We start from the raw sequence: 57,671 nt of genomic DNA on the forward strand, positions 1-57,671 counted from the left end.
CAGGGTGCAGAGTATAAAGCTGTGTGTCGTGGCTTGCGTCAAAGTCAAAGGTCAACACCAACGGTTTTGGCGATACCAGTGGGAATGCAGCCGTTGACGAAATACTTGCAACAATTGGACAAACAGCATTCGCCAGCCAAGGTAATAGTGATGGGTTTGTGTGGGAGCTTGCGCCAGAATTACGCTGTTGGGGATGTTGTGTTGTATCAAAATTGCACTTATCAAGGACTTGTGCAAGAATGCGATCGCACCTTGATGACTCAGTTATCTGCTGTACTACCAAAAGTCTCAGTGGTGAAAGGCTTGACAAGCGATCGCGTCATCTGGTCTGCTACAGAAAAATTCTCCTTAGCGGCAAAATCTAACTGTGATGTTGTTGATATGGAAAGCTTTGCCGCTTTACAGTTTTTTCAAGTGATGGGAATTGAAGTCACTGTCTTGCGTGTGGTCAGTGATGACAGTTTACATGATATTCCTGACCTTTCCGATGCTATTAGTACCGATGGTTCATTGCAAACTTTACCTTTAGCATGGGGTTTAATCAGTCAACCCATCGCAGCGACTCGGCTAATTCGTGGTTCTTTACAAGGTTTAAAGGTACTGGAAAAAGTCACTCAAGCACTGTTAAATGCAACCTGATAAATACCTAAAATTTTTAACCAATAATTTACGATTTCCATACACGAGGTTGTGATAGTTTTATTTTACGTGAACAACCAGATCCCCGACTTCTTGAAGAAATCGGGGATCTGATTCAGTACAATTTTTCAAGTTAAATAGGCTATGTATTATTAATTTTTCAGAGAATATTAATTAGTATTAAGACTTTGCTGTAGCTAAAAAAGTAAAGCTATCAAGTAACAAAATCTGATTTATTTAACAAGTATAGAAGCTATGTTTATTAGTTGAAATTTAAGCGATCTAGTTAACCAAAGCATAATATAAATTAATTTCTTTTTGATTATCTTGATCACAGTCAATATTTAAGTTTTTCCCAATATCAAATCAAGTTTAAGTATGACCTATATTAAAAGCGCCTTTCAAGAGTTTATTGCTGATTTAGCAGGATTTGAGCAATTACCTGCCGAAGTGATTGTGAGTATTGCGGAAAAATTAGAAGCTTGGCGCTATCGTATTGGGCAGAAAATTATAGGTAACGAAACAGTACCACAAAAAGTCATATTTTTGTATGAAGGGCAAGTACGGCTGTTGGGATATGAACCGCAAACCCAAACAGCTATCACATTAAAATTGCTCAAACCGGGTGCAGCTATTGGGGAAATTAGTTTTTTGCGTCAGGTTCCCTGTGAAGTGGCGATCGCTTCCACGGAAGTGATATGTTTAGCTTTAAATATTGAAGAATATTCGCGCCTCATAACAGAATATCCAGAATTTGCCTACACGCGGCAAAACCACAGCCATATTTCCGAAGTTTTCAGTGTTTTGGGTGTACAAGTCGCCAAACAAGCCAATTCTGTCACGAATTTTCTGGAATTATCTGAACAAGCTTTACTCAACACTCAAATACAATACTTATCACCCGGCAAAAAATCATCTAACCAGCTAGATATTGATAGCATTTGGTTTGTGAGTGGGGGTGAAGTTAAGAATTTTCCTCCAGGTTCTCGCCTAGACTTAAATGCAGCCACAATAGAAGTTACTGGGAGAAATCCTGCAAGGTTAATTGGTTTTGCACCAGGAGATTTATCATTTTTAGATAACTATTCTCAGGCTGAGGAAGAGTCTATTTATGATACACAAACAGACATTACAGATGAGTTAGATATTCCCTACGCACCGGAAGAAATTACGGCGGTAGACTATCCAGCACCAAAAAAACAAAAGCACCTGAAATACCCCTTTGTTCGTGGTAGCGGAGAAGTCAACGCCACCTTTGCTTGTTTTCAAATGCTGTCCAAGCATTTACAAATTCCCATACGTCGAGAAGTTGTACGGCGCATTTTATCGGAACAAATTAAACGCCAAGGTAGTATATCTTTCCCGGCTTGTGCATATATAGCAGAATTAATTGGTTTAAAAGCACAGTTAGTAGATTTACCCGCATCGACAATTGAACGTCTCCCCACACCAGCACTCATTCGTTATCGCAACAATTTTGCGGTGTTGTATTCAGCAGATGCACATCATGTTGTTGTGGGTGTGCCATCCCAAGGTATAGTACGCTGTAAACCAAAAGAATTACTGGCAAATTTAGAACTCGAAGACGGTAATTACCAGCCACAAATGCGGGTGTTACTGCTAAGTGCTACCAAAGAAACGCCACAAGAAAGATTTGGTGTATCGTGGTTTTTACCTTATTTGTCGCGCTACCGTCGAGTGCTAATCGAAGTATTTATTGCTTCGTTTTTTGTCCAGTTAGCGCAACTAGCAAATCCCCTGGTAATTCAGTTAATTATCGACAAGGTAATTGTCCAAAACAGTATTAGTACTTTGAATGTTCTGGGTGCGTTACTGTTAGTAGTGGGACTGTTTGAAGCGGTAATTGGGACTTTGCGGACTTATTTATTTGTGGATACAACCAACCGCATTGATATGGGTTTGGGTTCACAAATTATTGACCACTTATTAAGACTACCACTGCGCTATTTTGAACGCCGTCCCGTCGGTGAATTGTCAACCAGAATCAACGAGTTAGAAAATATTCGTCAGTTTCTCACCGGGACAGCCTTAACTGTCGGGTTAGATGCCTTATTTTCTGTAGTTTACATTGTGGTGATGCTGTTTTACAGTTGGCAGCTAACTTTAGTTGGTTTAGGAACAATTCCCATATTTGTGGTAATTACTTTAATTGCTTCACCCACAATTAGTAAACAGTTACGCAACAAAGCCGAACGCAACTCCGAAACTCAGTCTTATTTAGTTGAGGTGATGTCTGGTATTCAAACAGTGAAAGCGCAAAATATCGAATTGCGATCGCGCTTTTCCTGGCAAGAGCGTTATGCTCGTTATGTAGGCGCAGGATTTAAAACTGTTGTTACTTCCACCTTGGCTAATTCTACTAGTAATTTTCTCAATAAACTCAGTAGTTTATTAGTTTTATGGGTGGGTGCTTATTTAGTTTTACAAGGTGAACTGACTTTAGGTGAATTAATTGCGTTTCGGATTATTTCTGGTTATGTTACCAGCCCAATTTTACGTTTAGCCCAACTCTGGCAAAACTTCCAAGAAACTGCCTTATCTTTAGAACGATTAAGTGATATTGTTGATACCCCAGAAGAAGGGGAAGCAGACAGAGGTAACATTCCCTTACCAGCCATTGAAGGCGCAGTGAAATTTGATAATGTTTCCTTCCGCTTTAACCCCAATGGCCCCTTACAACTAACTAATATCAACCTGGAATTTACCACCGGACAATTTATTGGTATCGTCGGGCAGAGTGGCTCTGGCAAAAGTACAATGATGAAATTACTGCTGCGATTGTATGATGTGGAATCCGGCAGAATTTTAATTGATGGTTATGATATTGCCAAAGTCGAACTTTACTCTTTAAGAAGACAAATAGGTGTCGTTCCCCAAGAAACATTATTGTTTGATGGGACAGTACAAGAAAATATTGCTTTAACTAACCCAGAAGCAACCACCGAAGAAATTATTGAAGCCGCCCGTGTGGCTTGCGCCCATGAATTTATTATGGGCTTACCCAACGGTTACAATACCCGTGTTGGTGAAAGAGGTGCGGGACTTTCTGGGGGACAAAGACAAAGAATTGCGATCGCTCGTTCTGTACTTCAAAGACCAAAACTGCTAGTCTTAGATGAGGCTACCAGTGCCTTAGATTACCCTACAGAACGCCAAGTTTGTTTAAACTTAGCCAAAGCCTTTCAAGGTAGTACAGTATTTTTCATTACCCACCGCCTAAACACCGTCAGCCATGCAGATACTATCGTTGTCATGGACGCAAGCCGAGTCATAGAACAAGGAAGTCATCAAGATTTAATGGCTGCTAAAGGTCATTATTCTTATTTGTATCAACAGCAAGAAGTTAATTTGTAATTAGTCAAGGGTTAATCACTCATTATTCCTCAACGGTAAAACTGCTATGACTCAAATAAATGGTAATCGTCTCAATGGCAATAATGGTAACGGTAAACATCATCCCGAAACTCCTAACGAATCACCTGTATTAACATCTGTAAAGAAAGTTTCCCAACAGCCTTTAATTAATCAAAGATTTGATAACTTTGAACAATCGGTTGTTTTACGCCAGTCTCCAGTTTGGTCACGCACAATTATGTTGACCTTGATAGCATTAGCTGGATTTGGTATTGCTTGGGCTTGTATTGCCAAAATTGAACAAGTTGTACCTGCGACTGGACAATTAAAACCTCAAGGAACAGTCAAAGAAGTGCAAGCACCAGTCAATGGTGTCGTCAAAGCAATTTATGTAAAAGATGGGCAGAAAGTCAACCAAGGAGATTTATTACTCACCTTTGAAACCGTTGCGACTATAGCCGAATTAAATTCCTTAATTCAAGTACGGAATAGTTTGATTCGAGAAAACCAAATTTATCGCCGCTTGATGAATTCTAGTTATACTGTTGGTTCAGAATTAGAATTTTTACGTAGTAGATTACCAACAGATGCCGTATTTTTGTTGAAAAGTCGCGCCGCCTTAGTTGCTGAAAATGAATTGTTACGCAAAGAACTAAGAAATTCCTCATCTACTCAAGGGCTGGGCGTAGACGAACAACAACGTCTACAAGTGTCTAAACTAGAATTAGCTACCCGCGCTAATGCAGCACAATTAGAAATTGAAAAAACCAAAAAACAACTAACCCAAAACCAAGTTAAAATCGCTGATACCCAATCAAGTTTAGCAATTCAACAGCAGATTTTCAGTAGACTGAAAACCTTGGCTGAAGAAGGGGGAATTTCTCAGTTACAATATCTGAATCAACAACAACAAGTCCAAACCCTAGAAGCCGAAGTCGCCCAATTACAAGAAGAAGATAAACGCCTCAAATATGAAATTGAAAAAGGACGGCAAGAACTAACTAATACTGTAGCGGTTTCCGGTAAAAATGTTTTAGAAAAAATCTCAGAAAATAAACAGCGTATCGCAGATATTGATAGCCAATTTATCAAAATTGTCCTAGAAAACGAACAACGTTTAGCAGATATTACCAGTAAACTTTCCCAAGCTCAACTCAATCTCAGATACCAAGAACTCCGCGCACCTGTGAGTGGGACAGTTTTTGATTTACAAGCAAAAAATCCTGGGTTTGTAGCCAATTCAACCCAAAAATTACTGCAAATTGTCCCCAACGATAAGTATATTGCTGACGTATTTATTACTAATCAAGATATTGGTTTTGTCCGGGAAGGAATGAAGGCGGATATCAGAATTGATTCTTTTCCTTTCAGTGAATTTGGTGATATTAAAGGAGAATTAGTTTCGGTTGGTTCTGATGCTTTACCACCAGATGAAACTCATAAATTCTACCGATTCCCTGCCAGAATATCCTTAGATAAGCAAGCACTCGAAATGAATGGGAAACAACTACCCTTGCAGTCTGGGATGTCAATCACAGCTAACATTAAAGTGCGTGAAGAAAGAACAGTCATGAGTTTGTTTACTGAGTTGTTTACCAAGCAAGTGGATAGTTTGAAAGAAGTCCGCTAAATTTGGCGCTTTGAGTTTTGTTACAGCGATCGCATTTACACCAACCTATAACTTTACGGTAAAGTAAAGGCGATCGCATATTTATTTCTACCTACTTGTATGGTTTTTCCTCAACGCATCGAACCAGCACCTGGACAAGAATCAGTATGGGATTATCCCCGTCCCCCGCGCTTAGAACCTGTCAACAAACACATACAGATAATTTTTAATGGCGTAACCATTGCAGACACCCACAACGCCAAACGTGTCTTAGAAACCAGCCATCCACCTTCTTACTACCTTCCCCCTGAAGATATCAAAATGGAATATTTGATATCAGTACCACAATCTAGTTTTTGCGAGTGGAAAGGACGCGCAGGCTATTACACCATTCGCGTTGGTGATAAAGAAGTCCAAAACGCCGCTTGGTATTATCCCAGCCCAACATCAGCGTTTGCATCCATTAAAGACCATGTGGCTTTTTATGCTCATTTAATGGATGCTTGTTATGTAGATGGTGAAAAAGTCCAGCCACAACCAGGAAACTTCTACGGTGGTTGGGTGACTAATAATATTGTCGGGCCATTTAAAGGCAGCCCCGGTACTTGGGGATGGTAAATTGTTAAGTTAAAAAACTCTCTAACCTATCACCTGTAACCTGTCACCTATAACCTACTCAAAACAACAACACCCAAACTACTACTCACTTAGCAATTTCCTCAAATACATCATTCATCTTAGGCTTTAACCGATATACATTCAACTATCAGTTATAACGCCTCAGTTTACCCAGAGGAGGAAATATTAGTGTTCGAGTTGGGTGTTGTCGTTTATGCGAGACAGATTCAAATTAAACAGCGTTTTTACCTCATAACTAACTTGAACATTGGCTGTTGATCTGCCAGGGAAGTTTCTCAACTTCAATTATTAATTTATCACAGCTAAATCTAGAGAATTAACTTTGATACCAAAGTTTACTCTTTGACATTACATTACTTACATAATATGTTGCTAAATGTTAAGCAATCTATCTATCAATTGTTCACGGCTTAAAACTTATGCAGGGTGGCGGCTGCTATTCTGGGTTCGTCCTCAGCCATAAGAATTCAATTTATCCGATGCACCTATTTTCAAACATAACTGACAGAGATGAGTTTCTATAAAGGTGGCAATTTGACAGAATATATACCCAAATTTTTTAAATATCAATCGACTTTTTACCTAAACTCAAGTTTTACTTCAAAAACCCTGAGCTATGATGGAAAAATCTTAGTAACTTATCAAAGTGAAGATTTTACAATTCAAGTTTGGGATATGCAATCTGGACAGCTTATCAATTCTTGGCTAACTGAATCTTCCAAAGCTATTAATTTGACAAAAAGTCTTAATGCTGTAGCAATCACTCCAAATGGAAAAACTCTATTGACTGGTGGAAATATTCTCAAAGCTTGGGATTTAGCAACTGGAAAACAGATTCGTATATTCAGAAGTAGTGGTTGGATATTCTATATAAACATTAGTACTGATAGTCAAATTTTGCTTACTCAAGGAAGTGCTGGTACGATAATTTGGAATTTACAAAGTGGGAAGAAAATCCGCAGATATCTTGGAACATATACTGTAATGTGGGTTATTAGCCCAAATAGTAAAACTGTGGTTGGCGAAGATGGCTTTGATGACAAAATAAAGGTCTGGGATTTAATTACAGGAAAAGAACTACTTATATTAGATAATCATGGTGCGATCGCAGTACGCAAACTTTCCTTTAGTCAAGATGGAAAATTAGTAGCGGGAAGTGGCTATGATGGCATTAAAATTTGGGATTTTGAGACAGGAGAACAAATTCAAAGAGTTGATAAATTTAAAAATGTTCCATTTCATGAGCATCTTGATCATGTCGGGAATTTGATATTCAACTTTAATAATCAAACCTTGTTTAGTTCAGGTAGCGATGGCTTAATTCAAATTTGGGACATAGGTAATGGAAAAAATGTAGGAAAAATCAAGGGCGAAAATGACATTATTGATATAGCAATGAGTAATGATAGTCAAATATTAGTAGGCTTTGGTAGAAATGCTCAAAATCAGCAAACTATTGAGGTATGGAAAACGGACTAATAGTTATTCTCATTCGCTCATACCCAAACATCTAATACAAATTCTGCATGAAGATGCACTGAATTAAAGAACAAACCACATAGACGCGGTAGCGGCTTCCCGCAGGGTAGGCGCAAAGAATACAAAGAAAGAAGAGATATGAAGATTAAACGCAGACTGACATAGAATTGGTATAAACTAGCAATTTAATCAATCCGGCTACTTACTAGCTTTCGGTTCAAAGATTAAATAAGTGCCTCCCAAACCCTCTACAATGGTTCGTGTGTTAGCCTCCAACATTTTTTGATAACTATTGGCATCTCCAATACCATCTGTATAAAGTTCCCTTTCCGAAACTCTGACTTCTGCTGTTTGAGCTATCGATTGAATTAACTGTTTATTAATATTTTTCTCAGCAAAAATAGTTGGGATTTTAGCTTTTTGAATATTTTTAACTAAACTATTTAACTGCCTATCTGTTGGTTGATTTTCAGGATTAATACCAGCCAATACCCCGACTAAAGTCATCCCATAAGCTTTGGCATAATAAGCTAGTGCATTATGACTGATGACTAATTCACGTTTATCACTAGGAATACTAGCAACTCTGGTTTTTATCCAACTATCTAATTGAGTTAATTCACTTTTAATTTGTTTAGTATTTTGATTATAAATTGCCGCATTATTAGGCTCTAGCTTTTTCAGATTATTACTAATGACATCAACCATTTTGATGCCATTTTTCGGATTGTGCCAAATATGGGGGTCTATAACTCTTTTGCCATCTTCAATAAATCTTTGCGGTTTTGGGACTGCTAACTGACTCACAGCTATTTTTGGTGCAGTATTACTACTTGATTTAATAGTTCTGATTAAGCCCGGTTCAAAATTATAGCCATTGTAGAAAATCAGATTAGCTTGGTCGATAGTTTCCTTGTCTGTGGCTTTTGGTTGGTAATTATGAGGGTCTATATCTGGGGGAATTAAACAAGCAAGGTTGACTGTATTTTCAGCAACCTGTTTGATTAAGTCACACAATATACTGGTTGTAGCAACAACTTTGGGTAGATTTTCATCTGCTGTTGTTGTTTGTGTGAAGGTAGTTTTCGTTGCTTGTCTTGTACAACCAACCAAGACAATTAAAACAGTAACACAAGCAGACCGTAACAAAGTATTAAATAGCAACTTATTGAGCATAATCAAGGGCTAGTAGCTTTCCTGAATAAATTTAACAATAATCATTATTCTTAGATAACAGTGAAATATTAAATATTCAGGAATAAGCCATAAACTAAGTAGGCATTGATCAATAAATACTCTGTCTACCTTGTTGTTAAGTAAAAAACAAAATACATAAAGAAAATCTGAGAGTATTTCAGACTTCAGACTTCAGATTTCCTTTGCCCAGATAATTAATTCGCCTTGTTCACCACCTGCTGCAAGAAACTTGCCTTGAGAATGCCAAGCTAAGGTAGAGAACCCGGCGGTAGCACCTGTGAGAATTTGAGATACTTGTGCTGCTTCTGACCACAAACACAATAAACCATCAGCGCCGGCGGAGGCTAATAAGAAGCTGTGGGGTGCAAATGCGATCGCATTAATCACATCCATATGATTAGTTAACACTCGCGCTTCCCAACCTAGAGACTCATCCTCTAACTTTTCCCAAACGACAATACCCTCAACGCTAGAAGAAGCCAGTATAGGCGCACCCAGTTCAGTAGTAGCTTCCGACCATGCCAACTGCCGAATCTTACCAGGAAAGCCACGCATAATCCAGGGGTCGGGGTTGCTCCAGTCCAACACTGTGACGCTGCGATCCATATTACCGGAAGCCAAGTATTTGCTATCAGGCGACCAACCCATAGCTACACTGACAGTTGGCATACTCAGAAAATAAGGTTCTTCATCCCAGTTTTGACTTTCCCAAATCTTGACTCCTTGATAGCCGCTAATTGCTAAATACTGGCCATCACTACGCCAATCTATCCCTAAAACGGAGGAGTTATCAAAATTCAAGGTGACGACTATCTCACCCAAATCGGCATCCCAGACTTGGACGTAACGCCCCAAACTAAAAGCCAGTAAGTTACTAGTATGATTCCAAGCCAACTTATCTACCCAAGCTGGTGCATTTTCTAAGGTGGCGATGAGTTCCTGTTCCCGCCAAATTTTGACTTGTCCATCCTGTCCACCAACGGCTAAAAATTTGCCATCAGCCGAAAAAGCCACACAGTCTACTGATTTACCGCCACCACTTTGCAACTCTATGGCATTGCCATCATTCCATAGCACCACCTCGCCAGCCGCAGATGTCGCCGCGAGAATTTCACCTCCAGGAGACCAAGCTAAGGCTGTGACATAATCTGACAGCATCCCGGAATCATATATAGCAAATTCTGAGGATTGGTTAGTTGTCAAGTTCATTTTTATCTGCGTTTATCCGTGTACCCTTCGGGAAGCCGCGCAAAGCGCGTCTACATCTGCGGTTAATTTTATCTAAATCTAATGCAGAAAATTAGCTGTTTCAATATCAGCCACAGGGTAAGACACAAAGAATTCAAAGAAAAAATGGGGTAGTTCTGAAAAAGAATTACCCCAAATCCAAATTTTAGATGATTACCGCAGTTGATTAAGCAAAGGCGGCAGTTTTCACATCATTATTTGCCAAAATTTCTTGCAATTCTTCAGCATCTACTGTTTCTTTATCAACCAGCATTTGGGCTAACTGATCAAGAATGTGACGGTTGTTGACTAATACTTCTTTGGCGCGGGTGTAGGCTGTATCTACGAGTTTCCGCACTTCTTCGTCAATAGCAGCCGCAGTTTCTTCGGAAAAGTCGCGCTCTGACATGATATCGCGTCCGAGAAACATATTACCTTGTTGACGACCCAGCGCCACAGGCCCCAAGCGATCGCTCATCCCAAAGCGAGTGATCATTTGACGGGCTACTCTTGCTACTTGTTGTAGGTCGTTAGAAGCCCCTGTGGTTACTTCTTCTTCACCAAAGATAATTTCTTCAGCAAGACGACCACCTAATGCCACAGCCATCTGATTTTCCAGATAGGAGCGACTGTATAAACCTGTGTCCATCCGGTCTTCGCTGGGGGTGAACCAAGTTAAACCACCGGCACGACCGCGAGGAATAATACTAATCTTTTGTACTGGGTCATAGTCGGGCATTAATGCACCAACTAAAGCGTGACCAGCTTCGTGATAAGCTACCAAGGTCTTGCGTTTTTCGCTCATTACCCGGTCTTTCTTTTCTGGGCCAGCTAACACGCGATCGATGGCATCATTGATTTCATCCATCGAAATTTCGGTTAAGTTGCGGCGTGCTGCCAAAATTGCCGCTTCGTTGAGCAAGTTAGATAAATCTGCACCTGTGAAACCAGGGGTACGACGCGCGATTTTATCCAAGTCCACATCTTTGGCTAAGGTTTTGCCACGCGCATGAACTTTCAGGATTTCGCTACGTCCGGCGTAGTCGGGACGGTCTACCACAACTTGACGGTCGAAGCGACCAGGACGTAATAAAGCTGCGTCTAATACGTCGGGACGGTTGGTAGCAGCAATGATAATGATACCTGTGTTACCTTCAAAACCATCCATTTCGGTGAGTAACTGGTTGAGGGTTTGTTCCCGTTCATCGTTACCACCGCCTAAACCTGCACCCCGTTGACGACCAACTGCGTCAATTTCATCGATAAAGACGATACAAGGAGCGTTAGATTTAGCTTGTTCAAATAAATCACGGACGCGGGAAGCACCCACACCCACGAACATTTCCACAAATTCGGAACCAGAGATGGAGAAGAAAGGTACACCAGCTTCCCCAGCTACAGCACGAGCCAGTAAGGTTTTACCTGTACCTGGAGGCCCTACTAATAATACTCCTTTAGGAATTTTGGCACCGACTGCGGTAAAGCGATCAGCGTTTTTAAGAAAGTCTACAACTTCATTTAATTCGAGCTTGGCTTGGTCAATACCTGCAACATCACCAAATGTCACCTGAGTTTGAGGTTCCATTTGTACTCTGGCTTTAGATTTACCAAAGTTCATTGCTTGGCTACCGGGGCCACTTTGAGCGCGGCGGAGTAAGAAAAATAAACCAACTAACAGCAGTACAGGGAAAAATAAACTGCTCAGTGCCTTAAACCAAAAGCCTTCGTCGGTTTGAGGCAATACAGAAATATCAACGCCTTTTGAGGTGAGAGTGTTAATCAGGTCGGGGTCGTTGACTAATGTAACTTTAATATTAGTTCCATCCTGAGACTTGACGATCGCTGTAGAACGATCTGCACTCAGCCTAACTTGTGTAACTCTACCTTTTTCAACTTCTTGAATAAATTGACTGTAGCGCCATGTTTGTGTGTTTTGTGGTTGTTTGTCAAAGAATGCTGTTCCCAGCGCAATGACAACAATAAACAGTAGCGCGTACAGCCCCGCATTTCTCCATCTTTTATTCACTGAGGTCTATCTCCTGTATTTTCTGTGCTTTCGCGGAGTGTCTCTGTATGAGAGGGCATTATTAAGAATTATGTTAACTTATTTTAAGGTATCTCAAAATGGTACGGCTGTCATGCTAAAAAGCCTCCTAATTTGTTGAAAATTCGTATGGTAGGGATTATATTGTAGCGACCCTGAAGCTTGCTCAACGGTATGAATGGGGATAATTTGCACCACACTATTAGTGTAGGCGATCGCTTCAAATCCCGTGACTAACTCAGGTGTCCAAGGTTCTTCTCGCACTTGTAGCTGTTGATTTTGCAGCCATTGGATAATTTGCGATCGCCCAATTCCGGGTAAAATCCCTACATATTCGGGCGGTGTCCACCACCTACCATCTTGCCATCCCCAAAGATTGCCAGTGGTGGTTTCTAGCCAATTACCCCCCCCATCAACTAAAATCGCTTCTTGGGCGGCTAAATTCTGCACACTATTTTTCGCTAACCAAGCACCCAAATAATTACCTGTTTTATGAGAAGGCAAGTTGCGGGAAAATTCTGGTTGTGCAATGGCGCATTTCACCCCATGTTGTTGTTTTTCTAATAAATCTGCTGGTAAATTTCTACCAGTTATCCACTCCCTACCATCAGGAAACAAGGTAATTCTGAGAACGGGGAAATGTTGTAAAAGAATTTGTGCGCCTTGATATATGCGCTGCCAATCTGGTTGTTGCCAAGCAAAAACTTGTAAACTGAATTTGAGGCGATCGCAGTGTGACTGCCAGTTGGTTAAACTACTATCGAGGGAATTTTCATAAACCCGCAGCGTAGTAAACACTGTTGCACCATAAAGTAACCCCGGATCGTTAATATCCAATTCCAGGGTTTGGGACTCGATTAATTTGCCGTTATACCAATAAATAGGTTTACCTACCTTCAGATTTTAATACCAATATGACTTAAGTAAACTCTAAGTAGAAGGACTAAATTAAACCTAACTTGAAATTACCGGGTTTCGACACTTCGACAGGCTCAGTGCATCGCTTCGCTCAACCCTCTTCTCGCTGGCTTATTGAGCATTGAGCGTTCGCGTAGCATCTCCCTTGGGGAGAAGTCGAAATGCGTCTTCTAAATAATTGTGTCCACTTAACTTGAAAACACTTTGTTTCGCGCATAGACGCGGTAGCGGCTTCCCGCAGGGTAGGCACAAATGACTATTTTTTTGTGAACAATCAACTTCTCAGCGTCCTCTTGCTTGATAGATAGTGTTTCTCAATTCGGCTAATGAATCATCATCGGCTAAACTTCCTGCTTGTTGGAGAATAATATCTCGACTACTTTGAGAATGTAGCCAGTCATCAATCGCCACCTTTAGAAATCTCCAGTCATCTGCAATCTTGCGCCCTGGAATATTCCCAAGAGCAGCTTGATGCAAAACTGTTTCAATGGGTAGTCGGAGATATGCTGAGGTTTCTTCCAGGGTGAGAACATCTGGGAGTGTGACTTGCTCCATAACCTTATTCTCCAGTTTCCGGTGAGTTTAGCCAATGACCAAATTCTTCTAGAAAGGAATCGTTTAATATTGCTTGGCGAATCTTCTGGGTGAACCGAATCAGTTCGGTGATATTGTGAATGCTGAGTAAAGTGTAAGCTAAAATTTCTTGCGATCGCACCAAATGAGAAATATACGCCCGACTAAAATTTTGACACGCATAACAAGGGCAAGTTTCATCTAATGGTGCAAAATCTTCACGGAACTTAGCATTTTTTAAATTCCAGCGTTCACCTTTGACCATTGCTGTACCATGTCTCGCCCAACGAGTCGGGATGACGCAATCAAATAAATCTACACCAGAAGCGATCGCGATCGCCATTTCTCGGTAAGTCCCCACACCCATCAAATAACGGGGCTTTTCTGGTGGTAATAATGGTGCAGTAGCTTGGACAATTTGAGCCATTAATTCTGCGGGTTCGCCCACACTCACACCACCAATAGCATATCCAGGCAAATCTAATTTAGCCAACTCTACAGCCGCTTGGGAACGCAAATCTAAATACACGCCCCCTTGCACAATTCCAAATAATGCCTGATCTTGACGTTTATGGGCGACTATACAACGTTCTAGCCAACGGTAAGTCCTTTGAGTAGCCGTTTCTACCTCTTGGCGAGTGGCGGGGTAAGGCGGACATTCATCAAATGCCATAATCACATCCGCCCCTAAAGTATTCTGAATCTCTATGGAACGTTCTGGTGTTAAATTGATAATCTGCCCATCGTGAGGCGACCGGAATGTTACACCCTCTTCCGTAATTTTCCGCATCTCACTCAAGCTGAATACTTGAAACCCACCAGAATCAGTGAGCATCGGCCCATCCCAGCCCATAAACTTATGCAAGCCACCACCGCCTGCGACAATTGCTTCCCCTGGTTGCAAATGCAAGTGATAAGTATTAGATAAGACCATCTGTGCGCCAGTATCTTTCAACTGGGCAGGTGTGACTGTTTTGACATTAGCTAATGTCCCCACAGGCATAAATCTGGGGGTTTCCACAGCACCGTGCGGCGTTAAGAATATCCCGGCTCTGGCTTTTGTTTGACTACAACGAGCTAAGGATTGAAAAGAAAAATTATCGCTCAAAGTAAAAATTAGATAACTATACTAAGTGATTGTCATTTGTCCTTGGTTATAGCAATTATTAATCGTCTTGGTTTATGTGAGCGCAAAACTTTGTGCCTCTACTAATAACAGATGACAAATGACAGATGACAATTCTAAAACGAATCAGTGCAGTCATCATCCATTTCTGCATCCCATTTAGCAGAGAGTACTTGTTCCATCATGGCTTCGATGGCGCTGACATTAAAGGTTTTCTCTCGACGCTCTTGGATAGGGGTAGTGAGGGGTATTAAGCGCAGACACATTCCTTCTTGCATCAAATCAAAGCAAGTTTCTTGTTGGGATAACTGCTTTAATTCAATATAATCAAAACTATACACGTTTAAATAAAGCGCACTGTTAGCTACTAAAGTAGAACGCTGGGGATTTGCAAAAACTTCTATGACATCTCCTTCACCCTCGCTGACTACCTGCTCTCCGTGGGTGTACATATAGTGAACTCGACCTAAATCAGAAAGTAATCGCCGCATGTCGAGTTTATTCACAATCACGCCCGTGTCAACAATGCACGGAGCCGGTATCCTGGTATCGGGTAGATGATGACTCATAGGAAATTTAAAGAGAGGAAAAAGATGAGAACGCAGCTAAAAAAAACTTAAATTAATAGCTTAATTAGTTCCCTACATTTAAAAAATATCAATTTTGTGGTGCGATCGCTTCAATACTCTCGATCTAATTTGTAAGCTAATGAATACACAAAATTCCGCACTAGCTTTACGTTGTTAAATTTATTTTTTTATGTTATCATTGCAAGCCAAAAAATTTAGCTTAACGAGTCCAGCATAACAAAATTTTTCAGATGAGTCTGTAAACTAATAGCTATCTTATCCAAAGCTTTAAACTTATTTACTAGTGGTTGTACCACAGTAATCAATATTATCCCTGAAATATTTCTGAATAAAAGTAACTAAAATGACAAAAACTTTTCAGTGGTGTAAAACATTACTGTATAACTTAATAGCTAGTGCCATATTTTATAGTACTGTGCCTTTTCCTAACATTAATGGCTTAGATTTTCAGGAGGTATCTCGCTTTGCACCACTAGTAGGATTAGTAATTGGAGGAATTTTAGGTCTATTTGACACTGGTATGAGTTATTTGAGTCTTCCAGTATTAACTCGCACTGCTTTAGTTATTTGTGCTGGGATTGCTTTGACTGGAGGATTACACTTAGATGGTGCAATGGATACATCGGATGGTTTAGCAGTAGGCAATCCCGAAAGGCGGTTGGAAGTAATGACAGATAGTGCCACTGGTGCGTTTGGGGCAATGACAGCGATCGCCATAGTATTATTAAAAACCGTAGCCTTAACAGAAATTGAAACTCACCGTTGGTTAATCTTAATGGCAGCTTGCGGTTGGGGAAGGTGGGGACAACAACTAGCAATCTGGCGATATCCTTACCTTAAACCCACTGGTAAAGGTGCATTTCACAAAGCAGCCATTCGTTCCTATAAAGATGTGATTCCGGGATTGCTGTTACTGTTGAGTATGAGTGGTTTACTGTGGTTGATAGATAGCCAAAACCTATTTCTCCCACTCACAATGATACTAGCTGGCAGTGCGATCGCCTTTCTCACAGGTCTATGGTTTAATCACAAATTAGGCGGACACACAGGCGATACCTACGGCGCAGTCGTTGAGTGGACAGAAGCCTTATTTCTCTGTGTGTTAACCGGTTTTTAGAGAGAAAGAGGCAATCTAACTACTCAGCACTTTACTTAATTGGTTGCAATTTTGTCACCTTCAGTTTAAAGTTTCCCACGCCAGTTTCCCCAAAAGAGCGAACGCGGATAATATATATTCCTGTTTCGTTGATGCGGGTAAATAACAGGGAGTTACTTGTACCATCGGGGCCATCATCATTTTCTGCCACCGTTGAACCATCTGGGGCTAACAGCGTAATAATGCAGTCAAAATTTTCGGAAGATAAATCAACTGCCAGGTTATCACCTTTATTCAATTTAACTGTATAGTCACGGGCGAATCCACCCTGTCCTGTGGGTATATCTTTTTCCGAGAGTGTATCGGAAAGTTCTGTCAAATTAGTTAACGGAATTGGACTGTACAACTTGCTTTGGGCGAATGCTGTTGTTGCACTGATACTAATTGTCAGAAAAATCGTAGGAACAGTGATGAATTTTTTAAAACTTGCTGCAAAAGCTTTACTCATAATTTCGGGCTGTGTTGCCATACACAAGGTATTCGCTTAATTATAGATTTGTCAGATATAACTCGCCTATGAACTAGTATGTTGGTCTTTGATAGCGATCGCAACCGCCGCTAACCCCAACACTGTAATTCCCGACTGGCGAAGTGTTTGTACGGCAGATTTGGTAGTTGCACCAGTAGTGTAAATATCATCGATTAACAACACTGGAGTACTGGGACAGTGACGGCGAAATTCTTTACCGACAGCAAAGGCTTCAGCTAAGTTTTTTTCGCGTTCAGATACCGATAGCCCAAACTGCGCTTGAGTTTCTCGCACCCTTTCTAAACCATTTAGATTTAATTTTAACTTAGTTGTCTGACAGAAACTTTCGGCGATTAACGCAGCTTGATTATAACCACGTTGCTTTTGCTTTTGCGGGTGCATGGGTATAGGTATAACCAACAGTTGGTTATGACGTTGAGGTGAGTTTAATAACCATGCCTCACCTAACCATGTACCTAAGATACGGGCAATATTTGGTTGGTTTTCATATTTCATTACTGCGATCGCTCTTTTGAGGCTACCACCATACGCACCCCACCCAAATATCGGTATTTCACCTTGCCATGATGCACTAGGGTTTTTTTGACCGCAGTTGTGTAACTGTCTAGCACAGTATACACACAAAGTATTAGCTGTACTTCGCTGACACAAAGGACAATGGGACTGTAAAAACAGGTTCAGAAAATCTTGAAAATGATTCTGCCAACTGGCCATGAAAATTAGTCTAGATATTTCACATATACACGATCGCAACGTGCAGTTTCCACACCCGTTTCTGGTTGATAACCATTACTTTCGTATAACTTCACGGCTTCTACTAATATGCTGGCTGTTTCAATCCAAATTTGCTGAAAACCACGATTAGCGATCGCTGCTTCTAGTTGTTGTAACAAATATTTCCCCAAACCGATACCGCGGACACTTGGTAAAAGATACATTTTGCGGATTTCTACAGCTTTTTTTCCACGGTTTATGGGGTAATATGCCCCAGTACCCACTATCTGGCTTTGGTGTTCAATTACCCAAAATTCACCGCCTGTTGCTAAGTAATATTCCTCAACTTGCAATACATCTCGGTCGGCAGCGTTGGGTTCCCAACCCAACCCGTATTCTGATAATACATAACTGATGACTGCGGCCGCCCTGGTGCGATCGCCCTTTTCCCAGTTACGAATTAAGAAATCTCGATAATGTTCTCTCATTCCGATATGTGGGTTAGGTTGAACAGAAAAATTTTCTGGATATATACCCAATTTACCCACTAGATAGCTATTCTGTCCGAAATAATCTCAGGGTTTACTCTTAAATTTACCAGGACTGACGCACAAAGATGGTCGTTAAGTTAAATAGTCAGACGAAAAAGCAAGGGTTTGGGCAAAGTTATGGAGGTGTAGATGTTCACCCTGACACACTCTACACCCTCACACGCATTCTTAACAAATAACCTTTGTGCGTCAGTCCTGCCTGTCAAACCTCAGACTTTTCGTATTTATGCCCTACTCCATTTTTCTCCTCTACTTCAGAAAAATGTCTGTTTTGCAGAACTTCTGTAGCTTTGTCTGCTGGCATTGGTTTATAGAAGAAGTAACCTTGGACATCCTCACAATTAATAGATTTTAAGAAATCTAGTTCTTCTTGCTTTTCTACACCTTCAGCCGTAAGTCTTAACCCTAAACTACGCCCCAAAGTTACAATTGCTTTAACGATATGAGCTACGCGGACATCTGTGGTTAGCTCTTGAATAAAGGAGCGATCAATTTTTAGGTTATGTAGTGGTAGAAGTTGCAGCCGTGAAAGTGAAGAGTGTCCGGTGCCGAAGTCATCAATGGAAAGATGAACCCCCATTAATTCTAATTTTTGTAAAACATTTCTGGTAAATTCTAAATCGGCGATCGCTGTTGATTCGGTAATTTCCAACTCCAGAAAATGTGGCTCTAATCCTGTCTCCGCTAGAATTTTAGCCACATCTTCTACCAGCGTAGCTTGCCGAAACTGTTTAGGTGAAAGATTTACAGCCACCGTCAAAGGCGGCAAACCTGCTGCTTGCCAGGCTTTATTTTGTATACAAGCTGTGCGTAATACCCACGTACCAATTGGTATAATTAATCCACTTTCTTCAGCCAAGGGGATAAATATATTTGGTGCAACTAGTCCCATCTCTGGGTTTTTCCAGCGCACCAAAGCCTCCATACCAGTAATTTTGCCAGTAACAATGTTGACACGAGGCTGATAATATACCGTCAATTCTTGTCTGTCTACGGCATAACGCAAACTTTTCTCTAAATTGAGCAGTTCTGGAGTTTTGGCACTGAGAGTAGTGGTATAAAACTGATAATTATTTCTGCCTTCATCCTTGGCATAATATAGCGCCGCATCTGCATGTTGAATTAAGGTTTCCACATCATGGCTATGTGCATCAAAAACAGATATACCGATACTCGCACTGATATAAAGTTCATGGCCATCAAGACAGAAAATCTTTTCTAAGGTTTGTAGAATTTTTTGGGCTACTTGAGCGACTTCATCAAGGTAATTAATATGCGGCAGCAAAATTGTAAATTCGTCTCCTCCCCAACGAGCGACAGTATCTCCTTCTCTGAGAGATTCTTTGAGCCTTTGCGCCACCATTTGTAATAATCTGTCACCAATGGTATGCCCTAACGTATCATTAATCACTTTGAAGCGATCTAAATCCAGAAACAGTACTGCTAAACTCTCACGATTGCGTGTGGCGTTGGTTAAAGTTTTGGCCAAGATTTCATTAAAAAAGAAACGGTTGGGTAATCCTGTCAGCATATCGTGGAGTGCTTGGTAGCGGATTTTCTCTTCTACTTGTTGACGCTGCCAAGCACCACTAATACTAGCTGCCATTGTTAACAGTGTTGATTCCTCATGTCTTGACCATGTACGCTCATGAGTACAGTCGGCTAAACCAATACAACCCCAAAATTCATCTTCTAGGCGCAAGGGAACTAAAAGCAAGGATTTAATTTCATCTCTGGCCAATAGCTTTTGTTCTGCTACCGGAAATTCTTGGATACTACCACTAATAGATTTTCCACCAGAGAGTGTGGCATACCAACGTGCTAGTTCTGAAGCTTGATACAGCTGATTTTGCCAGTGAAAACGAGAAGCGGCCAAGTGAGTTCTTTTCCATGCAAATTGCAAGCTAAGAGCCATTTCGCCTGTATCTGAATGGTAATGGTTTTTAAATAAATAGGCACGATCTGCTTTGGCAGCTTCTCCCAGTACCGCCAAAGCCTTATCTATGCCAGTTTCGTAATTCATTTCCACTAGCAAATAGTTAGCAGCCTCGGCTACTGCTTGCAATAGGCGATCGCGTTGACGCAATTCTGCTTCTGCTTGCTTCTGTTCTGTAATATCCCTAACAATAAAAGTTCTAATTAAGTCGCTTTCAGGTAAGTAGTGAATAAATTGTTCAAATACTTCTTGATCAACCGTGATTTCACGGGAAAAAGAGTTTAGCTGGTGATCTTCCAAGGCATTAAGTAACCCCGTCAGTACAGGATGCTTGTTACCGATTTCTCGAATCTTGGGAAATTTCGCAGATGCTGCTGGATTGAGATAGGTGATTGTTCCCCCTAAATCCATCTCAATAATTGGGTTAGGGATGAGTTCTGGAAAGGATGCTAGGCGTGCTAGTGCAGTTTCACTGGCCGCCTCAAAGTTAGGATCAACAGCTAAGGTGGGAAAAGGATTGGCTGCATGAGCCTGCTCTAAGAGAAAATCTGATATGTTGTCAATATCAACGCTTTCGGAAAAAGCTTTTTCCGAAATATGAGAAATTGCATAGTATTTGGCTTGGACTTGATTATTGCCAAAGGCAATCACATCTCCATGCTGAAGATTATGGGAGACGCATTTCATTCCATTGACATATAAGCCATTAGTACTAGACTTACCTTTAAAGTTGCCATCAATAATCCGAAAACCATACTGGTCAGTTTCTGGAAGAGTCACACGCAGTAAAATGGCATGTTGTCTAGATACGGAACGCGATCGCAACACAATCGCATTTCGGGAATCTCGACCAATGGAATAAGTGGTTTCTTGTAGTGGGATGGTTCTTTGCCCTTGTAAGTCTTGGACGACCAACAGGTGACGTATTTTTTCCCACTCATTTCCTGGCATTGCTCTTCCTCAAAATCTCGTATCCTGGATTGAATGTTGAAAAATCTTACTTGTAGTCACTTGCTTTTTGTTGAATACTTTCTCAAGTATCTAGGATAAAACAAACGTATCCTATTTTACATAGTAAAAATACGTATTTTATTGAGTAAAACAAATTTACCTTACTTTAAGGTTGGAGTCGCCAGCTAGTTAAATTAAACTTATCGCAGTAATATACTTAGTAAAATCACTTAAATAGAAATTAAAGAATAATTGTCCTTTATTTTCTGAGCAAATAATTGTTTTCTTAACCATAACAAACTGATTCATCTTGACATACTTATCAGAGATTTGCCAGTTTAATTATTTTTCTCTTGAAAACCTCCCGCATAGTTAATTACACAGATGGTTTTATAGATTTTATGAGTTCCATAAGCAACACCACTAACTTTAAATGCAGAGTTAAAGATATTGGTGCGATGACCGCGTGATGGGACTCCATCATCGATAATTAATTGCATAACAATATCTTGGGCTGTATTTGGGCCGTAGCTGATATTTTCAGCCGCAGTCATCTGCCATTTACCATAGCGATTCAGGCGCTCAAAAGGACTGCTGGCATCACTACCATAATGACCTATAGTACCTTTATTACCTTGGTCTTTAACATGAGCTTTTGCCGCTAAAGACATTCCTTTAGATATGCTTAATGCTCCCACAGGAGTTGCTGTTTTCAGAAATGCGATCGCCTCATCAACAGCTTTACTTCCTTCTTGGGTAATTAAGTAAGAATTGGAGGACAATCTAACACGTTTACCCTGAAAATTTTTTCTATAATTTGTCAAAATTGGTATATATGATTGAGGATTTTGTCTAACTTTATTCGTCTCACTAATCACTTGTTGTTCTACAAGTGATAGATAATCTGACTTTGCCAGTAAATATATGCTAGATTTTTCCTCTAAAATTAAATCTGATTTTGCTAAAGATAAACTAGGTTTAAAGATTTGAGTATAACAAAAAGTAATTAAAATGCTGAGTATTAAGTACGATAATTTCATGTGTTTATTAATAACTGCATAGATTCTATATATAAAGTACTTTTTATGACCTGTCACCCTCAAAGATATCTAATAAGCTAAGTATAATAAATGATTGATATTACTGAGATGAAATTTTAATCACTGGTGTGGGAAAGCATTCGTGACAGTTCCTGCTGGGGAAACCTCTTTCTGTGAACTGCGATGTTCCCACTGCGCTAACATCACAACACTGGCTCCTCAGCACTCAGTAATTTGCCATCGTTTAAGGCTTACCTTGGATAATTCGGGAATTACGCCAAACTTACATCTGAGTTTGGCGGCAGTCTAATTGGCAAATCAGGTAAAGTAAAGATAAGTAAAGAAAGTGCTTAAATCATTAATGGCAGCTCTACCCTTACAAGAAATTTCTACTCAGTTAGAAAGTTCAAATTTACGCGATCGCATGGTTGCACTTGCCAGTCTGCGCGATGTCCCTGCTGAAGATGCAGTACCGTTAATTAAAAAAGTCTTAGATGACGATTCCCTACAACTGCGTTCTATGGCTATCTTTGCCTTGGGAGTCAAGCAAACTGACGAATGCTACGCTATTTTGGTCAGAATTTTGCAAACTGACCCAGATTATGGCATTCGTGCTGATGCGGCTGGTGCATTGGGCTATTTAGGTGATACCAGAGCATTTGAAGCATTAGCTAGGGCATTTTATGAAGATACTGATTGGCTAGTCCGCTTTAGTGCAGCTGTCGCTTTAGGCAATCTGAAAGATCCACGCGCCCGTCAAATTCTCTTACAGGCTTTGGATAGTAGTGAAGCGGTTTTACAAGAAGCCGCGATTTCTGCACTAGGCGAAATTGGCGACTTAGAAGCAGTTGATAGTATTCTCAAATTTGCTCAATCAGATGATTGGTTCGTTAGACAAAGACTGGCAGAAGCCCTAGGGAATCTTCCCACGCCTAAGAGTATCTCCGCTTTAAAATATTTAGAGAAAGATAGCCATCCTAACGTTGCCGAAGCAGCAAGAATCGGCCTCAAGCGAATTGAAGAAAAAGGCAAGCAAACATAAAATTTCCTTCTCCTGCTACCTTTTAATAATAAGAGGGACTTTTAGTATTTCGATGCAGGGTAATTTAATTCATGAATATTGAAGAGTTTTTTGAATTAAGTGCTGGTAAATGGTTTTCACACCGCACTAGCCATCACTTAGCATTTAAACAGTCTGAAGATGGCAAATCAGATATTGTAATTGAGATGTTGGCAGCAGATCATCCCGAAGTGATCAAACTGTGTCAACAGTACGAAGTGAACCCCAGTGAAGCTACCTGTGGTGCAAGAGTCACCTGGAACGGCACGATGGAATGGGATGAAGAAAAACACACAGGTTCAACGGTGCTAGTTACTGTACCCGATGCTGATAATCCCAGTGAAGGTAAATTACTGCGCGAGATGGGTTATGCCGAAAAAGCCCCTGTCGCCGGACGTTACAAGATGGGTAGTGATGACGCATTAACTTTAACCACAGAATACGAAACTATGTGGTCTGAAGAACGCCTGTGGTTTGCCAGTCCCAATCTAAGAATGCGCGTGAGTATTCTCAAACGTTTTGGGGGCTTTAGTATGGCTTCCTTTACTTCAGAAATTCGGATGGGTGGTGCTTCAGCTGCGGCAAAAGCAGCAGAAGTTAGTAATTCAGCTTCATAAAAAAGTAGAGACGTGTGATGTTGCACGTCTCTCTTTTTCTGACTGGAATCTCTATGAATGTCATATTTTTGATGAAAACCGAATTTTTAAGCCATAATTTTTACTTTTGGATCGCTCGCAATGCTTTCAGAGACAATCCATATTTTTGATTTTGTTCGTCAATAAAGTCTTCTAAACTCGAAAATTGTCCTCTTTCAAAATCATCAAGCCCGCATTGAATTCCCTTTAAAGCCTCAAAAAAATCAGGCTCTCCTAGACTAGCTATAGCAAATTAATACTTAATATCAGGTTAAATCCTTACATAGTCTGGGATTCAGGAGTAATAAAGTAAATTTTTATTAAATCATTGTTTTTATATTAGCGAAACCTTGTTATATCAATCATTTGAGCCATTTTTTAGTGTTAATTTATCAACCCAAGTCTGGGAGAGCCAAAAATCATTATCATCCAAACTCAGCCCCAAAGTCAGAACGGCGATCGCCATTTGCGAAATATCTTGTCCGTTGCTTTCAGCACGCTGTCTCAGCAGCGCCTCAATTTTCGGTGGCAAATCGAGTGTAATGGACATTGTTGATTTTTCTTCAGTGATAATGGTTTTATTATAGCGATTGCCTTCTTAAACTTGAGGAGCGAGCGCTCCTAGCGGGGTGGGCTACTATCAATTTAGTCAGTAGGTAATGATGTTTAAATTTGGAGTAAGTTAGCGATCGCCTGTGGTAATGGCAAAATAATGATAATTAATAAAGCCATTGCCATTAATCCCAAAATGTCGCGTCCATTATCCAATTCGCTGACATCATTTAATGCTGGTTCATCAACTAGTGGCATAAATAATAAAATTATTGCCCAAACAAAAAATTCTGACTGTACCAAAGACAGTAATAGCAGTAACAACCGCGCTATTTGACCAATCATCATAGCGGTGCGTTGCCCAAACATTGCATGAACAATGTGACCGCCGTCAAGTTGTCCCACAGGCATTAAATTTAAGGCTGTGACAATTAATCCTAAAAAACCAGCCACGGCCAAAGGATGTAAATCAATAGCAGACTTAGCAGTGAGTTGACTGCCTAATGCTAACTTGGCAAGCAATGCTAATAAAATAGAATATTTCGGATTCAGAGCATCAGGATTGAGAATACCCATTTTTTCACTTATTGGGACGATTTCAGAATGAGCTAAACCCCAAATTAAAATCGGTAAGGTTGCGATAAATCCGGCAATTGGCCCAGCAATACTGACATCAAATAAAGCTTTTCGGTTAGGAATTGGACTACGCATTTGAATAAATGCACCAAAAGTCCCCAAGAAGAAAGGCATGGGGATAAAATATGGCAGAGTTGAGCGAATTCTGTAGAACTTAGCCGTCAAGTAATGACCCAGTTCGTGAATGCCTAAAATCGTGATTAACCCCAAGGAATATGGCAATCCTTCTAGTAAACTATAGGGGTTAGATTGTAATGTTGTTAGTTCAACCCCAGATATTCTAGCTCCCACAAATGTGGTCGTGAAAAGAGTTGTAATTAATAGTAAAAGTGCCAATCCTGGCCTAGTTAATTTTTCGGTTTTGTTTTGATTAACTGCTGAAGCAGCTTGTGAGTTAGGCACTAAGACAAAAAAGGGCTTACCATTTATGCCTTCTTGAAAGATGAGCAAAAAGCGATCGCCAAATTGTGATTCGACGTTAGCCTTAATCCGCTGGTACGCTTGCTGTGGTGTAGTTCGTAACTGTCCACGACAGATAATCGCTTGGGGTCGATACTCAAGATTTTGAATATAGTATACAGACCAGGGAAAACAATTTCGCAGCTGGCTTTCTTCGGTAGGTTCAATGGGACGCACTGGTACTGGTTCTGCGGTAGGATGGATAACCGATTCTGGTTTGGGAGTTTGGGGTTCAGTTTGCTTGTCTGTTGACGCTGTTCGTCCCCATTGAAATAACAGCCAGTATAACAAAAGGCAAACAATAGAAGAACCGAGAATCAGTGATGGTGGCGGCGGTTGTTTAATGCCATATCTGGCTGTCCATCCAGTCAACAGTAATGCTGGTGTCATTAACACTAGCCATAACAACCAAACAGGTGTATGTGTAATGCCAATCGCACTGCGTTGCACCATCAAATAAGTAGCTATTCCTAGGAGGAGGAGAAACCAAAAAGTCATGTTTTCTTTAATAATTTGGAAAAATATCCCGCCAGTAGTGTCAGCACCACAGTCATCACTACAAAGCAGAATCTCAAACCCCAATTTTTAACAATAGTTAACTATTAAGGCAGAATTTTCTTAGTAACAATTTGTTCAATCATGACCACAGATGAATAGCACAAAAGCTAATAAAACCACTGTTGGACAATCTCAAGCTGAAAATTGGATCAGCAGTTCAACTCTGTGATTAAATTTTTACCACTCCTCATTTTCGTATAGTTTTTCTCATGGGTTCCTTACCTCAACCACCCGGTCATCATGCTAAAGCACCACGGCCTGTACTTGAAAGCATTTTTGCTTTTGTGCCAAATCGGGACACATTAGGAGGAACCTCCTATTTCATTGTAAGAAATGAAGGGAATATCCTCATCGATTGTCCAGCGTTAGAACAAATAAATCTGGATTTTTTGCGATCGCATGGGGGTGTACGCTGGCTAGTGATTACCCACCGTGGTGCCATTGGCAAAACCCCAGAACTCCAGCAAGCTTTGGGTTGTGAGGTGATCATTCAAGAACAAGAAGCGTATTTATTACCTAATTTAAACGTTACGACCTTTACCCAAGAAATTATTCTTACTTCCACAACCCAAATTATTTGGACACCAGGACATTCCCCTGGTTCCGCTTGCCTTTATGACAGCACATTCGGCGGTGTTTTATTTTCTGGTCGGCATTTATTACCCAATCAACAAGGTGAACCAGTACCATTACGCACCGCTAAAACCTTTCACTGGCCTCGACAAATTAAAAATGTTCAATCTTTACTAAAATGCTTTACCCCAGACACCCTTGAGTATATTTGTCCGGGTGCGAATACAGGTTTTCTGAGAGGTAAGCGTGTAATAGACCAAGCATACCAGCGTTTAGCAGCCTTGGATTTCTCCGACTTGTTGCAGGTACAACCGATTTTATAAGGGAGTAGGAAGTGGTGTGTGGGGAGTAGGAAGGAGAAAGTTTTTGCTCAAAGGCTGAGTAAAAACTTTCATGTTAACTTTTTCTCTCTTATCTCCCTTATCTCCCTTGTCTCCCTTGTCTCCCTTCTCCCATTTCCAGGCAGATTGTAAAAAACCTAAATTCTTTCTCTACTCCCTACTCCCCACAACTAAAGGATTCTGTGCCAATATCTCGACTGCGGCTTGATATTGGGAATCTGCTTCTGTGGCGAGTTGATCGCGGGTAATGGGTTGTTGGGTAACTATTTTATCTGGCTTAATTCCAAGTTTATTAATATCTCGATGTTGGGGAGTTTCATATTTAGCAATTGTGACTGCTAAACCAGAACCATCTGACAGTTCAAATAAAGATTGAATTAAGCCTTTACCAAATGTAGTTTCGCCTACTAATTGGGCGCGGCCATTATCTTGCAATGCGCCAGCCAGAATTTCACTAGCACTAGCAGTTCCTTGATTGACGAGAATTACTAAGGGGTCTTTTGTGAGTGCTGGGCCAAAGGCTTCAAAACTGCCTTGAATACCTTGACGATTCACCGTGTAGACAATGGTGCCAGAATCTAACCACAGCCGGGCAATTTCCACGCCAGCCTGTAAAAGTCCCCCTGGATTATTGCGTAAATCTAAAATATAGGCAGCAGCGCCTTTTTTCTCTAGACTATTAATAGCATGTGCCAACTCTGTAGAGGCATTGGCGTTAAATTGAGTCAGACGAAGATAGCCAATGGATGTGCCTTGAGAAGAAGTACGCAATTTGGCAATAACTGGGTTAAGTTCAATGCGATCGCGCACAATACTAACTTCTCGCTGTGCTTCGCCATCACGCTCAATCAACAGCGTTACTAAACTGCCAATAGGGCCGCGCATCCTGGCTGCTGCTTCATCCAAGGTTAAATTCTCTGTGGAAAATCCTTCAATTTTGAGAATGCGATCGCGCGGTCTAATGCCGGCTTTCTCGGCTGGTGAACCTTCAATCGGCGAAACCACCTCTAATTGACCTGTTTGGGGATTGAGGGCGATTTGCAACCCAACTCCAGTTAATTCTCCAGAAGTATTAACCTGCAAGCTACGGTACTGTTCTGGATCTAAAAAACGGGTAAAAGGATCATCTAAACTCTTGAGCATGGATTGAATCGCCGTGTAAGCAGCTTCTTTGTTAGTCAAAGGCTTCTCTAAGGCTTTTTGTCTAACGGTCGCCCAGTTTTGATGATTAAATGTGTCGTCTAAATAAGTGCGATTGACAATGCGCCAAACTTCTGAAACTAGCTTTTGTTCACCGGTCAATGCTGTTGCACCTGGGATAACCCCGCCAATCGCCAAACAAAATGCCAAAAATAGTGACAAAACCACCCGAAAAACGTACTTTTCCATGAACCCCATTCTCAATTCCACCTGAACCCAAATTGTATCGAACTGCCCAGTTCTCTCGTTGTTGATGAAATCTATCTCTCGACTATGTTACTTTTTTTATAGAAGTAGTGCATTGCTCTCATCAAATTGTTAAGGCAATCTATGAGTACACAAGGCACTCTACAAACGATAAAATCTACTTTGGAACTGGCATTTTAAGTGTTTGGTTGCAAAGAGAACGCCATATATTTCATATTTACAGAGTGTTAAGTTGCTGAAAACGCTCATCACTCTGAAAGCAAAAAAACCAAACAAACAACCTTTTTGTGAAAATCCCAAAATTGCCAATTGGGAGATTTATCAACCGCAACCGATTTTTTAGGAACTTGAGATTGTATGGCCAACGTTTACGACTGGTTTGAGGAACGCTTGGAAATTCAGGCGCTTGCTGAAGACGTAACAAGCAAGTACGTACCTCCCCACGTCAACATCTTTTACTGTCTAGGTGGAATTACTCTCGTCTGCTTTCTCATCCAGTTTGCTACTGGATTTGCCATGACGTTCTACTACAGACCAACAGTTACAGAAGCTTATGCTTCTGTACAGTACATCATGAACGAAGTAAACTTCGGTTGGCTGATTCGCTCCATCCACCGTTGGTCTGCCAGCATGATGGTGTTAATGATGATTCTGCACGTTTTCCGGGTTTACTTGACTGGTGGTTTTAAAAAGCCCCGTGAATTAACCTGGGTAAGTGGTGTCATCATGGCTGTGATCACCGTTTCCTTTGGAGTGACTGGCTACTCTTTGCCTTGGGATCAGGTAGGGTACTGGGCTGTGAAAATCGTGAGTGGTGTACCAGAAGCGATTCCTGTTGTTGGGACATTGATTTCTGATTTGTTGCGCGGTGGTTCTAGTGTTGGTCAAGGAACATTAACTCGTTACTACAGCGCCCACACCTTTGTTCTACCTTGGCTAATTGCAGTCTTCATGCTGTTCCACTTCTTGATGATTCGCAAACAAGGCATTTCCGGGCCTTTGTAATTTCATTGTTGGTTCAGCCAAAATGTGAACAGGCATTAGCTATTTCCAGACAAATTTGTTTGTTTTAAACTGATGAACAATTAGATATGGCACATCAGCAAAAAATCACAGACAGTTTGACTAAGAAATAATGGCTATTCCCCTGTCTGACAAGACTGGGGTAGCCTCAAAGCAAATGGCTAACATCAATGCCTTAACTGAAATTCAGCAGGAGAACGCATTTAAAAATGGCAACACAGAAAAAACCCGATCTGAGCGATCCTATCTTAAGAGCCAAGCTCGCTAAGGGAATGGGTCACAACTATTATGGTGAACCCGCTTGGCCCAATGACCTACTTTATGTATTCCCAATTGTAATCATGGGATCTTTCGCTTGTATTGTGGCTCTAGCTGTACTAGATCCAGCAATGACAGGTGAACCAGCAGATCCTTTCGCTACACCATTGGAAATTCTGCCAGAGTGGTACTTGTACCCTGTATTCCAAATTTTGCGATCGCTTCCTAACAAATTGTTGGGAGTTCTCGCAATGGCTTCCGTACCCCTGGGACTAATTCTGGTTCCCTTTATTGAGAACGTGAATAAGTTCCAAAACCCCTTCCGTCGTCCAGTTGCAACTACAGTATTTCTGTTTGGCACTTTGGTAACTTTGTGGTTGGGTATTGGCGCAGCTTTACCTTTAGACAAATCCTTGACCTTGGGACTTTTCTAAATTAGATTAGTTACCAAAAATTGCTTTGACGCTTGTGTAAGTTTGATTAGTATGTAAAAGGGTGTGAGTGGTGGCTAAAACCACTCATACTCTCTGAAATATGCTAGTTAAACAAATAACAAGCGTCAATTTTAGTAATCTAGTACAACAATGAAAAAGGCAAAAGTCAAAAGGCAAAAGGAAGAATAGTGATACCAAGCTTTTTAGCAATTTCTGAGGGTCTGTTTATTTACGCCGAACTGTACTAGGCAGTACCTGAGATTTTTGGGGTATACAGCAAAGCAGATTTTAGGAAATTTAACTTTGTCCTGTGACATCACAGCTATACCTAAGCTAAAAATCTCCCAAATTCAACCAGTCAAAACATTTTTTATTTAATACTTAAGTCAAGGTCAATGCTGATAATGGTGGAGCGCGACCATCTGACTGTCAGGAGCGAACTTCCGCTCTTAAATAAAGTTCAACAATGGTTTGAGCAGTTTTGTCTCAAATATCTATGTCAACGTGGTTGGACAGAAAACCAACTATATCGCCTGAATTTAGCGTTAGCAGAGGGCTTTACCAACGCAGTTCGCCATGCTCATAAGACTTTACCACTGGAAACAACCATAGATATTGAACTGAGTCTATGGGTTGACCGAATGGAAATTAGAATATGGGATCATGGCCAGCCTTTTAATCCTGATGAAGTCGTCGAGCCGGAACTCGGTAAGCCACAAGAAGGCGGTTATGGCTGGTTCTTGTTGAGGCGTTTAACTGATCGGGTGGTTTATGAGCGTAGTGCGGATGAGCGAAATTGTCTGTTAATTATTGAGTACAGTCGCCAATAAATTCCAATGGTGAAAGATAAGGGAATTTAAGGGCAAATACAAAATTCGTGTATAAAAAATATACACAGTTTAGTAAAGTCAGCATACGATTTTTAGTGACACTTTTGCTAAGATTTGGCAGCAGCTTAAAGATAATTCAGGCTGCAATAAAGTGGAACTTGTATCAATAAAAACTTAAATGCTGACTGATTTAACAGAAGAAAAACCACAAGGGGTTAACAAAGTTAACACAACTCCTCACCATTTTTTCGTTTTTATCGAAGTGTTTGGTTGTGAAGGCGGGATTCAGTCTTATGTCAAAGATATTTTTCAGGCTTATACAGAGTTAAATGCAGGTTACAAGACAGATGTCTTTGTTTTGCGAGATAGTCTAGACTGTGCCAATCCTTTTGCGTCTGAGAGTGTAAAATTTCATTATTTTAAAAATAAGTCGCCGCAAATCGGCAGAATGGCGATGGCTGGGGCTTTATTAAAGTTTCTCTTACAAAAACGCCCCCAACGTGTATTTTGTGGTCATATTAAACTTGCCGTCTTAATCCAAACTCTTTGTCAGCCGTTAGGTATTCCCTACACAGTCCTCACCTACGGTAAAGAAGTCTGGGAACCATTAAAAACTCCGGAACGCCGCGCCCTTGCAGCCGCCAGTGAAATTTGGACAATCAGCCGTTATAGTCGCGATCGCGCTTGTGCAGCTAATGGGATTGACCCGAAAAAAGTGAAAATGCTGCCTTGTGCAATTGATGGTGATAAATTTACCCCAGGGGAAAAACTACCAGAATTAGTAGCAAAGTATGGGTTAACAGATGCTAAAGTCTTGATGACAGTGGCACGCCTGTGGTCGGGTGATATTTATAAAGGTGTAGATGTGACAATTCGGGCTTTACCTGAAATCGCCCAGGTTTTCCCAGAAGTGAAATATTTGGTGATTGGGCGTGGTGATGATCAACCGCGATTAGCCCAGTTAGCCAAAGATTTGGGGGTAAGCGATCGCGTTGTGTTTGCTGGTTTTGTCCCTACAGAAGATTTAATCGCCCATTATCGCCTAGCAGATGCTTATATCATGCCTTCTCAAGAAGGTTTTGGTATTGTTTATCTCGAAGCAATGGCTTGTGGTATCCCAGTTTTATCGGGTGATGCAGACGGTTCGGCTGATCCTTTACAAGATGGTAAATTAGGCTGGCGAGTGCCACACCGTGATGCTGATGCTGTCGCCGCAGCTTGTATTGAAATTTTACAAAAGAATGATCAACGCTGTGATGGTAAGTGGTTGCGAGAACAAGCGATCGCGCATTTTGGGACAGCAGCCTTTAAACAGCAGCTTGCAGCGTTAGTAAAAGCATCTTAACCAATCACAAATGACAAATGACCATTGACCATCTCTAAACTCGCTATCCTAGAAAGAGAGCAAGACTGTAATTAAAAAATGAGCTTTAACAATTCACAATTGAATATGCTAAATCTCCGCCCTTTGCTCACTTTCTTAGCAGTTATCTGGTTGCTAGGTTCATTGGGACTGGGTTGGTTAGTAAAATCTTTATTTATTCTTTTTGCATTGCTGTCACTAGCGCCTGTAGTGGCTTTCTTTGGATTTCGCTGGTGGCTACAACGCAACTTAGTGACTGACAAGTGTCCTGTGTGCGCCTACGAATTCACGGGTTTGAACAATAGCCAATTACAATGTCCTAACTGTGGCGAACAGCTATCAGTCCAGAAAGGCCACTTTCAACGCTTTGCACCAGAAGGCACAATTGATGTGACTGCGGTAGAAGTACAAGCCCAATCATTGGAAGATTAACGAAAAAGTCTTTAGGAGTAGGGAGACAAGGGAGACAAGGTGGACAAGGGAGAGAGATGTTTATCAATTATTTAGGATTGCTATAACTTCGTGTCCTACCCGTCCTTTGCTGTTCTTTGATACGAAAAATTAAGGGTGTAAGGGTTTTGGATACATACACCCCTAAACCCTTACACCCAATGTTTACAATCTTTGTGTGTATAATTCTATCTATTTAACTAGCACTACCCAATCTCGCTTCAATGTCGGCGGCTTGGACTGCACCAGTGTATTTATCAGTGTTGATCACTAGGAATGGTGTACCAGCGATACCTAAATCATTCGCTTGTTTAAGGTCTTTTTCAATGGCTGTTTTTGCCAATTTGCGATCGCTCTCAAACTTCACCAAATTGAGATTCAGTTTTTTCGCAATATCCACGTATAAGGTTTCACCTAGTTGCTTTTGATTTTCAAACAAAGCATCATGGTATTCCCAGAACTTACCTTGTTGTTTAGCAGCCCAAGCCGCTTGTGCTGCGGGGAATGCTTCTGGATGGACTCCAGTCAAAGGGAAATTCTTGTAAACCAATGTCAATTCGTCTTTGTGCTTGTCTACTACTGACTTCAGAGTTTTGTGTACTTCTGCACAGTAGGGACACTGAAAATCAGAAAACTCAACTAGTACAGTTTTAGATTTAGCTGCACCAGTTGTTGGTGATTCGCCAATGATATTTGCTGGATTAGATTTTAAATCATCTAAAAAAGCTTGTTGGACTTTCTGTAATTTTTCTTGTTTAGCCAGTTGATACTCTTGCAGAGAGTTAATAACGAATTGTGGATTGTTACGGATAATTTCTAAAACTTGCTTTTCGAGTTTAGAGTCAATATCGGTAGCTGCTTGTGCAGGTAGTGTCCAGCCTAAGACCAAACACAGCAGGCAGACGATGACCCAGGTACGTAGATACTGAAATAATTGTCGCATATCAAAATACTGAAAGTGGTCTAGCACTATTTAAGTATTACCTACTGTCTGTAAAGTTAAAAAGTAGGGTATTGTAAATATTTCTTGTTGAGATAAAGCAGAATTAAAGAGGGTTACAGCCTTGTGTTCTTTCTAGAATATTGATCTGAATTTGAAGTTTTTACTTAATTAAAAATTAAGAATTATCCATAACATACCGATATATATTGCTGTGTCAAGGATAAATTCGTGCAGAAATATAGTTTTGTGGCGTGAGCAATCACAGAAGAGAATTCTAATGCAAAATTTTAGTCGTGTCAGTCCATTTGAGAACTCAAGTTGTTGCCATCTTGCCACCTTTGACCCATAAAAAGTCTATAATGCCGTGTGACACGGCATCATAGGGATGAATACGTGCATGAACATTTAGCAAGAACTAGAGTGAATTTATGGGTAAGCAGCGTGTGCTGTCGGGAGTTCAACCAACTGGTAATCTGCACTTAGGTAACTACTTAGGCGCAATTCGCAACTGGGTAGAAATCCAAGACCAGTATGAAAATTTCTTTTGTGTAGTGGATTTACACGCGATTACTGTACCGCATAATCCAGCGTCTTTGGCGGCAGATACTTACACTATTGCCGCACTTTACCTGGCTTGTGGGATTGATTTAAACCACTCCAGTATCTTTGTCCAGTCCCATGTTTCCGCACACAGTGAACTTGCTTGGCTGCTTAACTGCATCACTCCCTTAAACTGGCTACAAGATATGATTCAGTTTAAGGAAAAGGCTGTTAAACAAGGAGAAAATGTTAGTACAGGTTTGTTAATCTACCCAGTGCTGATGGCGGCTGATATTTTGCTTTATCAAGCTGATAAAGTGCCGGTGGGTGAAGACCAAAAGCAACATATAGAACTGACGAGGGATATTGTTAATCGATTCAATCATCAATTTGCCAAGGATCAACCAGTTTTGAAGTTACCAGACCCCTTGATTCGGAAAGATGGCGCAAGGGTGATGAGTTTGACTGATGGGACACGCAAAATGTCTAAGTCTGACCCGTCAGAGTTAAGCCGGATTAATCTTTTAGATCCACCAGACCAGATTGCAAATAAAATCAAGCGGTGCAAAACTGATCCTGTACGGGGTTTAACTTTTGATGATCCAGAACGCCCAGAGTGTAATAACTTGTTAACTTTGTATATGTTGTTGTCTGGCAAAACTAAAGAAGCAGTAGCAGCAGAATGCCAAGATATGGGTTGGGGACAATTCAAGCCTTTATTGACAGAAACAGCAATTAATGCTTTAAAACCCATCCAAGAAAAATATCAGCAAATTATGGATGACAAAGGTTATTTAGAGTCTGTGTTGCGTGATGGACGGGAAAAAGCACAAGCGATCGCCAATCAAACTCTCACACAAGTAAAATTGGCTTTGGGTTACTCTTTACCTTTATAGACGCTTTGAGGTGTGATTCGTTATACCCTGGAAGAAACCCAGACTATTAATGTGTATGTATCACACCCATAGCCCTACTGCTTTGAGCTTATTTCAGCAAGCTGCCCAAGCAGGTGAATTTCTCATTACTGCTGAGGTAGCACCCCCAAAAGGGGCAAATTCGGCTCACATGATTGAAATGGCGGCGACTCTTAAGGGGAGAGTTCATGCTGTCAATATTACTGATGGTAGCCGCGCTGTATTGCGAATGTCGTCTTTGGTGGCTTCAGCGATTTTATTACAAAACGGTGTTGAACCAATTTGTCAGATGGCTTGCCGCGATCGCAACCGTATTGCCTTACAAGCCGACTTAATGGGCGCTCATGCTTTGGGTATTCGGAATATTTTAGCTTTAACAGGCGACCCTGTAAAAGCAGGTGATCATCCCGATGCAAAGAGTGTATTTGATTTAGAATCAGTGCGACTGCTGCAACTAATTCAAAAAATGAATCAAGGTGTTGATTGCAACGATAAACCCTTGACCGATGGCGCAACAGATTTATTTGTCGGTGCAGCAGTAGACCCCCAATGTGCAAGTTGGTCTGGTTTGCAAAGCCGATTTGAACGCAAAGTTACAGCCGGAGCGCAGTTTTTTCAAAGTCAATTAATCACTGATTTTGAAAGACTAGAAAAGTTCATGGATAAAATAGCATCTGTGCATAACAAGCCAATTTTGGCAGGAATTTTTCTGTTGAAATCAGCGAAAAATGCTCAATTTATTAATAAATGCGTTCCAGGTGTAAATATACCAGAACACATTATTGAGCGGTTAGCGAAAGCCAAACACCCCCTAGAAGAAGGTGTCAAAATTGCCGCCGAACAAGTACAAATAGCAAGGCAATTATGTCATGGTGTCCACATGATGGCTGTGAAGCGGGAAGATTTGATTCCCAAGATTTTGGATTTGGCGGAGGTAACGAAGATCACAAAATCGTAATTTAGGCTGAAGCAAAATTTATATAGAGGCGTGAAATTCCGCGTCTCTACAAATTATAAAACTCTTATAATCAAGTTAGTATCTCATCAAATTAGACATCTAAATCATATACTCAAAACAATTAATATTTATTACATATCTGGATGGAGGATTTACTGTGACAAATTTGCAAAATTATATCAATAATGAAGACACGATTAACGAAGAAGATGAGAATGAGGAAGAGCAATATGAAAAGAATACTTTTGATTATGATCCAGAAAAAATAAATATTGTAACTAGGGAGCCAACAATCGAACAATTACTGAGACGTATTGATCAAGAAGTGCTAGATTTAGCACCTGATTTTCAGCGCCAGGCTAATATTTGGAAGGATGATGTTAAAAGTAGATTAATTGAATCTATTTTGATTCGTATTCCTCTACCCGCATTCTATATAGATGCAACTAATGAAGATAAATGGTTAGTTGTAGATGGATTACAACGTCTATCTGCTTTAAAGCAATTTGTCAGTGAGAAAAATCTGAAGCTAAGTGGACTAGAATACCTAACAAATCTTGAGGGTAAAACTTATGATGAATTAGAACCAAGATATCAACGACGCATCCTTGAAACTCAACCTACCGTTTATCTAATTGAAAAAGGTACACCTATAGAAGTAAAATATAATATCTTCAAACGAATTAATACAGGAGGTGTACGTCTTTCCAACCAAGAAATTCGCCATGCTCTTAATCCTGGTCAAGCCAACAAATTTTTAGCTAAACTTGCGGTAACTGAAGAATTTAGGCGAGTTATAAATCTTAGTGAGTCCAAGAAGAAACGTATGGATGATCGAGAATTTATTACTGGTTTTATAGCTTTTAAGTTAAATTCTTACAAAGATTATCAGAAAGATACTAGAGATGCTTTTTTAAGTAAGGGTTTGTCCAAAGTGAATAATCTTTCAGAAGCAGAACTAAATGAAATTGAAACCAGTTTTAAAAAAGCTATGATAGCAGCATTTAATATTTTTGGAGAAAATGCTTTTCGTAAACTGTCTAATAAAAATAAAAGAAAATTTCCTCTTAATAAATCTTTGTTTGAAGCTTGGTCAGTAAACCTTAGTCAATTGAATGATGAAGAAATTAAAGTATTAAAAGAACGTAAACAAAAAATAATTGATAATTTTATTTTCTATACAGATAATGATAAAGAATTTTTCTCTTCTATTTCTCAAGCTGAAAACAAAATAGAGTATCGATTTGGTATTATTGAGAAAATAATTCAGGAAGTATTGAAATGATTTTTTCACTACGGTTAATCAATTTTAAAACTTTTGAAAATCAGTTTTTAGAGTTTAGACCACTAACTCTACTTTCAGGAATTAACAGTACTGGTAAATCTTCAGTATTACAATCCTTGCTACTTCTGCGTCAATCTTACCAACAAGAATTATTACCAAAAACAGGTTTAGCGTTAAACGGTGAATTAGTTCATATTGGTACTGCTCAAGATTCGTTTTGTGAAAGAGCAAAAGATAATTATATTAGTTTTGAAGTTGCCTGGAAAGATAATAGGAAAGGAATATGGAACTTTAATTACGACCTAGAGAAGAAAGATGCAGATGTTTTAAATATTGCCTTAGAATCAATCAATTCTGAAGTTTACTTATCCAGCCTTTTCAGTAAAAATTTCCACTATCTACAAGCAGAACGGCTTGGGCCTCGACCATTTAATGAAACGTTAGATTATCAAGTCAGAATACGTAAACAACTCGGCACTAAAGGAGAATATGCAGCACATTTCCTTTATGTTTATGGACGTAAAGCTATTCCTATCGCTAACCTAAGTTATCCACATGCCAAATCAATGGATTTGATAGACCAAGTTGAAGCATGGATGAGAGAGGTTAGCCCTGGTACACGTATAAAAATCACATCAAATTCAGATATGGGTTTGGTGAATATGCAATATTTTTATGGAGATAGTAATCCTTACCGTGCAACTAATGTTGGTTTTGGTATTACTTACACTTTGCCAATTATTTTAGCAGTACTAGCATCAGAACCTGATACACTAATACTAGTTGAAAATCCGGAGGCTCATCTTCATCCCAGAGGACAAGCCAAAATGGGTGAATTACTAGCACTTGCAGCGAGTTGTGGTGTTCAAGTAGTGATAGAAACTCACAGCGACCATGTTTTGAACGGGATTCGTCTTGCTGTTCATGATGGCAAGCTTAAACCAGAAGATGTGCAATTACATTACTTTCAACGTGAAGAAAACCAGGGACAGGCGTACACAAAAGTCATTTCACCAAGTATTGATCGGGACGGTAGAATTGACCGATGGCCTGATGGATTTTTTGATGAATGGGAAAAAAGCTTAGATGCTTTGTTAGAACCTGCTACGGGAGATTAGGGTGTGGAGCTTGATTTAATATTCAATGAATTATCTCTGCGAAATCTAGCCGAAAATGAGCGCATAGCGCAACAATGGATGTCTGAGTTAATTAAAACTATTAAAGCTTTTACTGCACAGGGTGTTAAGGTTAGCCTTCGCTCTCAAGAAAATTTTCATACAATCATGCTCGCACCTAATTATCCTGTAGGTCATTGGTTTAATGATGCAGATCAAAGAGAAAGACTGTTTATCAAAACTCTTGTTACTAAAGCTCCTTTATCCATAGATTTAGGAAATTCGGATATTCACGATATTGAAAATAATACTGGCTTATCTGAATTCTATTATGGGGGAGAATTAGCTATTGGACTTGGTATTGCTCATTTACTTGATACCGTAGCAGTAAGTTTTACATCAGATGAATGCTGGAATTGTAGCAATATAGAAATCGATACAATACAAATTAATGAAGATGAAGAGATTTTTAATGAAAGTCTAGAGATTCCACATTCTAGCTACAGTCATCATGTCAATAAACATAAAGAATGGATACAAAAGCGTATTCGTGACATGGTTATTGACGGGGAAGATATATGGAATCGGAAAACAGAATTATTTCCAAACTTAGAATTCTGTGAAGTTGTTGGTAAGCAGTTAAAAAATATCCGTACTAGACAGTTAGAACTTCAGCCTGTCTTTAAAATCTTGTATGAACTCCAACAATGTACAGAAAACTGGAAAACTGGCTCATTCAATGTTAAAGGTTATGCTCTTGAAGAGTCGGGAGAAAGTGAAGCAACTCTTAATCAATATAAAAATGAAAGAATGTTTCTTTGCCCCGATGGTGAAAAGCGTTTATTTGAGAAGCATATTAAATTAAGGTTTTGTAACTGGCGAATTCACTTCTTTCCAAAAGAACCAGGAAGAGTCATTATTGGCTATGTTGGTCGTCATCTTCCCACGGTGAAATATAAAACTTAGTATAAACTCTGCGATCGCTTATTGTTGAACCAAAAATTTGATTAGCTGCAAAATTACCCCGACTGTGAAACAAGCCGGGGTGTTGTGGTTAGTTATGCAACTAAAATTTGACGGATTAAAATACTCATCACTTGATCAGGCTTGTCGGTTGGAATTAGTGGACTCCAATCTCCCACCTCGGAATAACCGATCGCCTGCAAATAATGTATTGTACTAGTGACAGCTTTGGGCGAACCAATCAACAAATGTTTAATGGGTTCTCTGTTGGGTAATGGCTGTTGATTAGATGGCTTAGGAGTAGCTGCATCAAAATTTTCCCTTCTCAAAAATTGCTCTGGTGGTGTTTGAGCAAAATCTTGATCATCACCGAATTTATATTCTTGTGCCATGATAATAATCGACTCCTATTTAGGTGTTGAAAGAAAGGCGATTGCAGACTTTGACAGGACGGCGATCGCCTTTCTCATGCTATCTATGTTAAAGTATAAAAATATACTTGTCAATTACTTGCTTAAATATTTTTATAACTAATTAAATGTGCTTGAATTGCAGTTTATAAAAGGAGTTTGAATAAGGATGAGAAAATTTTTAGGATTTATGGAGTGTATTAAAATAAAAAGCATATTCAGCAATTTCAGGTAAATAATGATTTTGATGAATATCTTACCTACGCAGAAAGCTCATAAAATCAAAGTTTTTGAACCCGCGCAGGCGGGTTTTGTCCGTGTAGCCGTGACTTCAGTCGCTGGGTGCAAGATGTGACTAAATTTAATTGAGTAATAGCGTCACAACTTTGCGTCCTAACGACAGACCTTTGTGTCCTAACGACAAAACCTTGTGTCCTAACGACAAAACCTTGTGTCCTTACGACAGAACCTTTTGTCCTAACGACAAAACCTTATGTCCTTACGACAAAACCTTGTGTCCTTACGACAGAATGTTGATGAGCGATCGCATTTCTTAGTTTATTGGAGAGTGCGATCGCTTGATGTTCAGCAAGAAACTGAGTATCTGATTAAAACTTTCTAAAATTATTTATTAAGTAATTTTTCGGAGGTAGCGATCGCTTATACTGCTATCAGCAGGTATTATTTCACAAGCGATCCATAGTTTTAAACCTACACTATGACTCAAAGCCCAGATAATCAACCAGCTTGGTGGGAATCGGTACAAAAGATTTTAGACAACAAATTGGTTGGATGGGGTATACCGGGTATTTTTGTTGCTATTGCGGCTGATCATGCCAAAAATGCTCGATGGCGAGAGTTTGTTATTTTTTTAGGAATCACTTTTGTTGTTGCGCTCATTATTAGAATTGGGAGTAAGTTGCTTCCTTATTTTGATAAATTTCTAGACTGGTTATTGGCTACGCAAATTCCCAAATGGTGGACAGGAATTACAGATAAATTTGGGGCTGAGTATCTCGCTACAATCACAGCAGAATGTCAAGAATACCAGGGACGCGGATTTAGTGGTGAAGGGTTAGATTTAGAGAATGTATTTGTCCCTTTAGGCTTTAATTGTGAAAAGCCAGTTTATAACCCTCAAGATTTGACGGTTGACGAAGAAACTGAGATAGAGCAAAATCCGGCTTTTGAACAAACAGAAATTTCTCGAAGTATTACCATTCAAAAAGAACATGAAATTGGCAGTTTATTAAGAGGAATTACAAACAAAAAATCAGCGTGGCGCAAACTGGTAATTTTAGGCGCTCCGGGTTCAGGAAAGACCACACTTTTAAGACACATCACCCTTTTGTTTGCACTGCGGAAACAATCAAAATTGTATCGGGGTTTGCCTCAACTTATTCCTGTTTTGTTGCGGTTGAGAGATGTTGCTCCGATTATTGTGGCGGATACTAATTCTTCTCTGGCGCAAGTCATTGCTAAGGCGAAGAAAGATGAATCATCAAAAACTCAAGATTGGTTTAACAAGCAGCTTAAAGATGGCAAATGTCTGGTAATGTTAGATGGGCTTGATGAAATTGCCGACGATGAGCATCGAAAACAGGTAAGCATTTGGGTTTCTCAGCAACTCCAAAGTTATAACAATAAATTGCCTTTCATTCTCACATCGCGGCCACAAGCTTACAATCAAGCACCTCTGCCAAATACCCCGGATTATTTTGTTAGGTCATTTACAACAGAACAGCGCAATGAATTTGTTTATAAGTGGTATTTTAATCTAGAGAAGCGGCGTAACTCTGGGATATCAGAAAAACAACTGCGAAGAAATGCCGAATCTAAAAAAGACGAATTAGTGCGTCAAATTAACGCAGTTCCTTCTCTGCGTTTAATGGCAACAAATCCGTTGTTACTGGCATTAATTATTAATACTTATAAAGAGAAAACCAGTCTTGCTCCTACCAGAATTGGACTGTATAAGCAAGTTTGTGATGTACTTCTTCAAGGAAGACAATCTGTTTCTGGAACTACCCGATATCCACTCAAGCCAGAACAAAAGCAAGAAGCTTTGCAAGCACTCGCGTTGGAAATGACGAAACGCCAAGTACTTCAGTTTACCCTAGATGAGAAAAGTCAAGACAGTAATATTTTTCTTGCCAAAGATTTTCTGCAACAAGAATTAGCTCAGATGGTTGAAGCGGGAAAAGAATTTACACCAGAGGCTTTTATTGAGAAAGATGACCTTGGTGTGCGAGAATTGTTGAGCGATCGCAAACAAGAAAAACTCTATGAATTTACCCATCGTACATTTCAAGAATATTTAACGGCGGTTGAACTCACCAAAGCCGAACATGAACCTGATGTATTAGAAGTTTTTGCGAAAGATAAAAAATACCTGGACTGGTGGAGACAAACTATTTTATTCTATGCAGGTCAGGTGAAAATAGATAAACTAATTGATGCAGCATTAAATAAACCAACTGTAGAAAACCTCACCCTTGCTTACGAGTGTTTGCAAAATAAGCTCAGAGTTAGTCGAGAAAAAGAGCAGGAATTACTCGACAAGGTAGAACAGGGATTACAGTCAAATGACGTAGAAGTTTTTAAATTAGCCGCATCAGTGCAACTGCAAAAACGGCTAAACTATCTCAACGAAGATTGTTTTCTAGGTAGTGCAGAAACCGAAGACCAACCTGGAGTTACCATAACAGCAGCAGGTGAAAAAATCTGGACATTACAAAAAGTCGATGATACTGATATCACTGAAGCAGAATATCGGCTGTTTTTATTAGAACAAAACAACAGTAACTCAGGCTTAACTCTGGAAAACAACCTCAATCAGCTAGACTTTGTAAAAAGTAATGCGTTTTGTGCTTGGTTGAGTGAAAAAACTAGAGAGAGATTTGGTGAAGCAGGAATTTGTTATCAACGGGAAACCTCAACAAATACATTCCGCCTAGTTCGGTTTCGCATACCAGAAAAGTATCATCAACTCGCCTACTATTTAGCAGCAGGTATGTGGAAAGAGGCTGATAAGGAAACATTTAAGCTGATGCTGAAAGTAGCGGGACAAGAAAAACAAGGCTATCTAGAACTAGATGACATTAGGAATTTTCCCTGTGAGGATTTAAGGATTATTGATAAATTATGGGTTGATTACAGCAATGGACGCTTTGGGTTTAGTGTCCAGAAAGAAATTTATCTCAGTGTTGGTGGAATCTTGGAAGGAAGCCGAACAAGTTCACCTTTCAATAAGGTTCTTGCCCCTTTCAAATCGATATATGAACGTTTAGGTGGTAGAGTGCGGGATGAAGATGATAAACTCTACAAAGCTTATTGTCGCTTCGCTGATGCGGTGGGGTGGAGAGTGAAAACGCAATGGATACGCTCTATTGATGAAGTATTATATAATACATCTGCACATAAGGGACACTTACCCTTATATACCCTTGTGTATTATGCACATAAAACCTACCTAGGAGTGTCACAGACACAGACGCAGAATGCATTACTCTCTTCTCTCGCGTCGAGACTTGTAAACTGTAACATATAAAGCTTTCACAAGTTTGTAAACATTTATCTCAGCCGCCTTTCCCACGCAATAATCAACATTTCATAAATCCGATAACCCCGTTGGGGAAGTCAAAAGTTAAAAGTCAAAAGTCAAAAGTTTATTTTTTAGTAATGAGAGTGTAGGTTGGGTGAAACGAAATGAAGCCCAACAATATCAATGATTTTAGATGTTGGGCTACGCGATCGCTCCACCCAACCTACTTTTCTTAAATAAAAGTCAGAAGTGAATCCACTAAATAGAATCGGGGTCAATACCTAATTCTTGCAGTTTTGCGGCCAAGTGATCGCCTCGTTGTTTTTGTTGATATGCAACTTCTTCTGGTGTGGGAACTAATTCACCTTCAGCCGTAAAAAAGCGTAATTTATTTTGAGCAATTCCTAAATACAACTCTAGCTGCTGACTCCATAACCAACCTTGAGCAGTGTGATACCTGATGACCAAATGTTTCGCCGTTAGTTGCTAAACTAAAAAACAATCCTTATCCCTGCAAAGGTGTTTTATGACCTCTGCAATCAATCGAGCTACTGAAGAACTTACTCCTTTCCCAGACCATACGCAGCTACCAGAATCAGACGGGACTTTTGCAAAGAATTGGCAAGAACATCCCCAAAGTATTTTATTGACTGACTCGATTACACCCGTACTCAAACAATTACATCCTGACGGTCATTATTGTATTGGCCAAGATTTAGGTATTTATTGGCGATTAACTGATCCTCCAGAGAAAGGCGCAGAAGCACCAGATTGGTTTTATGTAGGAAATGTACCGCCTTCATTTGAGGGGCAAACACGACGTTCTTACGTGTTGTGGCGTGAGTATATTTCCCCATTAATTGCTTTAGAATTTGCCTCTGGTGATGGGAGTGAGGAGCGAGATAAAACTCCCTTGAAAGGCAAATTTTGGATTTATGAACAAGTAATTCATCCGGCTTTTTACGGTATTTATGAAGTAAGTAAAGCTAGTGTGGAAGTTTATCACTTAATTGAAGGACAGTATCAACTGTTATCAGCAAATGAACGTGGGCATTATCCCATACATTCTTTAGGTGTGGAGTTAGGTATCTGGCAGGGAGAATACCAAAATATGGCATTACCTTGGTTACGTTGGTGGGATTTGCAAGGTAATTTATTGTTGACTGGTGACGAACGCGCCGAACAAGAACGCCAAAGAAATGAACGCTTAATTGCTCAATTGCGATCGCTCGGCGTTGAACCGGAAGCTTAGTTAATATCAACGTGTGGCTAAGGTAAAATCTGCGGTGAGTCGTTGTAAAATTTGCTTCAAAACCATCGCTGTCCAATCAATATCTGCTTCCGTGGTATCTCTTCCTAATGTAATGCGAATACCTCCCAGGGCTGCTTTTTGGGAATAACCCATTGCTAATAATATAGGGCTGGGGCTGAGTTTACCGCTATGACAAGCAGCACCAGCACTAATGCCAATACCTGCTAAATTTAATTGTCGTACCAAAGTTTTACCGCTAAGTTTTTCACCGTCGGCGTATTCTAGACAGAAACTTGCATGATGGGGTAAACGATGGATGCGATCGCCTGTGGGTATTAAACCGGGGACATCTGCTAACAACGCAAATAAGCGATCGCGCAAATAAATTAACCTTGGTGTTTCGGTGGGTAGTTCTTTGGCGGCTAATTCAGCAGCGACACCAAACCCAGCAATCATCGGGACAGCTTGCGTTCCCGAACGTATGCCCATTTCTTGTCCACCACCAGTTAACAGAGGCATAATTTTTACCCCAGGACGAATATACAATGCCCCGACACCTTGCGGCCCGTAGATTTTGTGGCTAGAAATGCTGAGTAAATCAACTGGTAATGTCTGCACATCCAGGGGTAAACGTCCTGCAACTTGCACTGCATCGGTATGAAAAATTGCACCATGCGATCGCGCTATTTTACCCAATTCGCTAATCGGTTGAATTGTCCCGACTTCACTTTGTCCGTAAATTATCGAAACTAATACGGTGTTATGTCGCAATGCAGCTTTTAAATCTAGGGGGTTAACTCTTCCCAGGTTATCCACTCCCAAACTTGTAACTTCCCAACCCCACATTTCTAGCATTCGCACCGTCTCCGAAATGGCGGAATGTTCCACACTAGAAATAATGATATGTTGCGGTACAGGGTACAGCCTCGCTACACCAATAATTGCCAAATTATCGGCTTCTGTACCGCCAGAGGTAAAAATAATTGATTCTGAATCAATAGCGTTAATTAAGTCTGCAACTTGAACTCTAGCTTGTTCCAGAACTATCGCCGCCCGTTGTCCCCACTCATGCAAGCTAGAAGGATTACCCCACTGTTGCGTGAGAATTGCTTGCATCGCTGCGATCGCTTCTGGGCGAGTTGGAGTAGTAGCACTGTAGTCTAAATATATTTGCATATCACAACACTTGAGCGGAAAGACACGGACAATGGGCTACTCACTATTTTCACCATACAAAGCTGTCTGGTTAAATCTTGAGAAAATGTGAATTAATCTGCATCAATAGGAAGATTTTTTAACTGCCGATCAAGCTGTTTACCTCTTTAAATTGGCGTACTGCATTTTGGGAACAATAACTATGTTCGCCACCAATTTACTTTTAGCAGATTACCGTGCCAATTTTTCGTAGATCAAGGTATTTTTGGCTATTTGCCTTAATATTTGTTACCACAGCTTGTCAACAGGCTAAAACATCTCATCAGGGTTTATCGCCTTTACCACAAGATCCATTAATTCAAGTTTATTTAAATCAGTCTGAATCTTCAGAATATCGTGAATATTACCGTCAGCAAACTCGACTAGGTGATGACTTAGAAAAAATCATTGTTGATACTATTTCTCAAGCGAAATCTACAGTAGATGTAGCAGTCCAAGAATTACGCTTACCTAAAGTTGCCCAAGCATTAGTAGACAGACAAAAAGCCGGGGTAAAAGTGAGAGTAATTTTAGAAAATACTTATAGCCGTCCTTGGAGTAGCTTTACAGCAGCAGAAGTTAAAAAACTAGCCACTAGAGAACGAGAAAGATATCAAGAATTTCATAAATTTATTGATTTAAATCAAGATAACCAACTCAGCCCAGAAGAAATTAATCAAAGAGACGCATTAGTAATTTTACAAAATACTAAAACTCCTGTAATCGATGATCAAGCTGATGGTTCCGCAGGTAGTAATTTAATGCACCACAAATTTTTGATTGTGGATAATCGCACTGTAATTGTAACTTCGGCTAACTTCACACCCAGCGACACTTTTGGCGATTTTACCAATCCTAGCAGTTTAGGTAATGCTAATAATTTACTTAAAATTGACAGCCCAGAATTAGCAACTGTGTTTACCCAAGAGTTTAATATTATGTGGGGTGATGGCCCTGGAGGTAAGCTAGATAGCCGATTTGGCATTAAAAAACCACTGCGTCCTCCCCAACAAATTACTGTTGGTGATAGTAAAATTACAGTCCAGTTTTCTCCGGCTTCTCCTACTCAACCTTGGAGTCAGACTAGTAATGGTTTAATTGGTGAAAAGTTAAATGCTGCTACGAAATCAATTGATTTGGCATTATTTGTATTTTCTGAACAGCAACTTGCTAATGTTTTAAAACAGCGTCATCAACAAAATATAGATATTAAGGCTTTAATTGATGGTCAGTTTGCCTATCGTTATTACAGCGAAGCTTTAGATATGCTGGGAGTGGCTTTGAGTAATAAGTGTAAGTATGAAATTGATAATAAACCTTGGACAAATCCGATTAATAGTGTTGGTGTACCTGTATTAGCCAAAGGCGACTTATTACATCATAAATTTGCTGTAATTGATAATCAAATAGTCATCACAGGCTCGCATAATTGGTCGGATGCAGCTAACAATGGCAACGATGAAACTCTGATGGTGATTGAAAATCCTAAAGTTGCCGCTCATTATGTGCGAGAATTTGCCCGTCTTTATGCCAAAGCACAAATTGGTTTACCATCAGAAATCCAAGCAAAAATTCAAGCAGAAACTAAAAAATGTCCGAAAATATCTGCACCAATTTCCAGTCAAAATCAAATCACGCAAAAAATCAATCTCAACACAGCTAGTCTGGAAGAATTAACTACTCTTCCCGGTGTGGGTAAAAAGTTAGCTCAAAAGATAATCATGGCGCGTCAACAACAAAAATTTACATCACTCCAAGATTTAGAGCGTATTCCCGGTATAAGTACGAAAATGCTAGAAAAATGGCGCGATTATGTGAGCTTGTAATGTATGTAAATCTGGTTTGATATGTGAATAAAAGAGACAAGGGAGACAAGGGGGAGATGTTTGTAAGGGTGCATCTCAGTTTTTATAGCAATCCTATCTGAGTTATGAAAAAGTATTCTTTTTAACTAACCGCATAGACAAAGAAAGAGAATTGCACAAATGGTTTAGACTGCTATAGCAATCCTAAATAATATACAAACATCTATCTACCTTGTCTTCCCTGTCTCTTTTGTTCATTTCTCTAATAGGACTGCTATCTTTCTGTTGACCTATTTATATTCATTATCTATTTCTACTGAAAGTCAGAGGAAGTTTCACTACTAAATTTTTTAGGATGTACCCAGGTCAAAATCCTGGAGTTAGTTTATGCCTTATAACAAAATAGAAGAATTACCTCAAGATATTCAAGACAAACTTCCTCAACACGCTCAACAAATTTTCTTTGCCGCTTTCAACGCTTCCCAAAGTGATGGGTTAAGTGAAGAAGGTGCTACTAATGTTGCTTGGAATAGTGTACGCAACGAATACGAACAAGGTCAAAATGGCGAATGGCACAGAAAATCTGAAGATACTGCCGTACATAATAAAGCAGTGACTTCTGGTGGTAATTAACTCAGAAGAAGGGGTGTAGGGGTATGGGGGTGTATGTATCTAAAACCCTTACACCCTTACACCCCTACACCCTTTCACTTTTTCACCCAATCCCCAGAGGAAATCTTTGTGAGTCAGTCCTAAAATCATTACACTGAGAGGTAGATGGACGACTGGGATTAACCATCCTATACAAATGATGACTCAACAAACTCAAAGAATTTTAATCCTTGGTGGAGGCTTTGGTGGTCTCTACACAGCGTTGCGCTTAAGCCAGTTACCTTGGGAATCGCAGCAAAAACCCGAAATTGTACTGGTAGATCAAAGCGATCGCTTTCTATTTTCCCCCTTACTCTACGAATTGCTGACAGGGGAATTGCAAACTTGGGAAATTGCGCCTCCCTTTGCCGAACTTCTCCAAGGTACAGGTGTACGTTTTTACCAAGCAGTAGTCGCAGGAATTGACACCGACCAGCAAAGAGTACAATTACAAGACGGGCCAGAAATTCCTTATGATCGCTTAGTGCTGGCTTTAGGCGGCGAAACACCACTTGATATGGTTCCCGGTGCTACATCCTACGCCTTGCCTTTCCGTACTATCAATGATGCTTACCACCTAGAACAACGGCTGCAAATTTTAGCAGAATCCGAGGCTGATAAAATCCGCATTGCCATTGTGGGTGCTGGTTACAGTGGTGTGGAATTAGCTTGTAAACTAGCCGACAGACTAGGCGAAAAAGCACGTTTGCGGTTAATTGAAATCAGCGACCAAATTTTACGCACTTCCCCAGAGTTTAACCGTGAAGCCGCCAAGAAAGCTTTAGAAGCCAGGGGTGTGTTTATTGATTTAGAAACCAAGGTTGAATCAATTGGTGCAGATACCATTTCCCTGGAATATAAAAATCAGATAGATACCATTCCTGTAGATTTAGTAATTTGGACTGTAGGTACACAAGTCACCCCTGTGGTGAAAAACTTACCTTTGAAACAAAACCAGCGTCATCAAATTACTACCACACCAACCTTACAAGTACTTGACCACCCAGAAATTTTCGCCTTGGGAGATTTAGCCGACTGTCGAGATGCAGAAGATCAACAAATTCCCGCCACAGCCCAAGCAGCTTTTCAACAAGCTGATTATACTGCATGGAATATCTGGGCTTCTTTGAGCGATCGCCCCTTGTTACCCTTCCGTTATCAAAAACTTGGCGAAATGCTGGCCTTGGGTACAGATAACGCCACTCTCACGGGTTTAGGCGTGAAACTCGACGGTTCTTTAGGCTATGTGGCGCGTCGTCTTGCTTATTTATATCGAATGCCGACTTTAGAACATCAACTCAAAGTTGGCTTTAACTGGCTAGTCCGTCCTATTATAGAGACAATTTCCCAATCAATTTAATCTCATATTATTTTGTCTGGGGAATTGTTTTGAGTATTTGGGTTCTATCAATCCATCTGTCCTTGTCTTGGTTCACATTAGTATCACGTTCAAAATACATTCATTACAAACAGTTTGATGGAACGACCGAAAGTTATTTTTCTAGATGCTGTCGGCACAATATTTGGTGTCAAAGGCAGTGTAGGCGAAGTATATAGTCAGATAGCCAAAGAATTTGGTGTGGAAGTTTCTGCGCCCAGATTAAATCAAGCATTTATCCAAAGTTTTAAAGCTGCACCACCACCGATATTTTTAGATGCAGAACCAGCCGACATACCCCAACGCGAGTTTGACTGGTGGCGTGTCATAGCCCTCAACACCTTTGAGACGGCTGGTGTTCTCCAGCAATTTTCTGACTTTCCGGCTTTTTTTAGCGAACTTTACATTCATTTCGGCACGGCTGAACCTTGGTTTATCTATGCTGATGTCGTCCCATCTTTAATGAACTGGCGACGTTTGGGAATTGAACTAGGGATTATTTCTAATTTTGATTCTCGAATTTATTCTGTGTTACAAAGTCTGGGAATTAGTGACTACTTTACCTCGGTGACAATTTCCACTCAAGCATGTGCGGCTAAACCCGATCCCCAAATTTTTGCCGTTGCTTTAGAAAAACATGATTGTTCGCCGTCAGCAGCATGGCACATTGGCGACAGCATTGTGGAAGATTATCAAGGGGCGAAGGCTGTTGGGATGCGCGGGATTTGGATAAATCGGGATAAAAAATAGAATGTCTGCTAGAGACAAATGTATGGGTAAATTAACCAGATATCGCCAATGTATTCAGCAGTTATTAATAGAAGAATCTCAAGGAAAAGTTTTAGGGGGAGAGATTGAATCAGAAACAGTTTTTGATTTAGTCAATGATCGTTACTTATTAATTGATTTGGGGTGGAACGAACATCGACGGATTTACAACTGTGTACTTCATTTAGAAATTAGAGAAGAAAAAATTTGGATTCAACGCAATCAAACAGACACAATCATTGCTGATATATTAATAGCTAAAGGAGTTGCAAAAAACGATATTGTTCTGGGACTGCAACCTCCATATATGAGAGAATATAGTGGATTTGGAGTTAGTTAATCTCCAGAAAAATAAGGGTAAAAGGGTATTAAGACCAAAAACCGATTGTGTCGTAGCTTGAGTTGAGGAACGTAGACGAACTCCGCGCGGCTTCTCGAAGAGTAACCCAACATCCAAGCATACTTTGTTGGGTTTCGCTATCGCTTCCCTCAACCTACTTTTCTGCTTAACTTATGGTAATAAATCTCAAAGCAAAAGCGATCGCTCTGAGTCTGGTAGAATCAGCGAGCGATCGCTTTTGATTATCCAACAACAACTATAAAAAAGGACGCGCTAAGAAAAAGCTGGCGATTGATTTTGCATCGACTGGTTCGCCTTGTAAAATTGCGGCTTCCAGTTCCTCTGGTGTCATCAGGACTGTTTCAATGTCTTCATCTTCGTCTTGGGTAGGCGGCTTTTCTAGCTTTTCTAAATCTTGGGCGAGAAAAGCATAAATAATTTCATCGGAGTATCCCGGCGCAAGGAAAAATTCGCCGAGTTTGCGCCATTTTTGGGCGCTATATCCTGTTTCTTCTTCAATTTCCCGCTTGACTGTTGCTTGGGGATCTTCGTTATATTCTAAAGTGCCTGCGGGAAATTCTAAGATTCTGCCTTGAACGGCGAAGCGATACTGACGCACAAGCACTAGTTTTCCTTCATTGGTGACAGGTACAGCCAACGCCCCGCCGGGGTGACGAATGCACTCCCATTCCCCTTCGGATTTGTTGGGTAAACGCAAACGATTCACTTCAAAATCAAATTTGCGTCCTTTGTGAAATAGGCGCTGTTTTAATAACTGTGGTAATTCTCTACCTAATGGCATAGTGATGTTTTTATCTTTTCAAAATCAACGAACAAACAGTGTTTGTCGTTTGTGGGATCAGGATTTTGCTTGTTTATGGGTAGTGACTTTAATTGCTCTTCAGTAAATGTACATCAGAACAGTCTACATCTTTTACCAACTGTTTGATCGTGCATCCGGAAACTGGCTCAATCCAATCTGACGCAATTTCGGCTAAGGGAACTAAAACAAATGCTCTCTCTCGCATTCGCGGATGGGGGATTTGCAAATTTGGCGTGTCTAGAATTACTTGATCGTACAACAACAAGTCCAAATCGAGCGATCGCGGCCCCCAACGTTCTTGTCTGACTCGTCCAAATTGCTGTTCTGTGGCTAACAAAGTTTCTAGTAATACCTGCGGTGAGATGTTTACTTGCATGATAATACAGCCATTAATGTAATCTGGCTGCGGCGGACCTACTGCTTTAGTTCTATACCACCTGGATGTTGCTGTTAATTGCATTTTTGGTACTGCACTTAACTTGGCGATCGCGGCTGTTAATATTTGCTGAGAATCACCTAGATTGCTTCCTAGTGCTACCGCTATCTGTACACCTTGCTTACTACTAAGAAATTCTTGCCCACTATCATCAGGATGATTTATTATTTTTTGCTCCCCGTTGAGACCGGATACTTTTAACAATTTTTCTTTGAAGAATTAAATAAAATTACGGCTTGAATCTTGACAAAACTCGACTATTAAACACCAGAATAATATTTTATGTAGCAATGAATTCAGTTAATTATTTATAGGATAATATACTAACACGAACACAGTTAATTAAGTCCTAAAATCTCTTTTAGGCAGTTAACCTGTGCTTACTTGTAGCAAGGAACTAACGTGGGGAATCTCACCTCCTGGTTCAAGCAACAACCAACAAAGTTTGAGTGACTCTGACAAGGAGGAAGCGCGATTGTCGCCTGGGAATCAATATAAAAATGAGGAATCCACCGACGAGAGCTTAAGCCCAACCAAGGTGGGAAAAGTTAGCCAACTATTTGGCCGGGTGGCTCATGTTTCCTCTGGAATAGTAACTATATTCACCAGTAGGGAAAAGCCGTTTTATCGTCGTTTTTGGTTTTGGGCAGTACTGACTGTCGGTAGTGGTGTGGTTGGTGCGAAATATATCGTTACATCCATAGATAAAACTCTGCCAGATAAAGCCGAATTGCAAGCTGTGGTTCGGGAGCAAACCTTAACCATCAAAGCTGCTGATGGAACAATTCTCCAACAGCAAGGAGAAGCTACCAGAGAACAACTTAAAATCACACAAATCCCCGATACTTTAAAAAAAGCTTTTATTGCCTCAGAAGATCGCAGATTTACAGAACATAATGGTGTTGATCCCCAAGGTATTGCCAGAGCAGGTTTAAATAACTTGCGATCGCAAAATGTCGTCGAAGGTGGTAGCACCATTACCCAACAATTAGCTCGGATTTTATTTTTAAAACAAGAAAAAACCATCTGGCGCAAACTTAAAGAAGTCCGTCTTGCCCAAAAACTTGAGAAAGAATTTACTAAAGACCAAATTTTAGAACGTTATTTAAATTTGGTTTACTTAGGTTCCGGGGCTTATGGTGTGGCTGATGCCGCTTGGGTATACTTCAGCAAACCAGTAGACCAACTGACTTTAGCCGAAGCAGCTACAATTGCTGGTTTAGCCCCCGCACCGAGTTTATATTCTCCAGCCCAAAATCCAGAAGCAGCTAAACAAAGACGCAATTTAGTCTTACAACGGATGCGGGAAGATGGCATTATTACCGCTACTGAAAGTCAAGCAGCTGCTCAAGAACCGTTAGTTGTCAAAACTAGCTTGCCCAAACGGCTAGAAGTAGAGTCACCGTATTTTACCAGCTACGTCCAGCAAGAATTACCCAAATATGTTCCCGCAGATGTGCTGGCGGCTGGTGGTTTAACAGTAGAAACCACCTTAGAAACGAAATGGCAACAAGCCGCCGAAGCCGCGGTTACAAAAGTATTAAAAAATCAAGGGCGTTGGGAAAACTTTAAGCAAGCTGCTTTAGTTGCTATTGAACCCCGCAGTGGTGAAATTAAAGCAATGGTAGGTGGTAAAGACTTTGGCAAAAACCAATTTAATCGCGTCACCCAAGCTAAACGTCAACCAGGCTCAACATTTAAAGGATTTGTCTACGCTGCGGCGATCGCGACAGGCAAAAGCCCTTACGATACTTATTTAGATGCTCCCTTTGTCGTCGATGGTTACGAACCCAAAAACTATGGCGAAAAATTCCGGGGCTTGATAGACATGAGAGATGCTCTCACGCGATCTGTGAATATAGTTGCATTGAAAGTATTACTAGATGTGGGATTTGAGCCAACAATTAAATTAGCCCACAATATGGGCATTAAATCAAAACTGAATCCCCATTATTCTCTCGCCCTTGGTTCCAATGAAGTCAACCTTCTAGAATTGACCAGTGCTTACGGTAGTTTTGCCACCCAGGGCTTACACGTAGAACCCCACGGTATTCGGCGCATTCTGAACCGCCAAGGTCAAGTTATCTGGTCAGCAGATTTTAAATCTCAACGGGCTTTAGATGCTGATAGTGCCGCTATCATGACTTGGATGCTGCGTAACGTGGTTGTCGAAGGCACAGGAGCAGCAGCCCAACTCGATAATCGGCCTGTAGCTGGCAAAACCGGTACTTCCGACGAAGCTAGAGATTTGTGGTTTATTGGCTACATTCCGCAAGTTGTGGCAGGTGTTTGGCTAGGTAACGATGATAACCGCCCTACCTATGGCGCTAGTAGCAGTGCTGCCTACACCTGGCATGAATTTATGGAAACAGCAACAGAGGGAATGCCAGTTGAAAAATTCCCCGAAAGGCCAAAATTAGAAGGTCGCAAAGGCACAATCAAAGCCGAACCCGTTAAAGGAAAGAAAGTCCGCAACAGTTCCAGTGACGATAATGAAGAGGTAAATTCCAGCGACTCTGATGATAGCAGTTCATCACGCAGACGACGTAGACGTAATTACCAGCAACAAGAAGATAATACAGAAACACCCAGAAGACGGCGGCGATATCAAGCCCAAGAAGACAGCAGTGACACATCCAGAAGGGTGCGACGCTCTCCCGTTGAAAATGAGTCTAGTGCCACAGCCACAGAACCATCTCGTTCTGGCAGAAGATCCAGGCGAACAGAATCAGGTTCTGACGCACCGCGTAATTCCCAACCTGCTTCCACTAGTAATAGTTCTGGTTCTTCTGGTTCTTCTGGAACATCAACACCAAGTTGGCGCGATAGACTAAGACCAAAGTCATCTTCACAATAGTTAACTATTCATGACTGCTGAGTTACCATCTATTGAGGCATCGGAGTTTGTCGCCACGTTAGCACGAGCTGGTCAAAGTAGCGATCGCCCATCAGCTAAAGTAGTAGTTGATGCTTTATTACAAGCTGAAAAAGCTGCCAAACAGCAACGCATTAGCTATACTTTTGATTCTCTTGTCGGAACATGGCGACTTTGCTTTGCCACCGGGACACGTAAAGTTAGACAGCGTGGCGGCATTATTTTAGGCAAAGGTTTTTATTGGCCTAAGTTTACGCCAACTTATATTTCCTTTAGTCAAACAACACCAGTCACAGGTGAAATCAGCAATCAGGTAAAACTAGGGTCTGCGTTGTTAAAACTCACAGGCCCAGTTAAATATTTAGGCAAAAAAAACCTCTTGGCATTTGATTTTACTCACATCCAAATTAGTGTATTTGGTCAGACTATCTATAACAAACCTCTAGGTAAAAACAAATCACAAACAACAGATTTTGACAATCAACCCATAGCTAAATTGCCATTTTTTGCTTTCTTTTTAGTCACAGACAATTTTATCGCTGCCCGTGGTCGTGGAGGTGGGTTAGCATTGTGGGTCAAAGAAAAATGAATGAGTTGATAATTCTAAATCTTCCTTCTCCATACTTTACTCAAGGCTTTAGCTTTCTTTCTCCCCCAAAATTATCAGCCAATAAATATTTTTGCGTGTTGCTACCATTAAATTTCATAGTACCAAATGTCTTCTTCTCTCACGACAATGCGATGGAGAGAGAGACGGTCAATCAAACCTTCATCTTCAAATTGTCCTAAAATGCGAGTAATGGTTACACGGGTAGAACCAAGCATTTCTGCTAGGTCTTCGTGAGTTAAACGCATATCTATTAAACGTCCTTGTTCAACCTGTGAACCAAATTTTTTTGACAACCATGCTAATAATTTAATCAGCATAGTATCAACTTTTTTATAGCTCCGAATTACCATCAATTCTTCAGCTTGTTGGATATGTGCTAGTAGTGTTTCTTGCGCCTGATACCAATCTTCTATGGGCAAGATTTTAACTTCTACCTTGGTTAAGCACTCCATCTGATAAGGTTCCATTTTTGACAAGGCTTTACCAACAGTATCCCCAGGCCCCCATAATCCTAAAGCAACTGTTGTACCATCTTCTAAGTAAGTATAAGTACGTACGAATCCTTTTTCGATTTGCCAAAGTACATTTTGATGATCTGGCAAAAATGAGCGCCTAGTAAAATGCTGCTTGGCGTTTTTAGTAGGTGCGGTAGATAAGCTTGAGTGTAAAGACACCATGATCTATAGTACTCATATTCGATATATTAACCGTAGTATACATAATAGATCAAGCTAAATGAATTTATAGGTACAGAAAAAATCTGCTATTAGGAAGATGTTAGGGTATTTTCTAAATGAATACAAAACAAGAATTGTCTCTTGAGAGTGGATGTAAGGGTGTGAAGGTGTAGGAGCGTCAGGGTTTTACATACACATCCCCACCCATACAATAAAGTCAAAATTCAAAAGTAAGAGAATTTTTGACTTTTAACTTTTGACTTGATTTTGCCTCAACCCTAGTGCTAGATAGAAAGTTCTACTCGCTTACCTGAGCAAGAATTTTTTGAGTTTGCAAGTAATGATAAAGGCGGTTTAAAGCATTGAGATGGGCGTAAGCTGCGGCGACGACAATATCTGTGTCGGATGCTTGTCCAGAAAAGATTCTATCTTGATATGCCAAGCGGATTGTGACTGTTCCCAAGGCATCAATTCCACCTGTGACAGACTGTACAGAAAACTCAATTAATTGATTGGGAATTTGTACTAAGTGGTTTATTGCTTGATAAACGGCATCTACTGGCCCTGTGCCGACACTCGCATCTGTGAGGATTTTGCCGTCGGGTGTGACAACTGTAATGGTTGCGGTTGGGCAAGTGCAGTCACCGCAAATTACTTGGACGTGTTCGAGTTGAAAACCGCTTTCTCCTTGATTTTGGGTTTCATCCCGCACAAGTGCTTCTATATCCCAATCAGAGATTTCTTTTTTCTTGTCTGCAACTTCTTTAAAACGGTTAAAGGCTTTGTTTAAGTCTGCTTCACTCAGTTCAAATCCCAATTCTTTTAACCTTGTACGGAACGCATTTCGTCCTGAGTGTTTGCCTAAAACTATGCGATTTTCTGGTAAGCCAATGGATGCAGCTTCCATAATTTCGTAGGTTTGGCGATGCTTGATAATGCCATCTTGATGAATGCCTGATTCATGGGCGAAAGCATTTGCACCCACAATTGCCTTATTTGGCTGAATCAGCATTCCGGTTAACTGCGAAACTAAGGTAGAAGTTTTATAAATCTCTTGGGTTTTAATGTTGGTGAGGGGTACATCAGAATTCACAGAACGGCCAAAGTAAGGATTGAAGTAGTGTTTCCGTACTTGCAAAGCCATGACAATTTCTTCTAATGCAGCATTTCCAGCACGTTCGCCAATGCCGTTAATGGTGCATTCTACTTGACGCACACCATGTTCTATGGCGGCTAAAGCATTGGCAGTTGCTAAACCCAAATCATTTTGAGTGTGGATAGAAAGAATTACTCTGTCAATATTCGGCACATTGTCCCGAATGCCTTGAATCAAAATTCCGATTTCTTTGGGGGTGCA

Annotated in this window: 53 protein-coding genes and 1 pseudogene (2 of these 54 cut by a window edge); 31 read left to right on the plus strand and 23 right to left on the minus strand. The window is 40.4% G+C overall.

The features are described from left to right. The 5 genes from H6G75_RS10485 to H6G75_RS10505 form a co-directional block, all read left to right on the plus strand. On the plus strand, positions 1–639 hold the 3' portion of the coding sequence (locus tag H6G75_RS10485) for a phosphorylase (protein WP_190979884.1). 24 nt of this gene lie to the left of the window's left edge; the window shows 639 of its 663 coding nt (coding positions 25–663); its start codon lies beyond the left edge, outside the window; the stop codon is at positions 637–639. A gap of 378 nt (positions 640–1,017) precedes the next feature. After that, complete coding sequence (locus tag H6G75_RS10490; RefSeq protein WP_190979885.1) at positions 1,018–4,014, plus strand: peptidase domain-containing ABC transporter; 2,997 nt, start codon at positions 1,018–1,020, stop codon at positions 4,012–4,014. 46 nt (positions 4,015–4,060) lie between these two features. Next, complete coding sequence (locus H6G75_RS10495) at positions 4,061–5,644, plus strand: HlyD family efflux transporter periplasmic adaptor subunit (RefSeq protein WP_190979886.1); 1,584 nt, start codon at positions 4,061–4,063, stop codon at positions 5,642–5,644. Positions 5,645–5,743: 99 nt separating this feature from the next. Continuing rightward, entirely contained in the window at positions 5,744–6,241 is a 498-nt protein-coding gene (locus H6G75_RS10500) for a DUF427 domain-containing protein (RefSeq protein ID WP_190979887.1), read from the plus strand. A gap of 555 nt (positions 6,242–6,796) precedes the next feature. After that, positions 6,797–7,741: a WD40 repeat domain-containing protein gene (locus tag H6G75_RS10505; protein ID WP_206757370.1), complete on the plus strand. Its 945-nt coding sequence runs from the start codon at positions 6,797–6,799 to the stop codon at positions 7,739–7,741. Positions 7,742–7,939: 198 nt separating this feature from the next. Here the strand turns inward: H6G75_RS10505 and H6G75_RS10510 are convergent, their stop codons facing one another. From H6G75_RS10510 to H6G75_RS10540, 7 genes are all read right to left on the minus strand, one after another. After that, positions 7,940–8,917, minus strand: coding sequence for a metal ABC transporter solute-binding protein, Zn/Mn family (locus tag H6G75_RS10510; RefSeq protein WP_190979889.1), 978 nt, complete (start codon positions 8,915–8,917; stop codon positions 7,940–7,942). A 192-nt stretch (positions 8,918–9,109) separates the two neighbouring features. After that, positions 9,110–10,147: a WD40 repeat domain-containing protein gene (locus H6G75_RS10515; protein WP_190979890.1), complete on the minus strand. Its 1,038-nt coding sequence runs from the start codon at positions 10,145–10,147 to the stop codon at positions 9,110–9,112. A 205-nt stretch (positions 10,148–10,352) separates the two neighbouring features. Further along, positions 10,353–12,191 carry an ATP-dependent zinc metalloprotease FtsH3 gene (ftsH3, locus tag H6G75_RS10520; RefSeq protein ID WP_190979891.1) on the minus strand — a complete coding sequence of 613 codons (1,839 nt, stop codon included), beginning with the start codon at positions 12,189–12,191 and terminating at the stop codon, positions 10,353–10,355. A 93-nt stretch (positions 12,192–12,284) separates the two neighbouring features. Beyond that, positions 12,285–13,091 carry an aminotransferase class IV gene (locus H6G75_RS10525; RefSeq protein ID WP_190979981.1) on the minus strand — a complete coding sequence of 269 codons (807 nt, stop codon included), beginning with the start codon at positions 13,089–13,091 and terminating at the stop codon, positions 12,285–12,287. A gap of 318 nt (positions 13,092–13,409) precedes the next feature. Beyond that, positions 13,410–13,682, minus strand: coding sequence for a helix-turn-helix domain-containing protein (locus H6G75_RS10530; protein ID WP_190979892.1), 273 nt, complete (start codon positions 13,680–13,682; stop codon positions 13,410–13,412). Positions 13,683–13,686: 4 nt separating this feature from the next. After that, the gene (gene tgt / locus H6G75_RS10535) at positions 13,687–14,808 is read right to left on the minus strand and encodes a tRNA guanosine(34) transglycosylase Tgt (RefSeq protein ID WP_190979893.1); all 1,122 of its coding nucleotides are present in this window, start codon (positions 14,806–14,808) and stop codon (positions 13,687–13,689) included. Between the two features lie 134 nt (positions 14,809–14,942). After that, positions 14,943–15,395: a hypothetical protein gene (locus H6G75_RS10540; RefSeq protein WP_190979894.1), complete on the minus strand. Its 453-nt coding sequence runs from the start codon at positions 15,393–15,395 to the stop codon at positions 14,943–14,945. Positions 15,396–15,759: 364 nt separating this feature from the next. Here H6G75_RS10540 and cobS point away from each other — a divergent pair, with 364 nt between their 5' ends. Continuing rightward, positions 15,760–16,533 (plus strand): adenosylcobinamide-GDP ribazoletransferase, encoded by a 774-nt coding sequence (gene cobS / locus H6G75_RS10545; protein WP_190979895.1) that lies wholly within the window; start codon positions 15,760–15,762, stop codon positions 16,531–16,533. A 31-nt stretch (positions 16,534–16,564) separates the two neighbouring features. On the opposite strand, the gene H6G75_RS10550 is transcribed toward cobS, so the two are convergent. The 5 genes from H6G75_RS10550 to H6G75_RS10570 all read right to left on the minus strand — a co-directional run bounded on the left by H6G75_RS10550 (position 16,565) and on the right by H6G75_RS10570 (position 22,254). Further along, positions 16,565–17,020, minus strand: coding sequence for a PPC domain-containing protein (locus H6G75_RS10550; RefSeq protein WP_190979982.1), 456 nt, complete (start codon positions 17,018–17,020; stop codon positions 16,565–16,567). A 66-nt stretch (positions 17,021–17,086) separates the two neighbouring features. Further along, positions 17,087–17,776 (minus strand): ComF family protein, encoded by a 690-nt coding sequence (locus H6G75_RS10555; protein ID WP_190979896.1) that lies wholly within the window; start codon positions 17,774–17,776, stop codon positions 17,087–17,089. Between the two features lie 5 nt (positions 17,777–17,781). After that, positions 17,782–18,264, minus strand: coding sequence for a GNAT family N-acetyltransferase (locus tag H6G75_RS10560; protein ID WP_190979897.1), 483 nt, complete (start codon positions 18,262–18,264; stop codon positions 17,782–17,784). 265 nt (positions 18,265–18,529) lie between these two features. Continuing rightward, complete coding sequence (locus H6G75_RS10565) at positions 18,530–21,214, minus strand: EAL domain-containing protein (RefSeq protein ID WP_190979898.1); 2,685 nt, start codon at positions 21,212–21,214, stop codon at positions 18,530–18,532. A 338-nt stretch (positions 21,215–21,552) separates the two neighbouring features. Continuing rightward, positions 21,553–22,254, minus strand: coding sequence for a CAP domain-containing protein (locus H6G75_RS10570; protein WP_190979899.1), 702 nt, complete (start codon positions 22,252–22,254; stop codon positions 21,553–21,555). A gap of 142 nt (positions 22,255–22,396) precedes the next feature. Here H6G75_RS10570 and H6G75_RS10575 point away from each other — a divergent pair, with 142 nt between their 5' ends. From H6G75_RS10575 to H6G75_RS10585, 3 genes are all read left to right on the plus strand, one after another. After that, positions 22,397–22,564 carry a hypothetical protein gene (locus H6G75_RS10575; RefSeq protein ID WP_190979900.1) on the plus strand — a complete coding sequence of 56 codons (168 nt, stop codon included), beginning with the start codon at positions 22,397–22,399 and terminating at the stop codon, positions 22,562–22,564. A 51-nt stretch (positions 22,565–22,615) separates the two neighbouring features. Beyond that, the gene (locus H6G75_RS10580) at positions 22,616–23,296 is read left to right on the plus strand and encodes a HEAT repeat domain-containing protein (protein WP_190979901.1); all 681 of its coding nucleotides are present in this window, start codon (positions 22,616–22,618) and stop codon (positions 23,294–23,296) included. A 71-nt stretch (positions 23,297–23,367) separates the two neighbouring features. Then, complete coding sequence (locus H6G75_RS10585) at positions 23,368–23,931, plus strand: phycobiliprotein lyase (protein WP_190979902.1); 564 nt, start codon at positions 23,368–23,370, stop codon at positions 23,929–23,931. A 376-nt stretch (positions 23,932–24,307) separates the two neighbouring features. Here the strand turns inward: H6G75_RS10585 and H6G75_RS10590 are convergent, their stop codons facing one another. Next, the gene (locus tag H6G75_RS10590; RefSeq protein ID WP_190979989.1) at positions 24,308–24,499 is read right to left on the minus strand and encodes a hypothetical protein; all 192 of its coding nucleotides are present in this window, start codon (positions 24,497–24,499) and stop codon (positions 24,308–24,310) included. A gap of 116 nt (positions 24,500–24,615) precedes the next feature. Beyond that, on the minus strand, positions 24,616–26,094 hold the full coding sequence (locus tag H6G75_RS10595; protein WP_190979903.1) for a site-2 protease family protein: 1,479 nt from the start codon (positions 26,092–26,094) through the stop codon (positions 24,616–24,618). 269 nt (positions 26,095–26,363) lie between these two features. Here H6G75_RS10595 and H6G75_RS10600 point away from each other — a divergent pair, with 269 nt between their 5' ends. Beyond that, complete coding sequence (locus tag H6G75_RS10600; RefSeq protein ID WP_190979904.1) at positions 26,364–27,050, plus strand: MBL fold metallo-hydrolase; 687 nt, start codon at positions 26,364–26,366, stop codon at positions 27,048–27,050. 168 nt (positions 27,051–27,218) lie between these two features. Here H6G75_RS10600 and ctpA read toward each other — a convergent pair whose 3' ends face one another. Next, positions 27,219–28,466, minus strand: a complete 1,248-nt coding sequence (gene ctpA, locus H6G75_RS10605) for a carboxyl-terminal processing protease CtpA (protein WP_190979905.1) — start codon at positions 28,464–28,466, stop codon at positions 27,219–27,221. Between the two features lie 366 nt (positions 28,467–28,832). Between ctpA and petB the strand changes: the two genes are divergently transcribed. From petB to H6G75_RS10630, 5 genes are all read left to right on the plus strand, one after another. Continuing rightward, entirely contained in the window at positions 28,833–29,480 is a 648-nt protein-coding gene (gene petB, locus H6G75_RS10610) for a cytochrome b6 (RefSeq protein ID WP_062297765.1), read from the plus strand. A gap of 227 nt (positions 29,481–29,707) precedes the next feature. After that, positions 29,708–30,190, plus strand: coding sequence for a cytochrome b6-f complex subunit IV (petD, locus tag H6G75_RS10615; protein WP_062297767.1), 483 nt, complete (start codon positions 29,708–29,710; stop codon positions 30,188–30,190). A gap of 395 nt (positions 30,191–30,585) precedes the next feature. Then, entirely contained in the window at positions 30,586–31,020 is a 435-nt protein-coding gene (locus tag H6G75_RS10620; protein WP_190979906.1) for an anti-sigma regulatory factor, read from the plus strand. 178 nt (positions 31,021–31,198) lie between these two features. Continuing rightward, on the plus strand, positions 31,199–32,365 hold the full coding sequence (locus H6G75_RS10625; protein ID WP_190979907.1) for a glycosyltransferase family 4 protein: 1,167 nt from the start codon (positions 31,199–31,201) through the stop codon (positions 32,363–32,365). 78 nt (positions 32,366–32,443) lie between these two features. Beyond that, a complete protein-coding gene (locus H6G75_RS10630; protein WP_062297773.1) occupies positions 32,444–32,815 on the plus strand; it encodes a hypothetical protein in 372 nt (123 codons plus the stop codon). A 214-nt stretch (positions 32,816–33,029) separates the two neighbouring features. Here the strand turns inward: H6G75_RS10630 and H6G75_RS10635 are convergent, their stop codons facing one another. Continuing rightward, positions 33,030–33,776, minus strand: coding sequence for a DsbA family protein (locus H6G75_RS10635; protein WP_190979908.1), 747 nt, complete (start codon positions 33,774–33,776; stop codon positions 33,030–33,032). A gap of 428 nt (positions 33,777–34,204) precedes the next feature. Between H6G75_RS10635 and trpS the strand changes: the two genes are divergently transcribed. The 5 genes from trpS to H6G75_RS10660 all read left to right on the plus strand — a co-directional run bounded on the left by trpS (position 34,205) and on the right by H6G75_RS10660 (position 39,554). Further along, entirely contained in the window at positions 34,205–35,212 is a 1,008-nt protein-coding gene (gene trpS, locus H6G75_RS10640; protein ID WP_190979909.1) for a tryptophan--tRNA ligase, read from the plus strand. A 55-nt stretch (positions 35,213–35,267) separates the two neighbouring features. Then, positions 35,268–36,188: a methylenetetrahydrofolate reductase gene (locus tag H6G75_RS10645; protein ID WP_190979910.1), complete on the plus strand. Its 921-nt coding sequence runs from the start codon at positions 35,268–35,270 to the stop codon at positions 36,186–36,188. Between the two features lie 157 nt (positions 36,189–36,345). Next, positions 36,346–37,473 (plus strand): DUF262 domain-containing protein, encoded by a 1,128-nt coding sequence (locus H6G75_RS10650; protein ID WP_190979911.1) that lies wholly within the window; start codon positions 36,346–36,348, stop codon positions 37,471–37,473. Further along, positions 37,470–38,591: a DUF3696 domain-containing protein gene (locus H6G75_RS10655; protein WP_190979912.1), complete on the plus strand. Its 1,122-nt coding sequence runs from the start codon at positions 37,470–37,472 to the stop codon at positions 38,589–38,591. Before H6G75_RS10650 ends, H6G75_RS10655 begins: the two co-directional genes overlap by 4 nt. A 3-nt stretch (positions 38,592–38,594) precedes the next feature. Then, positions 38,595–39,554, plus strand: a complete 960-nt coding sequence (locus H6G75_RS10660) for a hypothetical protein (protein WP_190979913.1) — start codon at positions 38,595–38,597, stop codon at positions 39,552–39,554. 92 nt (positions 39,555–39,646) lie between these two features. Here H6G75_RS10660 and H6G75_RS10665 read toward each other — a convergent pair whose 3' ends face one another. Next, positions 39,647–39,946 carry a hypothetical protein gene (locus H6G75_RS10665; protein WP_397331841.1) on the minus strand — a complete coding sequence of 100 codons (300 nt, stop codon included), beginning with the start codon at positions 39,944–39,946 and terminating at the stop codon, positions 39,647–39,649. A 380-nt stretch (positions 39,947–40,326) separates the two neighbouring features. On the opposite strand from H6G75_RS10665, the gene H6G75_RS10670 reads away from it, so the two are divergent. Together H6G75_RS10670 and H6G75_RS10675 are read left to right on the plus strand one after the other, a co-directional pair. Beyond that, the gene (locus H6G75_RS10670) at positions 40,327–40,518 is read left to right on the plus strand and encodes a hypothetical protein (protein ID WP_190979915.1); all 192 of its coding nucleotides are present in this window, start codon (positions 40,327–40,329) and stop codon (positions 40,516–40,518) included. Between the two features lie 161 nt (positions 40,519–40,679). Continuing rightward, positions 40,680–43,511, plus strand: coding sequence for a GUN4 domain-containing protein (locus H6G75_RS10675; protein ID WP_190979916.1), 2,832 nt, complete (start codon positions 40,680–40,682; stop codon positions 43,509–43,511). Positions 43,512–43,763: 252 nt separating this feature from the next. Here the strand turns inward: H6G75_RS10675 and H6G75_RS10680 are convergent. After that, positions 43,764–43,949, minus strand: a pseudogene (locus tag H6G75_RS10680) (Uma2 family endonuclease); the annotation flags it as partial. 82 nt (positions 43,950–44,031) lie between these two features. Between H6G75_RS10680 and H6G75_RS10685 the strand changes: the two are divergent. After that, on the plus strand, positions 44,032–44,757 hold the full coding sequence (locus H6G75_RS10685; RefSeq protein ID WP_190979917.1) for a Uma2 family endonuclease: 726 nt from the start codon (positions 44,032–44,034) through the stop codon (positions 44,755–44,757). A 6-nt stretch (positions 44,758–44,763) separates the two neighbouring features. Here H6G75_RS10685 and H6G75_RS10690 read toward each other — a convergent pair whose 3' ends face one another. Then, complete coding sequence (locus H6G75_RS10690) at positions 44,764–45,933, minus strand: cysteine desulfurase family protein (RefSeq protein WP_190979918.1); 1,170 nt, start codon at positions 45,931–45,933, stop codon at positions 44,764–44,766. 215 nt (positions 45,934–46,148) lie between these two features. On the opposite strand from H6G75_RS10690, the gene H6G75_RS10695 reads away from it, so the two are divergent. The 6 genes from H6G75_RS10695 (at position 46,149) to H6G75_RS10720 (ending at position 51,155) form a co-directional block, all read left to right on the plus strand. Next, entirely contained in the window at positions 46,149–47,777 is a 1,629-nt protein-coding gene (locus tag H6G75_RS10695; protein ID WP_190979919.1) for a DUF655 domain-containing protein, read from the plus strand. Between the two features lie 366 nt (positions 47,778–48,143). Next, positions 48,144–48,389: a ChaB family protein gene (locus H6G75_RS10700; protein WP_190979920.1), complete on the plus strand. Its 246-nt coding sequence runs from the start codon at positions 48,144–48,146 to the stop codon at positions 48,387–48,389. A 178-nt stretch (positions 48,390–48,567) separates the two neighbouring features. After that, positions 48,568–49,767, plus strand: a complete 1,200-nt coding sequence (locus H6G75_RS10705; protein ID WP_190979983.1) for an NAD(P)/FAD-dependent oxidoreductase — start codon at positions 48,568–48,570, stop codon at positions 49,765–49,767. A gap of 117 nt (positions 49,768–49,884) precedes the next feature. Beyond that, entirely contained in the window at positions 49,885–50,535 is a 651-nt protein-coding gene (locus tag H6G75_RS10710) for an HAD family hydrolase (protein ID WP_190979921.1), read from the plus strand. Between the two features lies 1 nt (position 50,536). Beyond that, entirely contained in the window at positions 50,537–50,893 is a 357-nt protein-coding gene (locus H6G75_RS10715) for a XisI protein (RefSeq protein WP_242051504.1), read from the plus strand. Between the two features lie 124 nt (positions 50,894–51,017). Continuing rightward, a complete protein-coding gene (locus H6G75_RS10720; protein WP_190979922.1) occupies positions 51,018–51,155 on the plus strand; it encodes a hypothetical protein in 138 nt (45 codons plus the stop codon). Here the strand turns inward: H6G75_RS10720 and H6G75_RS10725 are convergent. Further along, positions 51,150–51,695 (minus strand): NUDIX hydrolase, encoded by a 546-nt coding sequence (locus H6G75_RS10725; protein ID WP_190979923.1) that lies wholly within the window; start codon positions 51,693–51,695, stop codon positions 51,150–51,152. The two genes, H6G75_RS10720 and H6G75_RS10725, sit on opposite strands and share 6 nt — an antisense overlap. 88 nt (positions 51,696–51,783) lie before the next feature. After that, positions 51,784–52,317 carry a 2-amino-4-hydroxy-6-hydroxymethyldihydropteridine diphosphokinase gene (gene folK / locus H6G75_RS10730; RefSeq protein ID WP_313934826.1) on the minus strand — a complete coding sequence of 178 codons (534 nt, stop codon included), beginning with the start codon at positions 52,315–52,317 and terminating at the stop codon, positions 51,784–51,786. 310 nt (positions 52,318–52,627) lie between these two features. On the opposite strand from folK, the gene H6G75_RS10735 reads away from it, so the two are divergent. Both H6G75_RS10735 and H6G75_RS10740 read left to right on the plus strand, forming a co-directional pair. Continuing rightward, positions 52,628–55,009: a transglycosylase domain-containing protein gene (locus H6G75_RS10735; protein ID WP_190979985.1), complete on the plus strand. Its 2,382-nt coding sequence runs from the start codon at positions 52,628–52,630 to the stop codon at positions 55,007–55,009. A gap of 10 nt (positions 55,010–55,019) precedes the next feature. Beyond that, positions 55,020–55,616 carry a hypothetical protein gene (locus tag H6G75_RS10740; protein WP_190979925.1) on the plus strand — a complete coding sequence of 199 codons (597 nt, stop codon included), beginning with the start codon at positions 55,020–55,022 and terminating at the stop codon, positions 55,614–55,616. Positions 55,617–55,723: 107 nt separating this feature from the next. Here H6G75_RS10740 and H6G75_RS10745 read toward each other — a convergent pair whose 3' ends face one another. Next, a complete protein-coding gene (locus tag H6G75_RS10745) occupies positions 55,724–56,314 on the minus strand; it encodes a Crp/Fnr family transcriptional regulator (RefSeq protein WP_190979926.1) in 591 nt (196 codons plus the stop codon). Between the two features lie 298 nt (positions 56,315–56,612). Beyond that, positions 56,613–57,671, minus strand: partial view of a 2-isopropylmalate synthase gene (locus H6G75_RS10750; RefSeq protein WP_190979927.1) — the 3' portion only. The gene runs 549 nt beyond the window's last position; 1,059 of the gene's 1,608 nt are visible here — the last part of the coding sequence; the start codon falls outside the window, past its right edge; it ends in the stop codon at positions 56,613–56,615.

This window comes from Nostoc sp. FACHB-280 (assembly GCF_014697615.1).
GTDB lineage: Bacteria > Cyanobacteriota > Cyanobacteriia > Cyanobacteriales > Nostocaceae > Nostoc_B.

Bases quoted from the DNA above. Each gene is read 5' to 3' on its own strand.
- petD (WP_062297767.1), top strand. From the start codon at position 29,708: ATGGCAACACAGAAAAAACCCGATCTGAGCGATCCTATCTTAAGAGCC.
- H6G75_RS10550 (WP_190979982.1), bottom strand. From the start codon at position 17,020: ATGAGTAAAGCTTTTGCAGCAAGTTTTAAAAAATTCATCACTGTTCCT.
- H6G75_RS10745 (WP_190979926.1), bottom strand. From the start codon at position 56,314: ATGGTGTCTTTACACTCAAGCTTATCTACCGCACCTACTAAAAACGCC.
- H6G75_RS10510 (WP_190979889.1), bottom strand. From the start codon at position 8,917: ATGCTCAATAAGTTGCTATTTAATACTTTGTTACGGTCTGCTTGTGTT.
- H6G75_RS10655 (WP_190979912.1), top strand. From the start codon at position 37,470: ATGATTTTTTCACTACGGTTAATCAATTTTAAAACTTTTGAAAATCAG.
- H6G75_RS10495 (WP_190979886.1), top strand. From the start codon at position 4,061: ATGACTCAAATAAATGGTAATCGTCTCAATGGCAATAATGGTAACGGT.
- H6G75_RS10630 (WP_062297773.1), top strand. From the start codon at position 32,444: ATGAGCTTTAACAATTCACAATTGAATATGCTAAATCTCCGCCCTTTG.
- H6G75_RS10715 (WP_242051504.1), top strand. From the start codon at position 50,537: ATGTCTGCTAGAGACAAATGTATGGGTAAATTAACCAGATATCGCCAA.
- H6G75_RS10540 (WP_190979894.1), bottom strand. From the start codon at position 15,395: ATGAGTCATCATCTACCCGATACCAGGATACCGGCTCCGTGCATTGTT.
- H6G75_RS10490 (WP_190979885.1), top strand. From the start codon at position 1,018: ATGACCTATATTAAAAGCGCCTTTCAAGAGTTTATTGCTGATTTAGCA.
- H6G75_RS10690 (WP_190979918.1), bottom strand. From the start codon at position 45,933: ATGCAAATATATTTAGACTACAGTGCTACTACTCCAACTCGCCCAGAA.
- H6G75_RS10710 (WP_190979921.1), top strand. From the start codon at position 49,885: ATGGAACGACCGAAAGTTATTTTTCTAGATGCTGTCGGCACAATATTT.
- H6G75_RS10705 (WP_190979983.1), top strand. From the start codon at position 48,568: ATGACTCAACAAACTCAAAGAATTTTAATCCTTGGTGGAGGCTTTGGT.
- H6G75_RS10620 (WP_190979906.1), top strand. From the start codon at position 30,586: ATGCTGATAATGGTGGAGCGCGACCATCTGACTGTCAGGAGCGAACTT.
- H6G75_RS10600 (WP_190979904.1), top strand. From the start codon at position 26,364: ATGGGTTCCTTACCTCAACCACCCGGTCATCATGCTAAAGCACCACGG.
- H6G75_RS10565 (WP_190979898.1), bottom strand. From the start codon at position 21,214: ATGCCAGGAAATGAGTGGGAAAAAATACGTCACCTGTTGGTCGTCCAA.
- H6G75_RS10515 (WP_190979890.1), bottom strand. From the start codon at position 10,147: ATGAACTTGACAACTAACCAATCCTCAGAATTTGCTATATATGATTCC.
- H6G75_RS10625 (WP_190979907.1), top strand. From the start codon at position 31,199: ATGCTGACTGATTTAACAGAAGAAAAACCACAAGGGGTTAACAAAGTT.
- H6G75_RS10580 (WP_190979901.1), top strand. From the start codon at position 22,616: ATGGCAGCTCTACCCTTACAAGAAATTTCTACTCAGTTAGAAAGTTCA.
- petB (WP_062297765.1), top strand. From the start codon at position 28,833: ATGGCCAACGTTTACGACTGGTTTGAGGAACGCTTGGAAATTCAGGCG.
- H6G75_RS10500 (WP_190979887.1), top strand. From the start codon at position 5,744: ATGGTTTTTCCTCAACGCATCGAACCAGCACCTGGACAAGAATCAGTA.
- H6G75_RS10635 (WP_190979908.1), bottom strand. From the start codon at position 33,776: ATGCGACAATTATTTCAGTATCTACGTACCTGGGTCATCGTCTGCCTG.
- H6G75_RS10675 (WP_190979916.1), top strand. From the start codon at position 40,680: ATGACTCAAAGCCCAGATAATCAACCAGCTTGGTGGGAATCGGTACAA.
- H6G75_RS10725 (WP_190979923.1), bottom strand. From the start codon at position 51,695: ATGCCATTAGGTAGAGAATTACCACAGTTATTAAAACAGCGCCTATTT.
- cobS (WP_190979895.1), top strand. From the start codon at position 15,760: ATGACAAAAACTTTTCAGTGGTGTAAAACATTACTGTATAACTTAATA.
- H6G75_RS10560 (WP_190979897.1), bottom strand. From the start codon at position 18,264: ATGAGAGAACATTATCGAGATTTCTTAATTCGTAACTGGGAAAAGGGC.
- H6G75_RS10585 (WP_190979902.1), top strand. From the start codon at position 23,368: ATGAATATTGAAGAGTTTTTTGAATTAAGTGCTGGTAAATGGTTTTCA.
- H6G75_RS10595 (WP_190979903.1), bottom strand. From the start codon at position 26,094: ATGACTTTTTGGTTTCTCCTCCTCCTAGGAATAGCTACTTATTTGATG.
- H6G75_RS10590 (WP_190979989.1), bottom strand. From the start codon at position 24,499: ATGTCCATTACACTCGATTTGCCACCGAAAATTGAGGCGCTGCTGAGA.
- trpS (WP_190979909.1), top strand. From the start codon at position 34,205: ATGGGTAAGCAGCGTGTGCTGTCGGGAGTTCAACCAACTGGTAATCTG.
- ctpA (WP_190979905.1), bottom strand. From the start codon at position 28,466: ATGGGGTTCATGGAAAAGTACGTTTTTCGGGTGGTTTTGTCACTATTT.
- H6G75_RS10555 (WP_190979896.1), bottom strand. From the start codon at position 17,776: ATGGCCAGTTGGCAGAATCATTTTCAAGATTTTCTGAACCTGTTTTTA.
- H6G75_RS10740 (WP_190979925.1), top strand. From the start codon at position 55,020: ATGACTGCTGAGTTACCATCTATTGAGGCATCGGAGTTTGTCGCCACG.
- H6G75_RS10570 (WP_190979899.1), bottom strand. From the start codon at position 22,254: ATGAAATTATCGTACTTAATACTCAGCATTTTAATTACTTTTTGTTAT.
- H6G75_RS10700 (WP_190979920.1), top strand. From the start codon at position 48,144: ATGCCTTATAACAAAATAGAAGAATTACCTCAAGATATTCAAGACAAA.
- H6G75_RS10645 (WP_190979910.1), top strand. From the start codon at position 35,268: ATGTATCACACCCATAGCCCTACTGCTTTGAGCTTATTTCAGCAAGCT.
- H6G75_RS10685 (WP_190979917.1), top strand. From the start codon at position 44,032: ATGACCTCTGCAATCAATCGAGCTACTGAAGAACTTACTCCTTTCCCA.
- H6G75_RS10530 (WP_190979892.1), bottom strand. From the start codon at position 13,682: ATGGAGCAAGTCACACTCCCAGATGTTCTCACCCTGGAAGAAACCTCA.